The 55,965-nt window shown below is 68.7% G+C and carries 52 protein-coding genes (2 of these 52 only partly in view); 20 read left to right on the top strand and 32 right to left on the bottom strand.

Features of this window, described 5'->3' with window-relative positions:
- The 5 genes from QM732_RS20210 to QM732_RS20190 form a co-directional block, all read left to right on the top strand.
- Nucleotides 1-337 carry the 3' end of an ABC transporter ATP-binding protein/permease gene (locus QM732_RS20210; RefSeq protein ID WP_415657888.1) on the top strand. It extends 1,358 nt beyond the left edge of the window, so only the last 337 of its 1,695 coding nucleotides appear in the window; the start codon falls outside the window, past its left edge; the stop codon is at nt 335-337.
- Between the two features lie 127 nt (nt 338-464).
- On the top strand, nt 465-1,502 hold the full coding sequence (locus tag QM732_RS20205) for a branched-chain amino acid ABC transporter permease (RefSeq protein ID WP_415657887.1): 1,038 nt from the start codon (nt 465-467) through the stop codon (nt 1,500-1,502).
- A gap of 1 nt (nt 1,503) precedes the next feature.
- Complete coding sequence (locus tag QM732_RS20200) at nt 1,504-3,279, top strand: ABC transporter permease subunit (protein ID WP_415657886.1); 1,776 nt, start codon at nt 1,504-1,506, stop codon at nt 3,277-3,279.
- Nucleotides 3,276-4,007 carry an ABC transporter ATP-binding protein gene (locus QM732_RS20195; RefSeq protein ID WP_415657885.1) on the top strand — a complete coding sequence of 244 codons (732 nt, stop codon included), beginning with the start codon at nt 3,276-3,278 and terminating at the stop codon, nt 4,005-4,007. Before QM732_RS20200 ends, QM732_RS20195 begins: the two co-directional genes overlap by 4 nt.
- A 2-nt stretch (nt 4,008-4,009) precedes the next feature.
- Entirely contained in the window at nt 4,010-4,519 is a 510-nt protein-coding gene (locus QM732_RS20190; RefSeq protein WP_415657884.1) for an O-acetyl-ADP-ribose deacetylase, read from the top strand.
- Nucleotides 4,520-4,544: 25 nt separating this feature from the next.
- Here the strand turns inward: QM732_RS20190 and QM732_RS20185 are convergent, their stop codons facing one another.
- The 4 genes from QM732_RS20185 to QM732_RS20170 form a co-directional block, all read right to left on the bottom strand.
- Nucleotides 4,545-5,921: a hypothetical protein gene (locus QM732_RS20185; protein WP_415657883.1), complete on the bottom strand. Its 1,377-nt coding sequence runs from the start codon at nt 5,919-5,921 to the stop codon at nt 4,545-4,547.
- Nucleotides 5,922-6,052: 131 nt separating this feature from the next.
- Entirely contained in the window at nt 6,053-6,667 is a 615-nt protein-coding gene (locus QM732_RS20180; RefSeq protein WP_415657882.1) for a DUF938 domain-containing protein, read from the bottom strand.
- A 5-nt stretch (nt 6,668-6,672) separates the two neighbouring features.
- A complete protein-coding gene (locus tag QM732_RS20175; RefSeq protein WP_415657881.1) occupies nt 6,673-7,542 on the bottom strand; it encodes a pirin family protein in 870 nt (289 codons plus the stop codon).
- 146 nt (nt 7,543-7,688) lie between these two features.
- The gene (locus QM732_RS20170) at nt 7,689-8,303 is read right to left on the bottom strand and encodes an FMN-dependent NADH-azoreductase (RefSeq protein WP_415657880.1); all 615 of its coding nucleotides are present in this window, start codon (nt 8,301-8,303) and stop codon (nt 7,689-7,691) included.
- A gap of 114 nt (nt 8,304-8,417) precedes the next feature.
- Between QM732_RS20170 and QM732_RS20165 the strand changes: the two genes are divergently transcribed.
- A complete protein-coding gene (locus QM732_RS20165) occupies nt 8,418-9,332 on the top strand; it encodes a LysR family transcriptional regulator (RefSeq protein ID WP_415657879.1) in 915 nt (304 codons plus the stop codon).
- A 1-nt stretch (nt 9,333) separates the two neighbouring features.
- On the opposite strand, the gene QM732_RS20160 is transcribed toward QM732_RS20165, so the two are convergent.
- Nucleotides 9,334-10,098, bottom strand: a complete 765-nt coding sequence (locus QM732_RS20160) for an energy transducer TonB (protein ID WP_415657878.1) — start codon at nt 10,096-10,098, stop codon at nt 9,334-9,336.
- 139 nt (nt 10,099-10,237) lie between these two features.
- Entirely contained in the window at nt 10,238-10,648 is a 411-nt protein-coding gene (locus QM732_RS20155; protein WP_415657877.1) for a MerR family transcriptional regulator, read from the bottom strand.
- 40 nt (nt 10,649-10,688) lie between these two features.
- Here QM732_RS20155 and QM732_RS20150 point away from each other — a divergent pair, with 40 nt between their 5' ends.
- Nucleotides 10,689-11,756: an MBL fold metallo-hydrolase gene (locus QM732_RS20150; RefSeq protein WP_415657876.1), complete on the top strand. Its 1,068-nt coding sequence runs from the start codon at nt 10,689-10,691 to the stop codon at nt 11,754-11,756.
- 220 nt (nt 11,757-11,976) lie between these two features.
- Here QM732_RS20150 and QM732_RS20145 read toward each other — a convergent pair whose 3' ends face one another.
- From QM732_RS20145 to QM732_RS20115, 7 genes are read right to left on the bottom strand one after another with little or no spacing between them, the layout of a single operon-like run.
- Nucleotides 11,977-12,786, bottom strand: a complete 810-nt coding sequence (locus QM732_RS20145; RefSeq protein WP_415657875.1) for a M48 family metallopeptidase — start codon at nt 12,784-12,786, stop codon at nt 11,977-11,979.
- A gap of 5 nt (nt 12,787-12,791) precedes the next feature.
- Nucleotides 12,792-13,586 (bottom strand): lysophospholipid acyltransferase family protein, encoded by a 795-nt coding sequence (locus tag QM732_RS20140; RefSeq protein ID WP_415657874.1) that lies wholly within the window; start codon nt 13,584-13,586, stop codon nt 12,792-12,794.
- Complete coding sequence (gene gmhB, locus QM732_RS20135; protein ID WP_415657873.1) at nt 13,586-14,230, bottom strand: D-glycero-beta-D-manno-heptose 1,7-bisphosphate 7-phosphatase; 645 nt, start codon at nt 14,228-14,230, stop codon at nt 13,586-13,588. The genes QM732_RS20140 and gmhB overlap by 1 nt, the downstream gene beginning before the upstream one ends.
- Nucleotides 14,231-14,237: 7 nt before the next feature.
- The gene (glyS, locus tag QM732_RS20130) at nt 14,238-16,370 is read right to left on the bottom strand and encodes a glycine--tRNA ligase subunit beta (RefSeq protein WP_415657872.1); all 2,133 of its coding nucleotides are present in this window, start codon (nt 16,368-16,370) and stop codon (nt 14,238-14,240) included.
- Nucleotides 16,370-17,299, bottom strand: coding sequence for a glycine--tRNA ligase subunit alpha (gene glyQ, locus QM732_RS20125; RefSeq protein ID WP_415657871.1), 930 nt, complete (start codon nt 17,297-17,299; stop codon nt 16,370-16,372). The genes glyS and glyQ overlap by 1 nt, the downstream gene beginning before the upstream one ends.
- A gap of 40 nt (nt 17,300-17,339) precedes the next feature.
- A complete protein-coding gene (gene lnt / locus QM732_RS20120; RefSeq protein ID WP_415657870.1) occupies nt 17,340-18,791 on the bottom strand; it encodes an apolipoprotein N-acyltransferase in 1,452 nt (483 codons plus the stop codon).
- The gene (locus QM732_RS20115; protein ID WP_415657869.1) at nt 18,788-19,669 is read right to left on the bottom strand and encodes an HlyC/CorC family transporter; all 882 of its coding nucleotides are present in this window, start codon (nt 19,667-19,669) and stop codon (nt 18,788-18,790) included. The genes lnt and QM732_RS20115 overlap by 4 nt, the downstream gene beginning before the upstream one ends.
- A gap of 114 nt (nt 19,670-19,783) precedes the next feature.
- Between QM732_RS20115 and QM732_RS20110 the strand changes: the two genes are divergently transcribed.
- The 5 genes from QM732_RS20110 to hslU all read left to right on the top strand — a co-directional run bounded on the left by QM732_RS20110 (nt 19,784) and on the right by hslU (nt 25,418).
- Nucleotides 19,784-20,833 carry a CobW family GTP-binding protein gene (locus tag QM732_RS20110; protein WP_415657868.1) on the top strand — a complete coding sequence of 350 codons (1,050 nt, stop codon included), beginning with the start codon at nt 19,784-19,786 and terminating at the stop codon, nt 20,831-20,833.
- Between the two features lie 155 nt (nt 20,834-20,988).
- Nucleotides 20,989-21,633 carry an RNA polymerase-binding protein DksA gene (dksA, locus tag QM732_RS20105; RefSeq protein ID WP_415657867.1) on the top strand — a complete coding sequence of 215 codons (645 nt, stop codon included), beginning with the start codon at nt 20,989-20,991 and terminating at the stop codon, nt 21,631-21,633.
- A gap of 14 nt (nt 21,634-21,647) precedes the next feature.
- Entirely contained in the window at nt 21,648-23,411 is a 1,764-nt protein-coding gene (locus QM732_RS20100; protein WP_415657866.1) for a hypothetical protein, read from the top strand.
- Between the two features lie 44 nt (nt 23,412-23,455).
- Nucleotides 23,456-24,022: an ATP-dependent protease subunit HslV gene (hslV, locus tag QM732_RS20095; protein WP_415657865.1), complete on the top strand. Its 567-nt coding sequence runs from the start codon at nt 23,456-23,458 to the stop codon at nt 24,020-24,022.
- An 82-nt stretch (nt 24,023-24,104) separates the two neighbouring features.
- The gene (hslU, locus tag QM732_RS20090; protein WP_415657864.1) at nt 24,105-25,418 is read left to right on the top strand and encodes an ATP-dependent protease ATPase subunit HslU; all 1,314 of its coding nucleotides are present in this window, start codon (nt 24,105-24,107) and stop codon (nt 25,416-25,418) included.
- An 8-nt stretch (nt 25,419-25,426) separates the two neighbouring features.
- On the opposite strand, the gene QM732_RS20085 is transcribed toward hslU, so the two are convergent.
- Complete coding sequence (locus QM732_RS20085) at nt 25,427-26,062, bottom strand: helix-turn-helix transcriptional regulator (protein WP_415657863.1); 636 nt, start codon at nt 26,060-26,062, stop codon at nt 25,427-25,429.
- A 245-nt stretch (nt 26,063-26,307) separates the two neighbouring features.
- On the opposite strand from QM732_RS20085, the gene QM732_RS20080 reads away from it, so the two are divergent.
- Complete coding sequence (locus QM732_RS20080) at nt 26,308-27,081, top strand: response regulator (protein WP_415657862.1); 774 nt, start codon at nt 26,308-26,310, stop codon at nt 27,079-27,081.
- On the opposite strand, the gene QM732_RS20075 is transcribed toward QM732_RS20080, so the two are convergent.
- Entirely contained in the window at nt 27,036-29,384 is a 2,349-nt protein-coding gene (locus QM732_RS20075) for an ATP-binding protein (RefSeq protein ID WP_415657861.1), read from the bottom strand. The two genes, QM732_RS20080 and QM732_RS20075, sit on opposite strands and share 46 nt — an antisense overlap.
- 70 nt (nt 29,385-29,454) lie before the next feature.
- Nucleotides 29,455-30,447, bottom strand: coding sequence for an ABC transporter substrate binding protein (locus QM732_RS20070; protein WP_415657860.1), 993 nt, complete (start codon nt 30,445-30,447; stop codon nt 29,455-29,457).
- A gap of 62 nt (nt 30,448-30,509) precedes the next feature.
- Between QM732_RS20070 and QM732_RS20065 the strand changes: the two genes are divergently transcribed.
- Nucleotides 30,510-31,022 (top strand): hypothetical protein, encoded by a 513-nt coding sequence (locus QM732_RS20065; protein WP_415657859.1) that lies wholly within the window; start codon nt 30,510-30,512, stop codon nt 31,020-31,022.
- Between the two features lie 53 nt (nt 31,023-31,075).
- Here QM732_RS20065 and QM732_RS20060 read toward each other — a convergent pair whose 3' ends face one another.
- Nucleotides 31,076-31,840: a type III pantothenate kinase gene (locus QM732_RS20060; protein WP_415657858.1), complete on the bottom strand. Its 765-nt coding sequence runs from the start codon at nt 31,838-31,840 to the stop codon at nt 31,076-31,078.
- 116 nt (nt 31,841-31,956) lie between these two features.
- On the opposite strand from QM732_RS20060, the gene QM732_RS20055 reads away from it, so the two are divergent.
- Nucleotides 31,957-33,507: a methyl-accepting chemotaxis protein gene (locus QM732_RS20055; protein WP_415657857.1), complete on the top strand. Its 1,551-nt coding sequence runs from the start codon at nt 31,957-31,959 to the stop codon at nt 33,505-33,507.
- A gap of 6 nt (nt 33,508-33,513) precedes the next feature.
- Here the strand turns inward: QM732_RS20055 and QM732_RS20050 are convergent, their stop codons facing one another.
- The 6 genes from QM732_RS20050 to nirB form a co-directional block, all read right to left on the bottom strand.
- Nucleotides 33,514-33,705, bottom strand: a complete 192-nt coding sequence (locus QM732_RS20050) for a hypothetical protein (protein ID WP_415657856.1) — start codon at nt 33,703-33,705, stop codon at nt 33,514-33,516.
- Between the two features lie 154 nt (nt 33,706-33,859).
- Nucleotides 33,860-34,612, bottom strand: a complete 753-nt coding sequence (gene cobA / locus QM732_RS20045) for a uroporphyrinogen-III C-methyltransferase (protein ID WP_415657855.1) — start codon at nt 34,610-34,612, stop codon at nt 33,860-33,862.
- Complete coding sequence (locus QM732_RS20040; RefSeq protein ID WP_415657854.1) at nt 34,609-37,350, bottom strand: molybdopterin-dependent oxidoreductase; 2,742 nt, start codon at nt 37,348-37,350, stop codon at nt 34,609-34,611. Before QM732_RS20040 ends, cobA begins: the two co-directional genes overlap by 4 nt.
- 172 nt (nt 37,351-37,522) lie before the next feature.
- Nucleotides 37,523-37,903: a nitrite reductase small subunit NirD gene (nirD, locus tag QM732_RS20035; RefSeq protein ID WP_415657853.1), complete on the bottom strand. Its 381-nt coding sequence runs from the start codon at nt 37,901-37,903 to the stop codon at nt 37,523-37,525.
- A 9-nt stretch (nt 37,904-37,912) separates the two neighbouring features.
- On the bottom strand, nt 37,913-38,626 hold the full coding sequence (locus tag QM732_RS20030; protein WP_415657852.1) for a hypothetical protein: 714 nt from the start codon (nt 38,624-38,626) through the stop codon (nt 37,913-37,915).
- A 22-nt stretch (nt 38,627-38,648) separates the two neighbouring features.
- Nucleotides 38,649-41,099: a nitrite reductase large subunit NirB gene (nirB, locus tag QM732_RS20025; RefSeq protein ID WP_415657851.1), complete on the bottom strand. Its 2,451-nt coding sequence runs from the start codon at nt 41,097-41,099 to the stop codon at nt 38,649-38,651.
- A gap of 250 nt (nt 41,100-41,349) precedes the next feature.
- Here nirB and QM732_RS20020 point away from each other — a divergent pair, with 250 nt between their 5' ends.
- Nucleotides 41,350-43,095: a bifunctional protein-serine/threonine kinase/phosphatase gene (locus QM732_RS20020; RefSeq protein WP_415657850.1), complete on the top strand. Its 1,746-nt coding sequence runs from the start codon at nt 41,350-41,352 to the stop codon at nt 43,093-43,095.
- Here QM732_RS20020 and QM732_RS20015 read toward each other — a convergent pair whose 3' ends face one another.
- Nucleotides 43,096-44,349, bottom strand: a complete 1,254-nt coding sequence (locus QM732_RS20015) for an MFS transporter (protein ID WP_415657849.1) — start codon at nt 44,347-44,349, stop codon at nt 43,096-43,098. It abuts the gene before it with no gap.
- 188 nt (nt 44,350-44,537) lie between these two features.
- Between QM732_RS20015 and QM732_RS20010 the strand changes: the two genes are divergently transcribed.
- The 4 genes from QM732_RS20010 (at nt 44,538) to QM732_RS19995 (ending at nt 48,642) form a co-directional block, all read left to right on the top strand.
- Entirely contained in the window at nt 44,538-45,785 is a 1,248-nt protein-coding gene (locus tag QM732_RS20010; RefSeq protein WP_415657848.1) for an ANTAR domain-containing protein, read from the top strand.
- Nucleotides 45,786-45,869: 84 nt separating this feature from the next.
- Complete coding sequence (locus tag QM732_RS20005) at nt 45,870-46,733, top strand: intradiol ring-cleavage dioxygenase (RefSeq protein WP_415657847.1); 864 nt, start codon at nt 45,870-45,872, stop codon at nt 46,731-46,733.
- A complete protein-coding gene (locus tag QM732_RS20000) occupies nt 46,730-47,443 on the top strand; it encodes a response regulator (RefSeq protein WP_415657846.1) in 714 nt (237 codons plus the stop codon). Before QM732_RS20005 ends, QM732_RS20000 begins: the two co-directional genes overlap by 4 nt.
- A complete protein-coding gene (locus tag QM732_RS19995) occupies nt 47,437-48,642 on the top strand; it encodes an ATP-binding protein (RefSeq protein WP_415657845.1) in 1,206 nt (401 codons plus the stop codon). Before QM732_RS20000 ends, QM732_RS19995 begins: the two co-directional genes overlap by 7 nt.
- On the opposite strand, the gene QM732_RS19990 is transcribed toward QM732_RS19995, so the two are convergent.
- The 8 genes from QM732_RS19990 to QM732_RS19955 form a co-directional block, all read right to left on the bottom strand.
- Nucleotides 48,639-49,436 (bottom strand): ABC transporter ATP-binding protein, encoded by a 798-nt coding sequence (locus QM732_RS19990; protein ID WP_415657844.1) that lies wholly within the window; start codon nt 49,434-49,436, stop codon nt 48,639-48,641. The genes QM732_RS19995 and QM732_RS19990 overlap by 4 nt on opposite strands.
- Nucleotides 49,437-49,440: 4 nt before the next feature.
- Nucleotides 49,441-50,340 carry a nitrate ABC transporter permease gene (gene ntrB / locus QM732_RS19985; protein WP_415657843.1) on the bottom strand — a complete coding sequence of 300 codons (900 nt, stop codon included), beginning with the start codon at nt 50,338-50,340 and terminating at the stop codon, nt 49,441-49,443.
- Nucleotides 50,341-50,345: 5 nt separating this feature from the next.
- Nucleotides 50,346-51,593, bottom strand: a complete 1,248-nt coding sequence (locus tag QM732_RS19980; RefSeq protein WP_415657842.1) for a CmpA/NrtA family ABC transporter substrate-binding protein — start codon at nt 51,591-51,593, stop codon at nt 50,346-50,348.
- A 313-nt stretch (nt 51,594-51,906) separates the two neighbouring features.
- The gene (locus QM732_RS19975; RefSeq protein WP_415657841.1) at nt 51,907-52,524 is read right to left on the bottom strand and encodes an ANTAR domain-containing response regulator; all 618 of its coding nucleotides are present in this window, start codon (nt 52,522-52,524) and stop codon (nt 51,907-51,909) included.
- A gap of 28 nt (nt 52,525-52,552) precedes the next feature.
- Nucleotides 52,553-53,533, bottom strand: a complete 981-nt coding sequence (locus tag QM732_RS19970; RefSeq protein ID WP_415657840.1) for an SRPBCC family protein — start codon at nt 53,531-53,533, stop codon at nt 52,553-52,555.
- 31 nt (nt 53,534-53,564) lie between these two features.
- Nucleotides 53,565-54,848: a TRAP transporter large permease gene (locus QM732_RS19965; protein ID WP_415657839.1), complete on the bottom strand. Its 1,284-nt coding sequence runs from the start codon at nt 54,846-54,848 to the stop codon at nt 53,565-53,567.
- Nucleotides 54,845-55,462 carry a TRAP transporter small permease gene (locus QM732_RS19960; RefSeq protein WP_415657838.1) on the bottom strand — a complete coding sequence of 206 codons (618 nt, stop codon included), beginning with the start codon at nt 55,460-55,462 and terminating at the stop codon, nt 54,845-54,847. The genes QM732_RS19965 and QM732_RS19960 overlap by 4 nt, the downstream gene beginning before the upstream one ends.
- Nucleotides 55,463-55,543: 81 nt before the next feature.
- Nucleotides 55,544-55,965, bottom strand: the final stretch of a protein-coding gene (locus QM732_RS19955; protein ID WP_415657837.1) for a TRAP transporter substrate-binding protein. 592 nt of this gene lie beyond the right edge of the window; 422 of the gene's 1,014 nt are visible here — the last part of the coding sequence; its start codon lies off the right edge, out of view; the stop codon is at nt 55,544-55,546.

Genomic DNA, 55,965 nt, shown 5'->3' with positions numbered 1-55,965 from the left:
CCAGCTGCGCCACCTGGCCGAAGGCGAGGGCGGGCTGGACCGCACGCAGGACTGGGAGAAGCTGCTCAGCGGCGGCGAGCAGCAGCGCCTGGCGTTCGCACGGCTGCTGGTGCATGCGCCGCGCCTGGCCATCCTCGACGAGGCCACCAGTGCACTGGACGATGCCAACCAGAAGCGGCTGTACGAACGGCTGCGCCAGCGCGGCACGACGCTGATCAGCATCGCCCACCGTGCCGCCGTGGCAGGCTTTCATCGCCGAGTGCTGAAGCTCAAAGGCGGCGGTCGCTGGACGCTCGTCAGGACGCCGCGGCAGGACACCGAGAAGACCGGCGACTGAATGGCGGCTGAACGGCGACGGGCTCACGCGGTGCGCGAGCCTTCGTCAATGGTGATCCTGGGTAAATTCCCGACCGATCGGTCGGCAATTCGCCGATACCATCGGCGGGCCTTCACGACACGCCGCCATGGACCTCACGATTGCCGCCATCCTGGGCCTAGACGGCCTCACCAACGGGGCCATCTACGCCCTCGTCGCCCTGGCCCTGGTGCTGGTGTTCTCGGTCACGCGGGTCATCTTCATCCCGCAGGGCGAGTTTGTCGCCTTCGGGGCCCTGACGCTGGCCGCGCTGCAAATGGGCAAGATGCCGGGCACGGTCTGGCTGCTGCTGCTGATGGCCATCGCGGCGGCGGTGCTGGACCTGATCCAGGGGCTGCGCGAGCGCCGGCCGTTGCCGCGCATCGCCTTGGGGCTCCTGAGGGCGCTGGGCTTTCCCGTCGCGCTGGCCGTCGCCGTGCCGCTGCTGGTGCCGCATCAGCCAGCGCTGTGGCTGCAGGTGCTGCTGACGCTGGCTATCGTCACTGCCATGGGGCCGCTGCTGTACCGCCTGGCCTACCGCGCTCTGTCGGGCGCCAGCGTGCTGACGCTGCTCATCGTGTCGGTCGGCGTGCATTTCGCGCTGACCGGCATCGGCCTGGTGTTCTTCGGCGCCGAGGGCTACCGCACGCCGGCCTTCTGGGAGGCGCGCTTTGACGTCGGCCCGCTGAGCCTCACGGGCCAGACGCTGATCATCTTCGGTGCCTCCATCGCGCTGCTGGTCGCGATGTTCTTCTTCTTCGAGCGCACGCTGACTGGCAAGGCGCTGCGCGCCACGTCGGTCAATCGCACCGGCGCACGGCTGATGGGCATCTCCGGCGATGCGGCCGGATCCCTGAGCTTCACGATGGCGGCCTTCATTGGTGCGCTGTCGGGCCTGCTGATCTCGCCGTCCACGACGATCTACTACGACACCGGCTTCCTGATCGGCCTGAAGGGCTTCGTCGCCGCGGTGTTCGGCGGCCTGGCTAGCTTCCCGATGGCGCTGGGCGGTGCCATAGGCGTGGGCCTGATCGAGAGCTTCGGCTCGTTCTACGCCAGCGCGTTCAAGGAGGTCATCGTGTTCACGGTGATCCTGCCGGTGCTGCTGTGGCGGTCCTTCGTGGACCCGCACCACGAGGAGCACTGACATGACGCGCACCCATCTGTCGATCGCCGCAGCGATCGTGCTGCTGGTCCTGCCCTTCGCGCCGGTGCCGGACTTCTGGATCACGCAGCTCAACTACATCGGTCTTTTCTCCCTCGTCGTGCTGGGGCTGGTGTTGCTGACCGGCGTGGGCGGCCTCACGTCCTTCGGCCAGGCTGCGTTCGCCGGTGTCGGCGCGTACGCCACGGGCTACATCTCCACGGTGATGCACCTGTCGCCCTGGCTGGGCCTGCTCGCAGGACTGGCCATCACGCTGGTGCTGGCCCTGGTCATCGGCGTGCTGACGCTGCGCATGTCGGGCCACTACCTGCCGCTGGCCACCATCTGCTGGTGTCTGGCGCTGTACTACCTGGTCGGCAACCTGGACTCCCTGGGCAAGTACGACGGCCTGCTGGGCCTGCCGGCCATCACGCTGGGGGACTTCAGCTTCCAGAGCGAACGCCGCATCTACCTGCTGATCTGGCTGGCGGCGCTGCTGGCGGCCCTGGGCATCACGCGGCTGCTGGACTCGCGGCCGGGGCGCATCATGCGCGCGCTCAACACCAACCGCGGCGGCGGCGCGACGATGCCCGAAGCCATGGGCGCGTCCACCTTCCGCTACAAGCTGGTGATGTTCGTGGTCGCGGCGTTGCTGGCCTCGGTGTCGGGCTGGCTGTATGCCCACATGCAGCGCAGCGTGAACCCGTCGCCGTTCGGCATCAAGTTCGGCATCGAGTACCTGTTCATGGCGGTGCTGGGGGGGATCGGCACGGTGGGCGGCGCGTTCACCGGCGCGGCGCTGGTGAAGCTGGCCGAGGACCAGCTCAAGGTCTGGCTGCCGATGATCTTCGGCGGCTCGGGCAACTACGAGATCATCGTGTTCGGTGTCGTGCTGGTGCTGGTGCTGCGGTTCGCGCCGGACGGCCTGTGGCCGCTGATCGCGCGCTGGCTGCCGGCACGCCGCGCGCGCCCGGTCGACGAGGGCGCGCCGGCGCTGGGCACTCGCAGCCATCCCGGGCCTGGCACGCCGCTGCTGGACGTGCGCAAGATCCGCAAGCAGTTCGGCGGGTTGGTGGCGGTCAACGACATCAGCTTCGCGATCCGTGCCGGCGATATCGTCGGCCTGATCGGTCCCAACGGTGCCGGCAAGAGCACCACCTTCAACCTGGTCTCCGGCGTGTTGCCGTTGACCAGCGGCGAGGTGGAGTTGCTGGGCCAGCGCGTGGACGGCCGCGGCAGCCGCGACATCGCTCGCTCGGGCCTGTCCAGGACCTTCCAGCATGTGAAGCTGGTGCCCGACATGACGGTGCTGGAAAACGTTGCGCTGGGCACCTATCTGCGCACACGCAGCGGTACCGTTCGCGCGATGCTGGGCCTGAACGCGGCCGAGGAGGCACAGGCCCGCGCCGAGGCCCTGCGCCAGCTGCGCCGCATCGGGCTGGCCGAGCAGGCCCACGAGCTGGCCGGCAACCTGGCGCTGGGTCCGCAGCGCCTGGTCGAGATCGCCCGCGCGCTGGCCAGCGACCCTTCGCTGCTGCTGTTGGACGAACCCGCCGCCGGCCTGCGCCACAAGGAGAAGGAAGCGCTTGCCGAGGTGCTGAAGCAGCTCAAGGCCGAGGGCCTGTCGCTGCTGCTCGTCGAGCACGACATGGATTTCGTCATGAAGCTGACCGACCGCATCGTCGTCATGGAATTCGGCCGCCACCTGATGGAAGGCACGCCGGCCGAGGTACAGGCCAGCCCGGCCGTGCGCGCGGCCTACCTGGGAGCGGACGAATGAGCGCCCTCCTGGAAGTCAAGGACCTGCATGCCGGTTATGGCCGCGCGGAGGTGTTGCACGGCCTGAGCTTCTCGGCGGCCGAGAAGAGCGTTGTCACCGTCATCGGCCCCAATGGCGCCGGCAAGTCCACACTGCTGGGCGCGTTGATGGGGCTGCTGCCGTCGCGCAGCGGCGCGCTGCGCTTCGCGGGCGAGGACATTGCCCGGTTGACGCTGGAAGAGCGCGTGCTGGCGGGCCTGGCCCTGGTGCCAGAGAAGCGTGAGCTGTTCGGCACGATGACGGTGGAGGACAACCTGCTGCTGGGCGGCTGGCGGCCCAAGAAGCTGGGCGACGGGCGTTGGCGCGATGGGCTGGACAGCGTCTACGCGCGCTTCCCGCGGCTGAAGGAGAGGCGCGCGCAGGCGGCCGGCACGCTGTCTGGCGGCGAGCGCCAGATGCTGGCCCTGGGGCGCGCGCTGATGGGACAGCCCAAGCTGCTGATGCTGGACGAGCCCAGCCTGGGCCTGGCTCCGCTGATCGTGCGCGAGATCTTCACCATCGTCGAGGACCTGCGTGCCACGGGCGTCAGCATCCTGCTCGTCGAGCAGAACGCCCGCGCTGCGCTGCGGGTGGCCGACCACGGGCATGTGCTTGAGACGGGGGAGTTCGGCCTGAGCGGACCGGCAGACCAACTGGCCGCCGACCCGCGCGTCATCGACACCTATCTCGGCGCGGGGCGCAAGGACTGACAGTGGCGCAAGCCTTGCAGGCACGGCGCGCGGACATCACCACGCTGGCGGTCGACGTCATCGTCAACGCCGCGAATTCGTCGCTGCTGGGCGGCGGCGGGGTCGATGGCGCGATCCACCGCGCGGCCGGGCCTGAGCTGGTGCACGAATGCCGCCTGCTCGGCGGCTGCAAGACCGGCGATGCCAAGCTCACGCGCGGCTACCGCCTGCCGGCAGCCCACATCGTGCACACGGTCGGCCCGGTCTGGCGTGGCGGCACGCAGGCAGAGGCCGAATTGCTGGCGTCCTGCTACCGCCGCAGCCTGGCACTGGCCGGCGGGCTGGGCGCGGCGTCGATCGCGTTTCCCAGCATCAGCACCGGCATCTATGGCTACCCCGTCGAGCCGGCCGCGCGCATCGCGGTGGCAACGGTGCGCGAGACGGGCGCGAGTTGGCCCAGCCTGCGCGAGGTGATCTTCTGCTGCTTTTCGGCGGAAGACCTGCAGGTCTACGAGGCCGTGCTGGCCGCCTGACGCCCGGACCCTTCCACGCCACCGCTCAGAAACGCAGTTCGCGCAAGTAGCCGTCGGCGACCAGCAGCGCCGCATCGGTGTCTGCCGAATGCGTGCCCGGACCGTTTTCCATGCCGCCGCTCAGCCAGCCGGTGTCGCGCAAAGGGGCCAGGGCGCGCAGCTGGTTGTGGCGCAGCCCCGGCGTCAGCGTGACGCGCTGCTGCAGCTGGCCGTCGGGCGACAGCAGCGCCAGCAGTGGCTTGGACTCCTCGGAGATGCTGGCGCCGGTGGGGTTCTGCGTGTAGCCCGTGCTGCCGGCCAGCAGCAGCCGGCCGTCAGCGCGCTGGGCCACGTCGAACACCACGTCGCCTGCTTCGAAGTCCAGGACGCGATAGGCGGTGGTGGTGCCGATGCCGGCCGGCACCAGTGCCAGGAAGGCATCCCAGCCGTCCGCCACCTGCCGGCTGCGCACGCGGCCGGCCGCCGCGACCTGCGCACCCACCCAGCGCAGCGCATGCAGCTCGGAGCGCTGTTGGGTATCGATCAAGACCGTGCCCTGGCGGATGCCGGCGGTGCTGAACTTGCTCAGCAGCACGCCGTTGGCGACGCGCGGGTCCAGCGGCTCGCCGAACTGCTGGCTGTGGCCCTCGATCAGGTCGGTGAAGTCCAGCGTCACCGCCACCGCGATGCCGCCCAGGGGATCGGCATCCAGCACCAGCCGCCACTGCTGGTCCAGGCTCTTGAAGGGGTCGAAGCTGCCACCGGTCAGGAAGCGGGCGCCGATGTAGACGCCCGGCTCGACCAGGCGGCGCCATTGCTTGGACAAGCCGGCGCCCGAGTAGCCGAGCCGGTGCAGTACCACCGCGTTGCGCCCCGAGCGGAACGCCAGCGCAACGTCCTCGCCGAGCGGCGCCAGACGCGCGGCATCGCGGGTGTAGTAGGGCAGCAGCGACTGGTGATCGCGTGCGCTCGCCGGATCACCGAAGAAGGGGTCGCTGGCCGCCTGCGGGTCCGTGAAGTCCAGTTCATGCAGCAACTGGCCGGCGGCCGACAGCCGCAGCAGGCGCAGCTCGCGGTCGCTGCCCAGCAGCAGCGTGATCTGGCCCGACGGATGCAGCGCGAAGTCCAGCAGCGACCAGCCGGGCGGCGGCAGGAAGTCCATGGCCTGGCGGCTGCCGTCGGCCTGCGAGATCAGCAGACGCCGCTCCGGCCGGGTTGGAATCTCCAGCGTGCGAGCCTTCTCGGTCAGTGCCACCCAGGCCGCGCCGAGGCTGCGCACCTTGATCACTGCCTGGCCGGGCGTGACCAGCTGCAGCGGTGCGGGGTTGCCGCCGCCACCGCCGTCTCCCCCATCCGCGCCGCCGCCACCGCAGGCCACCAGCAGTGCCAGCAGGATGGCCGCCACGCCGTGCCGCCCCGTCATCCTCGCCATCATTGTTCGTTCTCCCTGCTGCCCGAAAAAGGGGCGGGCCGGCAGGCTAGGTCGAGGCGGGATGGATGGCGAAAGTCAGCGGCCCAAGACTTAGGGGGCGCCCCGTGCCTTGGCGGCCGGGCTCAGCCCGGCGGATGGTTGGGGGCGAAGACCAGCAGCTTGTTGTTGGCGGGCATGTCGATGCACTCGCGCAGTTGCAGACCCGCCGAGGCCGCCAGCCCGGCCACGGCCGTCAGCCGGCGGATGCCCCAGGCCGGGTTGCGTGCGCGCAGGTCGGCGTCGAAGGCGAGGTTGCTGGGCGCCGTGGGTTCGTCGTCCAGCAGGTAGGGCCCGTAGGTGATCAACAGGCCGCTGGGCGCCAGGTACCGCGCGGCGCCTTGCATGAGACCGGCTGTGCATGCCCATGGGGCGATGTGGATCATGTTCGCGCAGTAGATCGCGTCGAGCTGTGCGGCTACGCCCGGCCAGGACTCGTCGAGCACGTCCAGCAGCAGGGGCGGGCGTACTCGCTCCAGGCCTTCGCACCAGGCCATGATGGACGGCAGCGCGGCGGCCTGCACGTCGCTGGGCTGCCATTGCCAGCCCGGCAGGGCTTCGCTGAGGAAGGCCGCGTGCTGGCCGGTGCCGCTTGCGATCTCCAGCAGCAGTCCACGGTCCGGCAGCAGGCGCTGCAGGGCCGCCCCTATGGGCGGCCCGTTGCGCTCTGCGGCGGGGCTGTGGTGACGCTCGCCGTGCATCGTGATCAGGCCAACCGCCCGGCCTGGAAGTCGCGCACTGCCTGCACCAGCTCGGCCTCGGTGTTCATCACGAAGGGGCCGTACTGCGCGATGGGTTCGTTCAGCGGCTGGCCGGCGATCAGCAGCGCGCGGGTGGCGGTGTCGCCCGCCGTCAGGCGCACGCCGTCGCTGCCAGGCGTGTTGGCGAGGATGGCCATGCGGCCCGGCGGCACCAGGCAGCCCGACTCGAACTTGAGCCCGCCCTCGAAGACGTAGACGAACGCGTTGAAGCCGGCTGGCAGCGGCTGTTCGAAGCGCGCACCGGGCGCCAGGCTGAGGTCGAGGTACAGCGGCGCGGTGTGCTCGCGCTGCACCGCACCGGCCACGCCGTGGCTGTCGCCGGCGATGACGCGCACCTTGACGCCATCGCGCTCGAACTCCGGTACCTCGGCACTCGTGATGTCTCGGTACCAGGGCTCGCGCATCTTGTCCTTGGCGGGCAGGTTGAGCCAGAGCTGGAAGCCGGCCATGCGGCCTTCGTTCTGCTCCGGCGTCTCGCTGTGGATGACGCCGCGGCCGGCAGTCATCCACTGCACACCGCCGTCGCTGATCAGGCCTTCATGCCCGGCCGAGTCGCGGTGGCGCATGCGGCCATTGAGCATGTAGGTGATGGTCTCGAAGCCGCGATGCGGATGGTCGGGAAAGCCGGCGATGTAGTCGTCCGGGTTGTCCGTGCCGAAGTGGTCCAGCATCAGGAAGGGATCCAGCCTGCGCTGCAGGTTGTTGGTCAGCACGCGGTTGAGCTTGACGCCGGCACCGTCGCTGGTCGGCTGACCAGCGACGAGGCGCTCGACCTCGCGCGGTTGGTTCAGAAGGGAAGTGGCGACGGTGCTCACGGAGTAGTCCTTTCAATGTTCCCGGTCCTGGTGCCGGGCCGTTCCCGGGCCGGCCCGCCTTGGCGATGTGCTCGCCGGTCAATCCGGCAAGCATCGTCGCCCCGTCGGGGACCGGCCAACGTAATCCCTCGACGAGGGGCTTGAGATTACGCGGCGAGCAGTTCGGTGATCTGAGCGCGGGCGGCGCTCAGGCCGCGGTCGGCGATCTCGGGGCCCATGTTCAGGCCTTCAGCGTAGATGAACTCCACGTCGGTCATGCCAAGGAAGGCCAGCACGGTGCGCAGATAGGGCACGACCTGGTCGGTCGGCTGGTCGCGGTGGATGCCGCCGCGGGCGCTGACGACATAGACCTTCTTGCCGGTGACGAGGCCGATGGGGCCCTTCTCGCCGTACTTGAACGTGGCGCCGGCGCGGGCGACGGCGTCGATCCAGTTCTTCAGCTGCGCGCTGACGTTGAAGTTGATCATGGGCACGCCGATGACGACCACGTCGGCGGCGAAAAGTTCGGCGATGAGCTGGTCGTTCAATGCGACGCGGGCCGCCTGCTCGGCGTTGCGCGCCTCTGCTGGCGTGAACAGGGCGCCGAGGGCGGCTTCGTCGAGCACCGGCAGCGGGCTGACGGCGAAGTCGCGCACGGTGACGGTGGCGTCGGGGTTGGCGACGCGCAGGCCGGCGGTCAGCTCATTGGCCAGACGGGTGGACACCGAGCCCTGGTCGTCGTGAAGGCGGCGGGCGCTGGAGTTGATTTGCAGGATGTTCATACGGCTCCTGGAAGGACAGAGGTTGCGATGGACTGAACTCTAGGGTCGCATCAATGCCTGCAGAAGTCGTCGAATTGCATAAGATTGTTCCGTTGATGGATCAATGAGGCCGATATGGAGTCCGACGCTGACGATTTGCTGCTGTTTGCCCGCGTCATGGAGGCCGGGAGCTTCAGCCGTGCCGCGGAGCGTGTGCACTGGCCCAAGAGCACCGTGTCGCGGCGTATCGCGGCGCTGGAGGCGCGGCTGGGCGAGAAGCTGCTGCAGCGCAGCACGCGCAAGCTGTCGCTGACGGACTTCGGCGCCGGCGTGCTGGAGCACGCGCGAGTCGTTGCCGCCGAGGTGGATGGCGCGCTTGCGCTGGCCCTGCACCGGCAGCGCAAGCCCAGCGGGCGGCTGCGTGTCAGCATGCCCGCGGATTTCGCGCAGCAGGTGGCCGCGGGCATGCTGGCCGAGTTTGCGCTGAGCTACCCGGAAGTTCAGCTGGAGCTGGACCTGACGCCGCGGCGGGTGGACTTGATTGGCGAGAGCTTCGACCTCGTCATCCGCATGGGCCAGCTCGACGAGGACAGCCAGCTTGCCGCGCGGCTGCTGACGACGACGCATTGGGGCCTGTACGCGTCGCCGGCCTATCTCGAGCGTGTCGGCGAGCCGTTGCTGCCGCAGGCGCTGGACAGCATGCACGCGCTGTTGCTGCTGACCCGTACCGGCGAGCCGGTACCCTGGCGGCTGCAGCGGGAGGGGGGCGAGCCCTATCTGGTGCAGCCGGCGCAGCGCACGCTGGCCAACGCGCCCAGCCTGCTGGCGCAACTCGCGGAAAGTGGCGTCGGCATCGCCGGTATCGATCGCCTCATCGTCAAGGACGCGCTGGCGCTCGGCCGCCTGCAGCGCCTGCTGCCGGATTGGCACCTGCCCGGCTCGAGTTGCTGGGCCGTGTTTCCGGAGCGGCGGCTGATGCCGCTGCGTACCCGAGTGTTCCTGGAGGCGATGTCGGCACTGCTGGAGACTTGTCCGGTGCCGCCGGCCTAGCTCAGTCGCCTTCGTTCTTGAAGGCGATCTCGACGGCGGCCTCGCGCGCCTTGCTCAGGGGGGCGAAGCGCCACTGGCGCACGGCTTCCACGGCGGCGCTGCCCAGGCGCGAATGGCTGGCCTTGATGACCGCGGCCTGCTGGACCGAGCCGTCGGCCGCCACGGTGAACTGCACCTGGGCGAAGCCGTTGCGGAAGCTGGTCTGCTGCAACTGGCGCGGCATGGTGGGGTCGACCTTGGACAGCAGCCGCAGCGGCTCCTCGGGGTCCTGCTGCTCTGGGGCGGGAGGCGGCTCTGCAGCCTGGGCCGCAACGGTCATCGGTGCCGCGGGTGCGGGCGTCGGCTCCGCGGCGGCGAGCACGACGGGCTCTGGCGCGGGCTCGGGTCGGGCCGCGACGGGGACGGGGACGGGGACGGGGACGGATGCCGCAGCAGCGGCAACGGCTGTCGGCGTGGATGCAGGGGTGGGCGCGGACGAAGCAGCGAGGGCAGGGGCTGGAGCGGGGGCCGGCTTGGGTGCCGCGGCCACCGGCGCCGGCTTCTTCGGCGCGGGCGCCGGCGCGGGGGCCGGCTGCGGCCGGGGCGCGGGCTTGTCGGCGTGCAGCTTGATCCAGTGGAAGACCGCGTCGGCGGCCTTCTGCGCACGCTCCATGCCGTCGGACTTGGGGGCTTCTTGTTGGGCGCCGGCGGGTTCGGCCAGCATCAGCAGGGCGCCCGCGATGGCGGGCAGGGCGAGCACGAAGACGGGCCGCGGTCCAGGCGTCATGACAGCTCCACAAAGACGGTCCGAGCCGGGGCGGGGGCACCCGGTCGAGCGGCGGACTCTAGTCAGGCCCGGGGTCGGCGTCAGCGGGGTTTGCCCCGCTCGAAACAGAAATTAGGGCACTCCCGGCAAAGCATCACGTTCAGGCGGCCAGCAGGGCCCGGCAGCGCTTCTCATGCTGCTGGATCTCGGCCAGCGTGACCTCGATGTCGTGGCGCTGCTGTTCGAGCTGGTCACGGTGCTGGGCCAGGATGGCCAGGAAGGCGCGCAGCTGCGGCGCGGCACTGGCCTGGCTGTCGTACATGTCGACAAGCTGCTTGATCTCCTGCAGCGCCAGCCCCAGGCGCTTGCCGCGCAGCGTCAGCTTGAGCCGCGTGCGGTCGCGCGGCGTGTAGACGCGGTTGCGGCCCTTGCGGCCGGGCTCCAGCAGGCCCATGTCCTCGTAGAAGCGGATGGCGCGGGGCGTGATGTCGAACTCGGCAGCGAGTTCGGTGATCGTGTACGTAGGCTGCGGGGTTTCGGTCGCGGCGGAGACAGGGCGGCGGGGAGGCATGGCTACACTCGATTGACGTAAACGTCAGTCTAAGTCGCTCATGGCCAACGCACGCGAATCCGAACTCCACTATCCCCTGGGCGAAACCCTGCCCCAGCCCGGCGAGGCCCTGGACCTCGCTCCCGGCGTGCGCTGGGTGCGCATGGGCCTGCCCTTTGCTCTGGACCACATCAACCTGTGGCTGCTGCGAGACCGCGTCGATGGCCGGGATGGCTGGACCATCGTCGACTGCGGCATCGCCAGCGACGACACGCGGGCGAACTGGGAGAAGGTCTTCGCGGAGCGCCTGGACGGCTTGCCGGTGCTGCGAGTCATCGCAACGCATTTCCACCCCGACCACCTGGGCCTGGCGCACTGGCTGACCGAGCGCTGGGGCTGCAGGCTCTGGATGAGTGCGACGGACTTCAACCTCGCGCGCCTGGCCAGCAGCTCCACCGTCGGCATGGGCGGCGCGTCGGCTGCGGCATTCTTCGGCAGCCATGGGCTGACCGACCCCGAATCGCTGGACAAGATCCGCGCCCGCGCCGACTACTACCCCAAGATGGTGCCCGTGGTGCCGTCCAGCTTCCGCCGGCTGATGGACGGCACGGAGGTCGAGATCGGCGGGCGTGTCTGGCAGTGCATCGCCGGCTACGGCCATGCACCGGAGCACATCAGCCTGTTCTGCGGCGACGCGCAGGGCGCCCCGCTGCTGATCAGTGGCGACATGGTGCTGCCGCGCATCTCGACCAACGTGTCAGTCGTCGACGTCGAGCCGGAGGCCGACCCGCTGACGCTGTACCTGAACTCGCTGGCCCGCTATCTGGCGCTGCCGGCAGACACGCTGGTGCTGCCGTCGCACGGCAAGCCCTTCACCGGGCTGCACCAGCGCATCGATCAGCTGCGCGAGCACCACGACGAGCGCCTGGCGGAGGTCGTGACCGCCTGTGCCGCTGCACCTACGCATGCGGCGGGCCTGCTGTCGGTGCTGTTCAAGCGCAAGCTCGACCTGCACCAGACCACCTTTGCGATGGGCGAGGCCATTGCGCACCTGAATGCGCTGTGGCTGCAGGGCGACCTCAGGCGCGAGCTGGGTGCCGACGGCGTCTACCGCTTCTCGCCGGCCTGAACGGGTCGCACAAAGTGAAACGCCGCCCCGGCAAGCCCGGCGGCGGCGTTTCTGCCCGGTACCTTCTTCTCCCTCTGGCTTGTTCCGGCTGGGCCGGCCCTCGGTACCTGTGGTGACAGCGTGGGCCGCAGTGTTGCTGAATGTGAAGGCGCTGGGGTGACAGTGGCGCGGGAATATTCACAAACAGCCCGTCACGTGACAGGCCCGCCTGGGGCCCTGTTCACTGCACGACGATGGATTCCTCGCGCAGTGCCTCGCGGGAGCGCTCGAAGTCAGGCAGCACGGAGCGCACCGTGTCCCAGAAGGCCGGGCTGTGGTTCATCTCGCGCAGATGTGCCAACTCGTGGGCGACGACGTAGTCGATGATGGCCGGCGCGAAATGGATGAGGCGCCAGTTCAGGCGGATGGAGCCATCGGCGCTGGCACTGCCCCAGCGGGTCTGGGCCGACGACAGGCGCAGCGTCTTCATCGTCACGCCGAGCGCTTCGGCGAAGCGCTGGCAGCGGGGCAGGAAATCTTCCTTCGCGCGGGCCTGGAGCCAGGACTGCGCCAGGTCCCGGATCTGCTCGGCCGACGCGCCCGGTGGCAGAGGCAGGCGCAGCTGGCGCGTGGCCTCGTCCCACACCAGCTCGCGTTCGGTGGAGGCCAGCACCAGCGTCAGTGGTGCGCCGAGATAGGGCAGGGTGCCGCCGTCCAGCCACTCGATGCGTGAGGCCTGGATGCGTTGCTGGCGCTCGCGCTGCTCGACGAGCTTGCGCAGGATCCATTCGCCCTTGTGGTGCAGGGCACGCTCAATCTCGTTGATGGGCACCCAGCGCGGCGCACTGACGCGCAGGCCCTGCGGGCCTACGACGAAACCAATGGAGCGCCGACGTGCCCGCTTGAGCTCGTAGCCGATGCGATGCTGGCCCAGCCACAGCTCGCGCCGCGAGCGTGGCGTCCCGGGCTCGGCCGGCGTGATCTCCGGCGCCACGTCGAACAGCGACAGCTGGCTGTCCTGCAGGAGTGGGGCCGGGCGCTTGGGCTTCATGGGGCTCAGCGAGGGCGGGCGGCGCCGGCCACGCCGGCGGGCTGGGGGTCTTGGTAGGCCTCGGGGTCGAGGCGGCGCATTTCGCTCTCGATCCAGTTCTTCACCTCCAGCATCAGCTCGGCCGGCTCGCGGCCTTCGGGGCGGATCTGGCGGCCGATGGAGATGTCGACGACACCCGGCCTGAGCAGAAAGCTCTTGCGCGGCCAGCAGCGAGCGGCCGTCGCAGCGATGGGGACGACGGGCAGACCGGCTTCGATGGCCAGGCGCGTGCCGCCGGTCTTGTAGTCGCCGACCTCGCCGCGCGGGATGCGGGTGCCCTCGGGGAACATGATGACCCAGTTGCCCTGGCCGCCCAGGCGCTTGCCCTGGGCCAGCACCTTGTTCCAGGCTTCGGTGCGGCGGCTTCGGTCAATATGGATCATGTCCATGCGCGCCATGGCCCAGCCGAAGAAGGGCACGTAGAGCAGTTCGCGCTTGAAGACGTAGGCCAGCGGGTGGCTGAGCAGCGCGGGATAGGCAAAGGTCTCCCAGGTGCTCTGGTGCTTGGACAGCAGCACCACGCCGGCGCGGCGGTCCGCGGCCGGCGGCAGGTTCTCCATGCCGTGGATGTGCCAGCGCACGCCGCAGATGAAGCGGGCGCTCCAGATGGCGACCTTGAGCCAACCGGCGCAGGCCCAGTAGACCGGGTCGCCACGGCGGAAGACGGACAGCAGCAGTACGCCCAGCGCCCAGGGGATGACCGTCACGATGAGGACGATGAGGAAGATCAGCGAGCGGATGGCGCTCAGCATGGTGGACATCAGTTCAGGTCTCCGGCCTGGGTATCGGGGGTCAGGGCCTGGCCGCGCTGCTCGGCGAGACGGCGGCGCTCCTCCTGGATGATGGCCTCGGCAAAGCTCATCAGGTCGTCGTGCACGCGGGCCCGGGGTACTTGCACGAGCAGCTTGGCGAGCTCCTCCGTGCTGAGGTTGCCGAAGGGCCCTGTCAGCACGAGGTGGGGGATGCAGCCCGCGTTCTGGGCCGTCAGCAAGTCGGTCAGCGAGGCCCCGACCATATGGACCGCACCCAGCTCGACATCGAAGCGCTCGCCGATCTGCTTGACGAGGCCCGGCAGCGGCTTGCGGCAGTCGCAGCCCTCCTCGGGCGTGTGCGGGCAGAAGAAGGCTGCGTCCAGCCGCCCGCCTTTTTCGGCCAACAGCTGGTTCAGCCGCAGGTGCACGGCGTTCAGCGACGCCATGTCCAGCAGGCCGCGGCCGATGCCGGCCTGGTTGGTGGCCAGCACGGTGTGCCAGCCACTGTGGTTCAGCCGGGCCACCGCCTCCAGCGCGCCGGGCAGGGGGTCGAGCTCCTCGGGCGCCTTGACGTGATCGTCGCGGTAGCGGTTGATCGTGCCGTCGCGGCCAAGGATGACGAGCTTCATGCCGTGGGCGTGGTCGGCGCGCATTGCAGGCTTAGGCAAGGCGCGACAGGTCGGCGACCCGGTTCATCGCGCCATGCAGCCGGCCCAGCAGCGCGAGGCGGTTGGCGCGCAGGGAGGGATCCTCGGCATTGACCATCACGTCGTCGAAGAAGGCGTCGACCGGGCCCTTCAGCGCGGCGAGGGCCTTCAGCGAGCCGGTGTAGTCATGCTGCTCGAAGAGGGCGTCGGCCTGGGGCTGCACGTCGGCGATGGCTTTCGACAGCGCCTGCTCGGCGGCTTCCTGCAGCAGCTCGGCCTTGATCTCGGTGGGCAGTTCGCCCTCCACCTTCTTCAGGATGTTGCCGACGCGCTTGTTGGCCGCGGCCAGCGGAGCCGCTTCCGCCAAGGCGGCAAAGGCACGCACGGCCTCCAGGCGCTTGGGCACGTCGCCCAGGCGCGTGGGCTGCAGCGCCAGCACGGCGTCGACTTCCTGCGCGCTGTAGCCCTGGTCGCGCAGGCTCACGGCCAGGCGGTCGGCGAAGAAGGAAAGCAGCGCCTCGCGCGGGTTCTCGATGAGCTCGCCGAACGGCGGAACGGCCGCGTCGATCAGTGCCGGCAGCTCCAGCGGCAGGTTCTTCTCGACCAGGATGCGGATGACGCCCAGCGCATGGCGGCGCAGCGCGAACGGGTCCTTGTCGCCGGTGGGCAACTGTCCAATGCCGAACAGGCCAACCAGCGTCTCCAGCTTGTCGGCCAGGGCCACGACCGTGCCGGTGTGGTTGCGCGGCAGCGCGTCGCCGGCGAAGCGGGGTTTGTAGTGGTCCTCGATGGCAATGGCGACGCCATCGCGCAGGCCCTCGTGGCGGGCGTAGTAGCCGCCCATGATGCCCTGCAGCTCGGGGAACTCGCCCACCATGTCGGTCAGCAGGTCGCACTTGGCGAGCTGCGCGGCTTGCTTGACCTTGCTGTCCAGTACCTTGAATTCGTCGTCGGCTTCCACTGTGTACGGCAGCGTCGCCATGCTGAGCTGCTGCACGATGGCGTGGGCGATGGCGCGCACGCGCTCGGTACGCTCGCCCTGCGAGCCCAGCTTGCCGTGATAGACGACCTTGGCGAGGCCAGGCAGGCGGTCTTCCAGCTTCTTCTTGCGGTCCTGGTCGAAGAAGAACTTGGCGTCGGCCAGGCGCGGGCGCACAACGCGTTCGTTGCCGCCAGTGACGGCGCTGGCGTCGGCCGGCGCGATGTTGCTGACGACGAGGAAATGGCGCGTCAGCTTGCCGGCGTTGTCCAGCAGCGGGAAGTACTTCTGGTTGGCCTTCATCGTCAGGATGAGGCACTCCTGCGGTACCGACAGGAACTCGGGCTCGAAGGCGCAGGTCAGCACGTTGGGGCGCTCGACCAGCGCCGTCACCTCGTCCAGCAGGGCTTCGTCGTCAATGGGCGTGAGGCTCAGTGCGTCGGCGGCGCCCTTGAGCTGGCGCGAGATCTCGGCGCGGCGCTCGGCGAAGCCGGCGATGACGGCACCTTGCTCGAACAGCTGCGCGGCATAGCTGTCGGCAGACTCGACGTTGACCGTGGCCTGAGCGGCCTCGAAGCGGTGGCCCCGCGTGCTGCGGCCGGAGGTCAGGCCCAGCGCCTGGACGGGCACCACATCTCTGCCGTGCAGCGCGATGAGGCCGTGCGCGGGGCGCACGAACTTCACGTCAGTCCAGCCGTCGGCCAGCTGGTAGGTCATGACCTTGGGGATGGGCAGTTTGGCGAGCGTGTCGTCCAGCGCCTTCTGCAGGCCTTGCGACAGCGTTGCGCCGGGCTGCACGCTGTCCCAGAACAGCGCCTCGGCCTTGCCGTCAGGCAGACGCTTGAGCTGCGGCACGACCTCGGGGCCGGCGCCGACGGCTGCGAGCTTCTTCAGCAGCGCTGGCGTGGCCTGGCCGTCGGCCGTCAGCGCGACAGCCACGGGCATCAGCTTTTGTTGCACCGCCTTGTCGGCGGCCTTGGGCAGCACGCCCGCGACATGCACGCCCAGGCGGCGCGGCGAGGCGAAGGATGTGACTGCCGCATCGGCAGCCGCGAGGCCTTGCGCCTTCAGGCTGTCGGCCAGCACGGCGGCGAAGGACTCGCCCAGTTTCTTCAGCGCCTTGGGCGGCAGCTCTTCGACAAACAGTTCAACGAGCAGGTTGGACATCACGCGGCCGCCTTCTTGTTCTTCAGTTCGATCTGGGCGACGACCTCATCGGCCCAGGCCTTGGGCGCCATCGGGAAGCCCAGGCGCGCGCGGCTGTCCACGTAGCTCTGCGCAACGGCGCGGGCCAGGTTCCGGATGCGGCCGATGTAGGCGGCGCGCTCCGTCACGGAGATCGCGCCGCGGGCGTCCAGCAGGTTGAAGCTGTGGCCGGCCTTCAGCAATTGCTCGTAGGCGGGCAGGGCCAACTGGTGCTCCATCAGCGACTTGGATTGGCGCTCGTGGGCGGCAAAGGCGCTGAGCAGGAACTCCACATCGCTGTGCTCGAAGTTGTAGGCGCTCTGCTCGACCTCGTTCTGGTGGAACACGTCGCCATAGCTGACGCCGTCGGTCCACTTCAGGTCGAACATGCTGTCCACACCCTGCAGGTACATCGCCAGACGCTCCAGGCCGTAGGTGATCTCGCCCGTGATGGGCTTGCAGTCGATGCCGCCGACCTGCTGGAAGTAGGTGAACTGCGTCACTTCCATGCCGTTGAGCCAGACTTCCCAGCCCAGGCCCCAGCAGCCCAGCGTCGGGTTCTCCCAGTCGTCCTCGACGAAGCGCACGTCGTTCTTCTTCAGGTCGAAGCCCAGCGCTTGCAGCGAACCCAGGTACAGCTCCAGGATGTTGGCCGGCGCGGGCTTGAGCACCACCTGGTACTGGTAGTAATGCTGGCCCCGGTTGGGGTTCTCGCCGTAACGGCCGTCCTTGGGGCGGCGGCTCGGCTGTACGTAGGCGGCCTTCCAGGGTTCGGGGCCGAGGGCTCGCAGGAAGGTGGCGGTGTGGCTGGTGCCGGCGCCGACTTCCATGTCGTAGGGCTGGAGCAGGGCGCAGCCCTGGCGGGACCAGTAGTCCTGAAGCGTCAGGATGATTTGCTGGAAGGTCAGCATGAGATGGGCAGAGGAGGGGGTGGCCGATTCTATTTGTGGACTACCGTGCCGCCTTCCTCAGTCCGATCAGGGCCAGCAGCGCCAGGCCCCAGAGCGGCCACAGGCCGGCAGCGGCCAGCCAGCGGGCGTAGGGCGTGCTGCCGCTGCGGCCTTCGACGTCGGCCTCCAGTACTCCGCGCGCCAGCGCAGGCAGGCGGGCCGTGACATGGCCATGATGGTCGACGACGGCAGTGGCGCCAGTGTTCGTCGAGCGCACGACCGGGCGCTGGAATTCGAGGGCCCGCATCTGCGAGAACTGCAGGTGCTGGTCCTGGATCATCACGGTGCCGAACCAGGCCAGGTTGCTGACGTTGACGAGGATCGTCGCGGCATCAGGACCGATTGCGCTTTGCACGAAATCCTCGCCGAACAAGTCCTCGTAGCAGATCAGCGGACGCAGCCGCTGCCCGGCCAGGGGCCAGGCGCGCTGGTGGTCGCCGCGGGCCTGGTCGTCCAGCGGGATGTTCATCGCGCGCACGAACCAGCCGAAGCCCGGCGGAATGAACTCGCCGAAGGGCAGCAGATGGTGCTTGCCGTAGTGGTAGTCGGCACCCAGCGCGACGACAGAGTTCACAAAGCCCTCGTCCACGTTGCCCAGGAATGTTCCCAGCAGCACGGGGCGGTCGGGGCGTGCCAGGCGCTCCAGCGTCGGGCGGTCCAGCTCCGCCAGCGGCAGCGGCACGACGGACTCGGGCGTGATGACGACCCGGCCCCTGGATGATTCGATGAGGCGGGCCAGCGTCTCCAGATTGGCGGCGAAGCGGGCGGCGTCGAACTTCTGGTCCTGCGGGATGCTGGGCTGCACCAGCGACACCGCCAGATGACCGGTCGACGTCGTGAAGCCCTGCGGCAGCAGCCCGCCGGCCAGCGGCAGCAGCAGGGCCGGTGCGGCCAACTGCCAGGCCTTCTCGCGCAGCAGTGCCAGGCCGGCGGCCATCAGCGCACCCAGCGCCGTGATGCCGTAGACGCCTATCCATGGCGCCCAGCCGGCCAGCGGGCCAACCGTGTGCGCGTAGCCGGAGGCAATCCATGGGAAGCCGCTGAACCAGGTCGCCCGCGCCAGTTCGGCAAGCAGCCACGCCGGCACGAAGGCCAGGAGCCGCCAGCGGCCGGGCCCGATCCAGCGTGCCGTGAAGCCCAGGGCCAGTGCGTAGTAGCCGCACAGGAAGGCGGCGAGCAGCCCCACGGCCAGTGCGGCCGCCACCGAGGGGAGGCCGCCGAACTGGTGCATGCTGATGTAGAGCCACCACAGTCCGGAGGCCAGCCAGCTCCAGCCGAAGAGGGCGCCGCAGGCGGCGGCCATCCTGGGCGTGGCATGGGCCACGGCAGCGAACAGCAGCGCCAGCGCGGCGACCTGCGCCCACCATGCCCCGGTCGGCGCGAAGGAGGCGGTCTGCAGCAGGCCGGCGGCCAGCGCGGCCGTGGCGGCCGTCCTGGCTTGGACAGCCCTCACGCGTCGGACTCTTCTTCGGGCGCGCGCGTGACCTTGAACCAGCGCACCGCGCCGCCGCGGGTCAGCATCACCGTGAAGCGCAGGCCGGCTACGTCCACGGCCTCGCCGCGGCGCGGCACGCGGCCATGCTCATGGGCAACCAGGCCGCCTATGGTGTCGAAGTCGTTGTCCGGCAGCGCCAGGTTGAAGGCGCCATTGACGGCGGCGATGCTGGCGTCGCCGGCCACGCGCTGGCTGCCATCGGCCAGCGTGTAGATGCCGGTGTCGGAGCTCTGCTCGTCGAACTCGTCCTCGATCTCGCCGACGATCTCCTCCAGCACATCCTCGATGGTGATGAGGCCGGCCGTGTTGCCGAATTCGTCAATGACGATGGCAAGGTGGTTGCGGTTGGAACGGAAGTCGCGCAGCAGCTCGTTCAGGCCCTTGCTCTCGGGCACGAAGACGGTGGGCCGCAGCAGCGCGCGGACGTTGAGCTCGGGCGCGCGCTGCATCTTCAGCAGGTCCTTGGCGAGCAGGATGCCGATGATGTTGTCGCGTCGGCCCTCGAAGGCCGGAAAGCGCGAGTGGCCGCTGTCGATGACGATGCCAAGCAGCTCGTCATAGGGCGCATCGATGTCCAGCAGGTCCATGCGTGGGGCGGCCACCATGGCGTCGCCGGCCGACAGCTCGGCCATGCGCAGCACGCCCTCCAGCATCTGGCGTGATTCGGGCTCGATCAGCTCGCGCTGTTCGGCCTCGGCCAGGGTTTCGATGAGTTCGGTCTTGGAGTCGGGGCCGGGGTGCAGGAACTCCAGCATGCGCTCCAGCAGGCTGCGCGCCTCGGGCGGTTGTTTGGCGGCCCCGCGAACTGGGGGCCGGCCTGAATGAGGTTCGCTCAAGGGGAGCTGTCAGGGTATTGCGGAAGGGACAGAATAGCCGATTGGTTTGACAAGACCTTGTGCCGGGGCGTTCTGCCCCCATATCCGCTGCCTTCGAGAAAACGGTCCCCCATCATGTCCAAGCCCCAAGGCCTCATCCCCGCCACCATCCTCACGGGCTTCCTCGGCTCCGGCAAGACCACGCTGCTCAAGCGCGTGCTGACCGAGGCGCACGGCCAGAAGATCGCCGTCATCGAGAACGAGTTCGGCGAAGAGAACATCGACACCGACATCCTCGTGTCGGACACCAACGAGCAGATCATCCAGATGAGCAACGGCTGCGTCTGCTGCACCATCCGCGAGGATCTGCGCACGACGCTGAGTGACCTGGCCGCCAAGCGCCGCAAGGGCGAGCTGGATTTCGAGCGAGTCGTCATCGAGACCACCGGCCTGGCTGACCCCGGCCCCGTGGCCCAGACCTTCTTCATGGACGACGAGATCGCCGAGAGCTATCTGCTGGATTCCGTCCTGACGCTGGTGGACGCCAAGCATGCCGACGCCCAGCTCGACACCCGTCAGGAGGCGCGCATGCAGGTCGGTTTTGCCGACCAGATCTTCATCAGCAAGAGCGATCTCGTCGAGCCGGCGGCGGTCGATGCCCTGGTGCACCGCATCAAGCACATGAACCCGCGTGCGCCCATCCAGACGGCGCATTTCGGCGAGGTGGCGCTCAGCAAGGTGTTCGACCTGCGTGGCTTCAACCTGAACGCGAAGCTGGAGATCGACCCCGACTTCCTGAAGGCTGACGACCACGACCATCACCATCACCATGATCACGACCATGAGCATGGCGAGCATTGCGACCACCCGCACCACCACCATCACGACGATGATGTGAAAAGCTTCGTCTTCCGTTCCGACAAGGCCTTCAATCCGGCCAAGCTGGAAGACTTCCTGGGCGCCATCGTGCAGGTTTACGGCCCCAAGATGCTCAGATACAAGGGTGTCCTACACATGAAAGGCACGGACAAGAAGGTCATCTTCCAGGGCGTGCATCAGATGATGGGCTCCGATCTCGGCCCGAAATGGATGCCGGGAGAGAAAAAGCAGAGCAAGATGGTGTTCATCGGCATCGATCTGCCCAAGGACATACTGATGCAAGGCTTGGAAGGCTGCCTGGCGTGATGTTTTTTGGCCTCGTGGCCAACTTTTCGGGATGCACGGACGCATGAATCCACATGGCTACAATCCGCCGCGCTCAAAATCGGGCCGCCGGCTGGAAAGCAGTGAGATCAAGGTCTGACACCGCGCCGATGCATGCCCTGAGCGAGGAGAAGACAGTGAGCAAGACCCCGGCCTCTAAAACCGCCGCCGCATCCACCAAGGGTGTGAAGAAAACCGATGCCGGCGCCGACGTCGCCACGTTGGAGGCGCCCGCGCCGGCGAATCGCTTCGCGGACCGCTTTGCCCCGCCGAAACCGCCCGTGCGTGGCGCGAACCAGGCCGACGAGACGCCGCGCGTGGCCGCCAAGGGCGACCCCAAGCTCGCCAACGCCTGGAAGACCAAGTCGGGCGCCGAGCTGAGCGATGCCGAAGTCCTGGCCATGCCGGACGCGGAGTACATGAACACCAAGCAGATCGAGTTCTTCCGCACCAAGCTGGAAGGCCTGAAGAACGAGGTGCTGTCCAACGCTGGCGAGACCACCGAGCATCTTCGCGAGGACACCACCATCGTCCCCGATCCGGCCGACCGCGCGACCATCGAGGAAGAGCACGCCCTGGAGCTGCGTACCCGCGACCGTGAACGCAAGCTGCTGAAGAAGATCGTGCAGTCCATCGCCCGCCTGGACAGTGGCGACTACGGCTACTGCGACGAGACCGGCGAGCCCATCGGCCTCGGCCGCCTCATCGCCCGCCCGACTGCGACGCTGTCGCTCGAGGCGCAGCAGCGCCGCGAGCTCAAGCAGAAGATGTTCGGGGACTGATCCCCAGCCGGCCCATGTCCGACTCCAAGCCCGCAGACCCCAAGGAAGGCGACAGCTTCTTCCGCAAGGTCGCGCGCTTCGTGGCCAACCCCACGACGGACTGGGCCGAGATCAACTCGCGTCAGGACGACCCCGAGGGCGACCTTGCCAAGGCCGAACTGCGTGCCATGGTGGAGCGCAAGCGCCGCAACGACTTCGTGCGCAAGCGCGAGCTCGACATGCTGCGCCGCATCCGCCGCGAGGGCCTGACGCCCGAGCAGCTCGCGGCCCTGGCCTCGTCGCCGTCCAGGATGGGGGACGACGAGCGCATCAGCGAAGCCAGCTCCAAGCTCGACCTTGGCGTGAAGGCCAAGATCGACGAGATCGAGCAGCAGATGGTGGGCGAGAGCTTTGCGACGACGCAGGCCGTACCCAAGCAGCAGCCGGGCTTCTTCGATACCAGCACGCGGCCCGTGGCCTTCTCTTCCACGGTCGCGACGCCACCGGCCAGCGATTCGGCGAGTGGCCGCGTAAGCGAGTTCGCCACGCCGCGCGAGGTCCAGCGCCTGCAGGCCCCCACGCCGCCCGCCGCCGTGACCATGGGTGCGGCCATCCCCCCGCTGTCCGAGTCGCCACCCAGCCGCCTGCCGGAGCTGCCGCCGCTGGACATGCCGCTGTCCTTCACGCTGGCCGAATCCACGCCTGACGTCGAGGTGCAGGAGGTCGTTCACGACCCCGAGCTCGACGAAGCCGTCATCGCCTTCGCCAACGCCGACTACGAGACCAGCGAGCGAGCGCTGACCGACCTGGTCCGGCCCGGCGGTAGCCGCAATCTCCACGGCGAGACCTGGCTGGTGCTGTTCGACCACTACCGCGCCACCGGTGCCCAGGGCAAGTTCGAGGCGCTCGCCGTCGAGTACGCGCAGCAGTTCGGCCTGTCGGCGCCGCAATGGTTCTCCATGCCCAAGCTGGTGGCCGAGTCGACGCGCCAGTCCGGCCGCTCGCCCATGGCCAAGGGCAGCCAGGTGAGCTGGACGGCGCCCGCCCTGCTGACGGCCGAGGACGTGGCTGTGCTGCAAAAGCGCTGTGAGACCCTGCCCATGCCCTGGGTCTTCGACTGGGGTGCGCTGGACGCCGTCGAGATCGACGCGGCCATCCAGATGCGCCAGCTGTTCCGCACCTGGGCCCAGCAGCAGGTCGATCAGCGCTGGATGGCCGGAGACCGTTTCCTGACCCAGCTCAAGGAGCTGGCTCCGGTCGGCGAGCGCGACACCGACCCCGCGCTCTGGATGCTGCGCCTGGAGGCGCTGCGTCTGGCCAACCGGCCTGATCAGTTCGACGAGGCCGCCATCGACTACTGCGTGACCTACGAGGTCTCGCCGCCGTCTTGGGAGCGTGCCAAGTGCCGCGTGCGCATCGGTAGCGAAGGTGTGTCGACGAACAGCCCGGCCACCAGCACCATGCAGAGCGAGGCCCAGTCCACCTTCCTGGACACGGGCCTGCCCGATCCGGCCAGCGTCGCGGCCCAGCTCGAGCTGATGGGCCAGCTCAACGGCGACATCTCGGACAACCTGCGCGGCCTTTCGGCGGAAGTCGGCGAGGCCAGCCTCATCAACATCTCCTGCACCAAGCTGATCCGCCTGGACTTCATGGCTGCTGGCGATCTGCTGAACTGGGTGCTGCAACGCCGCAGCGAGAACCGCGCGGTGGTCTTCACCGATGCCCACCGCCTCGTCGCGCTGTTCTTCGGCGCGATGGGGATCAACGAGCATGCCAAGGTGAAGGTCCGAATCAACTGACCCCGGCCTTGCGAAACTCGGGCCGGACCTCAACTGGAACGGCTATGTCTTCTGATTCCTCTTCCGCCGTCTATCACGGCACAACCATCGTCTCGGTGCGCCGCCAGACGCCTGCCGGCTGGCAGGTCGCCATAGGCGGCGATGGCCAGGTGACGCTGGGCAACACCGTCGTCAAGGCCAGCGCGCGCAAGGTGCGCAAGCTCTACCGCGACCAGGTGCTGGCCGGCTTCGCGGGTGCGACGGCTGACGCGTTCACGCTGTTCGAGCGTTTCGAGGCCAAGCTGGAAAAGCACCAGGGTCACCTGGTGCGTGCCGCCGTCGAGTTGACGCGTGACTGGCGTACCGACCGCGTGCTGCGTCGTCTCGAAGCGATGCTGGCCGTGGCTGACAAGAGCGCGTCGCTCATCATCACCGGCAACGGCGACGTGCTGGAGCCCGAGCAGGGCATCGTGGCGATCGGCTCCGGCGGCGCCTATGCCCAGGCCGCGGCCAAGGCGCTGCTGAACCACACCGAACTCTCTGCCGCCGACATCGTCAAGCGCTCGCTGGAGATTGCCGGCGAGATCTGCATCTACACGAACCAGAATCACACCCTGGAGGTGCTGGAATGAGTCGCGCAGTGCAGGGCCGCCCCAAGCAAGCGACCATCCCCGCGGGGGATCGGTCGACGTATCCATCGAACGAGGGGCTCCAATGAGCAGCATGACCCCCCAGGAAATCGTCTCCGAGCTGGACCGCCACATCGTCGGCCAGAACGCCGCCAAGCGCGCCGTCGCAATCGCCATGCGCAACCGCTGGCGCCGTCAGCAGGTCGACGAGAAGCTGCGTACCGAGATCACGCCCAAGAACATCCTGATGATCGGCCCGACCGGCGTCGGCAAGACCGAGATTGCGCGCCGCCTCGCCAAGCTGGCGGGCGCTCCCTTCATCAAGGTCGAGGCGACCAAGTTCACCGAGGTGGGCTACGTCGGCAAGGACGTGGACTCCATCGTGCGCGACCTTGTCGAGGTGGCCGTCAAGCAAGAGCGTGAGGCCGCCATGCGGCGCTGCCAGACGCGTGCCGAGGATGCCGCGGAGGAGCGTGTGCTCGACGCGCTGCTGCCCGGCTCGGAGGCTGACAACGCGACGCGCCAGAGTTTTCGCAAGCGCCTGCGCGAGGGCCAACTTGACGACAAGGACATCGAGCTCGACCTGCTCGCACCCAAGCCCAGCCTGGAGGTGCTGACGCCCTTCGGCAACCAGCCGGGCATGGAGGACATGGCCGAGCAACTCAAGGGCATGTTCAGCCAGTTCGGTGGCAACCAGAAGAAGACCCGCAAGCTCAAGATCGCCGAAGCGATGAAGCTGCTGGTCGACGAGGAGGCAGCCAAGCTCGTCAACGAGGAGGAGATCCGCGCGACGGCGCTGGCCAATGCCCAGGAGATGGGCATCGTCTTCATCGATGAAATCGACAAGGTCGCGTCACGGCAGGAAAGCGGTGGTGCCGAGGTGTCGCGCCAGGGCGTGCAGCGTGACCTGCTGCCGCTGGTCGAAGGCACGACGGTCTCGACCAAGTACGGCCTCGTGAAGACCGATCACATCCTCTTCATCGCCAGCGGCGCCTTCCACCTCGCCAAGCCCAGTGACCTCATCCCCGAGCTGCAGGGCCGGCTGCCTATCCGCGTCGAGCTGGACTCGCTGTCCGTGGCCGACTTCGAGGCCATCCTGACGAGCACGCATGCGAGCCTCGTCAAGCAGTACCAGGCCCTGCTCGCGACCGAGGGCGTCACCCTGGACCTGCGGCCCGAAGCCATACGCCGCATCGCGCAGATCGCCTTCGAGGTCAACGAGCGCACCGAGAACATCGGCGCGCGGCGGCTGGCGACGGTCATGGAGCGGCTGCTCGACGAGATCAGCTTCGACGCGCCGCGCAACTCGGGCCAGACGGTGTCGCTGGATGCTGCAGCTGTGGACGCCAAGCTCGGCGCACTGGCGGCCAACGAGGACCTGAGCCGCTTCATCCTGTGAAGCGCTGATCAGTGCGGCAGCGCCTGCGCGCTGCCGGTCCAGCGCAGCAGCTGCATCAGCGACGGCGCCTGTGTCTTGCCAAGCAGGTTGCGCACGTGGCTGCGCAGCGTGCTGATGCACAGGCCGAGGTGGGTGGCGGCGGATTCGACGGTCATGCCGTCGCCCAGCAGCATCAGCACATGGCGCTCGGTGGCGCTGAGCCGGCTGTGGCGGGCCAGTGCGTCGATGCGGGCGGCCTGGGTGAGAGCCGGCTGGTCCAGATGGATGACGAGCAGCACCGCGTCGTCGGGCCAGCCCGCGCTGGCGGCGAGGTCCGCCGGCAGGGGCATGGTGTGCAGCCAGCCGGTGCTGATCTGCGGCGTGAACCACAGGCCGACATGGGAGGTCGATCCCGCCTGCGCCAGCCGCAGCGGTGGCTCCAATCGAGCGGTATCGAGCTGGCCGATCTGAGTCAGATGCTCGGCGCTCATCTCCACGCGCCTGTCGCGCAGCAGCCCGTCGGCGCTGCGGTTGCGGAACAGCAGGCGGCGGTCCGGCCGCGTGACGAGCATGGGCTGGGGCAGGGCGGCCAGCACTTGACAGGTCGCGGCGCCGGCCGGCGGCGGACGTGTACTCGCGGCAGGGGCTGGGTAGGCGGTCAGCATGATGGGGCTCTCCCTGAGCGATGGTGATGACAGCGTTTGTTTGCTCAGAAGTTTGGTAGGCCCGCGCAGTTCTCGCATCGCCCCTAAGTTCAGTACGGATGGGTGATTCGATGCCGCCCGGCCGGCTCAGTCATCTGCGCGCGGGCGGCCGGGGCTTGCCACTGCGGCCTATCCAAAAGCCCAATGCCGGCATCGGCGCTACGCACCCGTTGCTCGCTAACATCAGCCTGCACCCCTTGCATCTCATGAGAGTCCTCCTCGTCGACGACCACACCTTGTTCCGGGAGGGCATCGCCCTGCTCCTGCGACCCCTCGTGCAGCCGCTGGAAACCTGGGAGGCCGGCAGTTGCGAGGAGGCCGTCGCGCTGATCCAGGAACGCGGCGCCGCCGACCTGGTGCTCATCGATCTCGGACTGCCGGGGGCCTCGGGACTGGAGGGTGTGCGGCGGCTGCGCGAAACCCACCCCGAGATGCCGGTGGTCGTGATGTCGTCGGCTGACGACAAGGACACCGTGCTCGAAGCGCTGGACGCGGGTGCGATGGGCTTCATCCCCAAGAGTTCCACCTCGGCAGTCATGATCGGCGCGCTCAAGCTCATCCTGGCCAAGGGCATCTACCTGCCACCCAGCGTGTTCCTCGCGGCGCGCAATCCCGCGTCCGCCGCGGCTGCGGCGGCAATGCCCGTCGCATCGACACCGGCCGCCACGGTGCAGCCCGGGCCGGGATCGGCGGGCGGCTCGCCGCAGCGCCATCCCGCGGACCTCGGCCTGACGCCACGCCAGGCCGAGGTGCTGCACCTGCTGCTGCAAGGCAAGCCGGCCAAGCTGATCGGGCGCCAGCTCGATCTTTCGCTCAGCACGGTCAAGGCGCACACCTCTGCCGTGCTGCGGGCCCTCAACGTCACCACCCGCACCCAGGCCATCATTGCGGCTGGCAGACTCGGCCTGCGCTTCGACGAAGCGCCGCCCCCCGCTCAGGCCGCATCCAACGAATCCTTGAGCGCCAGCAGCAGGCGCTGAAGCCCGACGGGCTTGTGCAGCAGGCCGGCGCCGAGCGCCGCGGCCTGGCCCGGCAGGCGTGCGTCCGTGTTGGCGGTGACGACCAGCGCCGGGATCGCCTCGTCATAGTGGTCGCGCAGCCGCCGGATCACGTCCAGCCCGTTGCCGGACGTGCCCAGCTGGAAGTCGGTCAAGATCAGGTCGGGCGTGCGCAGATGCGCCTCAAGCTGCGCGAGTGCTTCCTCGCCATTCGCGGCCACCACCACGTGGCAACCGGCGGCCAGCAGCGCGTCGCGCACCGCTTCGCGGTTGGTGGCCTCGTCGTCCACGACGACGATGAAACTGCCATCGAGCACCTGCAGCGGTGTGCCCAGAGTGGCGCTGGCGGCATGCGGCGCCGCGGTCCCGGCCGCCAGCGGCAGCCTGACCTGGAACACGGAGCCTCGGCCTTCGCGGCTTTGCACGGCGATGCTGTAGCCGAGGATGTGCACACAGCGTCGCACGATCGACAGCCCCAGGCCCAGCCCTTTTTCCTGTCCCGTTCCCGGCGCCTCGATGCGAAAGAACTCTTCGAAGATGGCCTCGCGGTGCCGCTCGGCGATGCCGGGGCCGGTGTCCCAGACCTGCAGCTCGCAGTGCTCGCCGCGATGCCGGCAGCCCACCAGCACGCCACCGCTGCGGGTGTAGCGGATCGCATTTGCGAGCAGGTTGCCGACGATGCGTTCCAGCAGCGTCGCGTCACCCCGCACGATCCAGCGGCATGGCCGCACGCGCAGGCTGAGGCCTTTCTCCTGGGCCTGCGGCAGCCAGGTGTGGGCTGCGCGCTCCAGCAGCCAGCCCAGGTCCACGTCCTCCACGTGAGGGTGGACGGTCCCTGCATCGAGCTTGGAAATGTCGAGCAGGTTGCCGAACAGGTTCTCCATCGTCGTGACGGCCGACTGCACCTTGTCGGCGAGGTCGATATGGGCGGGATCGCCCAGGCGTGTGCGCAGTACGCCGATCAGCAGGCTGATCGAGTGCATGGGTTGGCGCAGGTCGTGGCTGGCGGCAGCGAGGAAGCGGGTCTTTGCGGCGTTGGCGCGTTCGGCTTCATCCTTTCGCAGCGAGAGCTCGTCGAGCTGGCTCATCAGCTGCTGGTTCAGCGAGGCGATCTCGTCGGCGCGGGCGGCCAGCACATCACGCGCCTCGGACAGCTGGGCGGTGCGTTCGGCCACCTTGGCTTCCAGGCTGGCGTACAGCTCGCGCAGGCGCAGGGTCATCTGGCCGAAGTCGCTAGCCAGGTCCTCGACCTCGTCGTGCCTGTGCTTCTTGTGCCGTGCCGGCAGAGCCGAGTCGAGCTGCCCCGCCACGATGCGCGCCGTGGCGTCCCGCAGCGAGACGATAGGCGCCGCCATGCGGCGAGCGAACGCGATGCCCAGAATCAACGCGGCAAGGCCGCCGATGCCCATAAGCGCCAGTGTGCGGGCCAGCGTGGCCAGGGCCGGCGAGAGTGCCTCGCTGCGCGGCTGCTCCACGAACACGAGCCAGCCCGTTTCGCCGACTGGCGAGGCGGTCACGATCACCGCCTGCCCGCGCGGGTTGCGGGTGGACAGCCCTGCCAGCCGGGCACCCGTCTCCCCGGCCCGGCGCGCGCGCGCGATGGACTCGAGGTGCGACAAGTCCACGCCCCCCAGCACCTCGGTCCCGCGAGAGTGCGCGATCAGCGTGTCCGCGTCGTCGACGATGTAGGCATGGCCTTCGTCGCCGGGGCGCAGCCTCGTGACGATCTCGCCGAGCAGGCGCAGGTCGACCGTTGCCACCACAGCAGCCTGCCCGTCGTAGGCGGCGACTCGCATCGTCGGCATGTGGCCATCGCGGAAGTAGGTCCTGCCGCGCAGCAAGGGGTGCTGGGACGTGGCTTTCAGGGCATCGGCGTCAGCGAGCGTGTGTCCCGAACCGTGCCGCGCGGCCGCGTTGCGCGACACCATCAACTGCTCCCTACCTGCGCCGTCCATCGCGCGCAGCTCGATGATGGCGGGCACCGCCTGCATCAGCCGGTAGAACTCCTGCAGGCGTTCGGCAGGACCGAAGTCGCGCTCGCCCCACGGCAGCTTGGCCACGTCGCGAAGGCTGCCCTCGATGCCCGTGAGATAGGCGCTGATCTCGTGTGCCGCGGCGTCCGCCTGCACGGTCTGGAGACGCTCGATGTGCTCCATGGACTCGCGGTAGCTGAAGCCCATTTCCACGACGCCCGACACCAGCAGCAACAGCAGTGTCAGCCCGCACAGGCGTGTCGCGTAGCGTCGCGTCAGCGGCGAGAGCCTGTCCCTGCCGTCTGCGCTCACCGGAGAGCCCTTCGCGAGATGTGCCTTCCTGCCGCGCGGGTGCGCGCGCCTTCGGACGACCGAACTGGGCTCATCGGATCACCACGTCCGCACGTCGCACGACGTCGGGGTTCATGGCCGGCATGCGTGAGTCGGGCACGATCCGCACTGCCAGCTGAAAGCGCTGCGGTACCTGGATGGGAATGGAGCCCGCCGGCTCGCCCAGCACGATGCGGGCTGCGAGGTCGGCCATGGCCGGGCCGATGAAGCCCCGGTCGTGGGCATAGGACAGATGGGCGATCTCGTAGACGTCCGGTGTGTAGGCGGCCATGAGGGGTTTTCCCTGGGCTGCGATGCGCCGGCCGACGCGGCCGTCCAGGCTCAGCGTCGTACGGGGAAGGCACCAGGCCTGGATGTCCCGCGCGCCCGGCGCATCGACCAGCGAGAGCGCGGCATCGACGGACTCGGCCTGCAGCAGGATCAGGCGAGCTCCGTGCTCTGCGGCGACGGCCTGCATTTCGGCCAGGTGCTCCTTCAGCCCATCCACCCACTCGGCATTGCCGAGCACCGCGACGTTGCGAAGCGTGGGGTAGGCATCCAGCAGCAGTTCCAGGCGCTTGCCGTCCAACTCGTCGTTGACCCAGAGGCCCGTGGTGGGCTCGGGGCGCCTGAGCATGCCCGACGCCACACCCAGCCGCAGCGGGCTTGCCTGGCTGGAGAAGATCATTGGCACTGCCGGCGCGGCCCTGCGCGCGACCTGGGCCTGGATACCGTTCTGCACGACGAAGAGGGCAGGATGGGTGCGAGCCTCGGCCTTCAAGGCGCCTTCCATCTGCTCGGGATCGTCGGGCACGCTCAGCGCCACCAGCTGCACCTGTTTCAGCAGCCGCGCATGCCGGCTCCGGAAGGCGTCCGCGAAGCGCTGGAAGTAGCTGTCGCGGGAGGCATCGCCTCTGGCGAGGAAGACGATGCGTGCGGGAGCGGGGTCACGCCGCGCGCCGCTTCCAGGCAGCGTCGCGACCGCCACGGCCATCAGGCTCACCATCAAGACCTGGCCCAAACGGCCAATGCTCAGGGCCAGCACGACTGACTATCCTCCAGCGACGTTACCGACGGTGACGCAATTTACCTGTCAAGGAGGACAGCATGGCGCTTCAGATCGAGTACGCGTGGCTCAAAGTCGTCAAGGTCGAAGAACTTGAGCATGGCCAGACGGCCAGCGGCCCGGCGCCCGAGTTGGCGGATTTCGCGGTCTGGTCCTGCGACGCGTCGACGACGACGGGCCGGACCCTGATTCCCAACCCTCCGCTGCCGGGCGGTGCAGCGCTGCGTGACGCGGGAGGCGACGGCGCCGTGGTCGTGCCCACCTGTGCAGGCTGCCCGACGCAGCCCACGGCCGCCCCGGTCCCCGTTGCGGACCGCTTCGTGACGCCACCGCCGCTGCCCTCGGCCGCCGGTGCCGGCGCGCCGACGGAGGGGTGGCAGATGGAGAGCGGCACGCTCTTGACGAAATTCGATGAAAGGCCCGAGGTCGTCTTCAGCATGCGGCCGGTGCCCGGCGACCGGCTGGCCGCGCTGAATTGGCTGAAGTCCCCTGACGGCAAGCAATGGGTGGAGGGCGCCTTGGCCTGCACCCTGCTCAGCTACTTCCATAGCTGAGGGCACCCGCGCGGGCTGGCCCTGGCCGGCCCTGGCCGGCCTAAGCGCCAAGGTCAGGCCCGCGCTGCATCGATGGCCAGCAGGCCGTCGAAGAGCAGCCCCTCGATCAGCTCGTGGGGCGCATCCAGCGCCGGTGCCACCTTCCAGCCGGCACCACCCGTCATCAGCACCAGGGGCTCGCGGCCCTCGCGCTTGGCCAGCAGCCGGTGCATGCGCTCAATGGCCCCGGTGATGGCGAATGTGCCGCCGGTGGTGAGCGCGTCACTGGTGTTGGTGGGGAAGTCGCGCACCTCGCCGGTCGGTACGCGCAGTCCTGCGGTGCCGCCTTCCAATGCGCGCAGCATGATGCCGTGGCCTGGCAGGATCAGGCCACCAAGGAACTGGCCATCGCTGGACAGTGCGTCCACGGTCACCGCAGTGCCGACCATGACGGTCAGCATCGGTCCGTCGAAGCCGCGCATGAGGGCATGCGCATGGGCGCCGATGACAGCTACCCAGCGGTCGGCGCCCAGGCGGGTCGGATGGTCGTAGCCGTTCCTCACACCGGCGCATTCGGCGGCGGGCACGACCCAACGGGCGCTGAGATCCCAGTGCTCCATCTGCTCCTCGACGCGGCGGCGTACCGCGTCGCCGGCGACATTGCTGCCCAGGATGCGTGCAGGCGCGGGCAAGCCGTGCCAGTCCTCGTCGGATAGGCGGTCGATGTTCTCCAGGAAGACGGCGCCATGCTGCAGCGGCTGGGTGCCGGGTCGGGCGCCGTCCGGGTAGACGGCCCACTTGAGCCGGGTGTTGCCGATGTCGATGGCCAGAAAGCTCATGTGGGGCTGTGGCGTGAACGATGCCGCGAGCCTACCAGCGCATTTGTATCCTCCTGTGCGGGTTTCTGCTTCAATCGGCCGGCGACTGCTGGCCCCTTTCCATCAGGAGAACCTCCATGCTCAGACGCCTGCGCATCCAAGCCCGCCTCTGGCTGGCTTTCGGCCTCATCCTGCTGATGACGGCGCTGCTGGTGGCCCTGGGCAGTTTCGGCCTGAGCGTGTCGCAAAAGGCCATCCAGGGCATCACGCAAAAGCTCATCCCGACGTCCAACATCACTGTGGCGGCGCGCACCCATTTGCTGCAGAGCAAGGTGGCTACGGCGACGCTGGTGGCGTCCCTCCTCGACAAGGAAGGCGCTGCCCGTGCCAGGACGGGCTGGGACGCTGCCCAGGCGGGCCTGGACAAGGCCATGGACGACTTCGGTGCGGTGACCACGGAGGAAAAGGGCAGGGAAGCTCTCGTCCGGTTCCGCGGGCTGATGGCCGACTACCGCAAGGCCGTACGCCCCGTGGCCGACAAGCTTGCGGCCGGCGGCTACGCCGACGCACAGGCCGCCTCCGAGGACATGAAGGCTGCCGATGCGGCCTACGACCCGGCGCTGGCCATGCTCAACAACATCGAAGGCGATCTGAAGCGGCGCGGTGACGAGGTCTTCACCAAGGTCGACAGCTGGATCGGCAACGTCTTTGTCGGCTTCATCGTCGCTTTCGTCGTCTGCATCATCATCGGCGGCGCGCTGGCAGTACAGATCTCGCGCTCCATCATCGGCCCGCTGATGGCGGCCAAGCGCTTTGCCGAGCGCATGGCCGATGGCGACCTGTCGCGCGCCCCCCAGGTGCGCGGCACGGACGAGTCCGCCGAGATGATGCAGGCGCTGGCTGCGATGCAGAAGTCGCTGTCCGAGATCGTCGGTCAGGTCCGCGAGTCGGCCGAGAGCATCCAGGTCGCATCCACCGAGGTGGCCACGGGCAACATGGATCTGTCGCAACGCACCGAGCAGACGGCCTCCAACCTGCAGCAGGCCTCCAGCTCGATGACGCAGCTGACGGGCACCGTCAGCCAGAGCGCCGATTCGGCCATGACGGCCAAGCAGCTCGCGGGCGCTGCTGCAGAGACGGCCGGCCGCGGTGGCGAAGTCGTGTCGCGCGTCGTCAGCACCATGGGCGAGATCAACGACGCGAGCCGCAAGATCGCCGACATCATCGGCACCATCGACGGCATCGCCTTCCAGACCAACATCCTTGCGCTGAACGCAGCGGTGGAAGCAGCCCGTGCCGGAGAGCAGGGCCGCGGCTTTGCCGTCGTGGCCGGCGAGGTGCGGCTGCTGGCCCAGCGCAGCGCCGAAGCAGCCCGCGAGATCAAGGCGCTGATCGGCGCGAGCGTCGAGCGCGTGGAGGCCGGCACCCACCTCGTCAGCGACGCCGGAGCGACGATGACTGACATCGTCGGCTCCGTGCAGCGCGTGACCGACATGATCGGCGAGATCAGCGCCGCTGCCATCGAGCAGAGCCAAGGCATTGCCCAGGTCAACGGCACCGTGACCGAGCTGGACCAGATGACCCAGCAGAACGCGGCGCTGGTGGAGGAGTCCGCCGCGGCGGCTCAGTCGCTGAAGGAGCAGGCCGTGCGGTTGGCGGAGCTGGTGAGCAGCTTCAAGCTCAGTTGAGGCTCATCACAGGCACCCCTCGTGCAGGCTCCATCCCGGAGCCGGCAACTGCAGAGCTGGGGTGATAGGCGTGATGGTCCGGTCGACCAGGGACGCCGGGTCGTTCGAGAAAGCGCAGCCGTAGCAGATCGGCTCGATGTTGATCGGGGCCTGTGCAGCACCCGTGAGGGCGGCTGCGGCAGGCAATGGGAACTTCATGTAGGCCTCCGAGTGATTGGGGCCGGCAGTGTGCGACGCGCCGTGCGGCGGCGCCATCCTCGGCTGGGGGATGTGTGCGTGTCCGGTTCGGCGCTGGTGTCACCGGTCGGGGACAGTGCCGTGCAACCGGTCATCGCCCGGCCATCACTTTGCTTCAGCCAGCCATAACTCCAGGCCAGGCATGAGCCACGCCCGCGTGTGCGGCCACCTCGCCGACGACCAGCAGGGCCGGGCTCTTGAGCCCCTCGCGGGCGATGCAGTCGGGCAGGCCGGCCAGCGTTGTCGTGGCATGTCGTTGCCGTGCCGTGTGGGCCGCGCTGACGACGGCCGCGGGCAGGTCGGCGCGCAGGCCCGCGGCGAGCAGGCTGGCGGAAATGTCGGCCGCGCGGGCGACGCCCATGTAGATGACCAGGGTCAGGCCGGTGCGTGCCAGCGCTGCCCAGTCGGGCTCGGCGCGGCCTTCGCCCGGGTGGCCGGTGACGAGGATGACGCCGGGCGAAGCGCGGCGGTCGGTGACCGGAATGCCGACCGCCGCCGGGCCGGCGATGCCGCTCGTCAGGCCGCTCACGACCTCCACGTCGAGGCCCTCCTTGCGCAGTGCATCGACTTCCTCGCCGCCGCGGCCGAACACGAAGGGGTCGCCGCCCTTGAGCCGCACGACGCGGTGGCCGGCCCTGGCTTCGCGGATCATCAACGCGTGGATGAAGTGCTGGTCGGTGCTGATGCAGCCGCCGCGTTTGCCGACGCGCAGCAGGCGGCCCTTCACAAGGGACAGCACGCGCGGGTCGATGAGGTCGTCGGCCAGTACGACGTCTGCGGCTTCGATGCGCCGGAGCGCGCGGACGGTCAGCAGCTCCGGGTCGCCAGGGCCTGCGCCGACCAGGGAAACGACGTGGAGCGAGCTCATGCGGGGATCTCCTCGGGCGTGGTGACGACCAGGCGGCGCAGCGTTGGCAGGCAGGACCCGCATTGCGTGCCGCAGCGCTCGTGCGCCTGCAGCTGTGACAGGCGCTCGGCGGGGCTACCGCTGCAGCGGGCCAGCGTCAGGCGGATGACGTCCTCGCGCACGTCGAAGCAGTTGCAGACCTGCGGGCTGACCGCCGTCGCGTTGGTGGGCGGCGCGCCGGGCGACAGCAGCCATCGGCCCACGGTGGCCACCGCCGTGCGCTCGCGCCACAGGTCGACCAGCCATGCGCCTTCCTCGTGCTGGCCGACGCGCAGCAGGGCCTGCAGCGGTGTGACCTGCAGATCGTCGCTATCGAGATGGAGCAGCCGCAGCCGGCCGCGCTGGGCGTCGGCATAGCGCAGCACGGCTGGGCCGCTCAGGCCCAGCGCAGCGGCGATCGCGTCGACCAGCGCGGGCGCGGGCGCCTCTGCGCTTGCGGCCTCGAAGGACCAGCCGACCTGCTCACCCCTGGCTGGCTCGGGCAGGCAATGCGCGTAGCCGAAGTGCGGCATCAGCGCGCGCAGCTGCTCGCGCAACCGGGGGCCGTCCTCGGGTGTCACCCAGGCGCAGGCGCTGAGGCGCCAGGGCAGGTCGGCCGGCTCGATGGCGACGGCGCTGAACTTCAGCTCGGGCTGCTTGGAGTCGGGGCAGAAGGCGCCCTGGGTCACCGCGTTGATGCCGAGCTGCGCTCCGACGAACTCGTCGCCCCAATGCATGGCGATGTCGGCGCCAGCCAGCGGCACGTTCTCGTCCAGCTTGAGCGGCAGCACGACCTCGCCGCGCTTGGAGCGCACGTGGACGAGCTCGCCCTCGGCCAGCTTGCGACGCGCGGCGTCGCTCGGGTTCACGCGCACCAGTGGCCGGCCTTCGTGGGCGAACAGGCGCGGCACGCTGCCGCTGCGGCTCATGCCATGCCACTGGTCTCGCAGGCGGCCGGTGGTCAGCGCAAAGGGGCGCTTGGGAGAGGCCACTTCGGCCGTGGCCTGGTAGGGCCGCGTTACGAAGCGGGCGAGGCCATCGTCGGTGGCGAAACGGCCATCGGTGTACAGACGCGGCGTGCCGGCCGTGACGTAGGGCCACTGCTGTGGGCCGTCGGTATCCAGAGTGGTCCAGGACAGGCCGCTGATGTCGAGGTCGCGGCCGCGCGTGGCTTCGCGGTGCTCAAGCCAGAGATCCTCCGCCTTGTCGGCGTTGAGGCGCGGTGCGCGGCCCAGCCCGGCATCGACCAGCGCGGCGATGTCGCGGGCGATACGCCAGTCGGCGCGAGCTTCGCCCGCCGCCGGCACGGCCGGGCGCACGCGGCTGATGCGGCGTTCGCTGTTGGTGACAGTGCCTTCCTTCTCTCCCCACGTCGCCGCGGGCAGCAGGTAGTCTGCATAGCGGGCCGTCGCGGTGTGGGCAAAGGCTTCCTGCAGGATGACCAGCTCGCAGCGCTGCAGCGCTTTGCGCACGGTGGCCTGGTCAGGCATGGACTGGGCCGGGTTGGTGCAGGCGATCCACAGCGCCTTGATCTCGCCGCGGGCGGCGGCCTCGAACATCTCCACGGCAGTGTGGCCGCGCTTGTTTGGCAGCTCAGGCACGCCCCATAGCGCGGCGATCTCGGCCCAGTCCTCGGCCTTGGCCGGATCGCGGTGGCCGGGCAGCAGCGTGGCCATGCCACCGCTCTCTCGGCCGCCCATGGCATTGGGCTGGCCCGTCAGCGAGAAGGGGCCTGCTCCGGGCCTGGCGATCTGCCCGGTGGCCAGATGCAGGTTGATGAGGGCCGTGTTCTTGGCCGTACCGCTGCTGCTCTGGTTCAGGCCCTGGCAATAGAGGCTGAGCGAACTCGGTGAGGTGGCGAACCATTCGGCGGCCTGCCAGATGTCGGCCTCCTTCACGCCGCACACCTGGGCCGCGCGAGCTGGTGTCCAGTCCCGCACCATTGCCTTCAGTGCATCGAAGCCTGCGGTGGACTTGGCAATGAAATCGTCGGCCGTCCAGCCCTGCCAGACGACGGCATGCAGCAGGCCATGGCACAGCGCGACGTCGGTGCCGGGGCGGATCTGCAGGTGCAGGTCTGCCAGTTCCGCGGTCTCCGTGCGGCGTGGGTCGATGACGATGAGCCTGTGGCCTGCCTTGCCGGCGCGCGCGGCTTCAAGGCGACGGAACAGGATGGGGTGGGCCCAGGCCGGGTTGGCGCCGCTGATCAGCACGCAATCGGCCAGTTCGATGTCCTCATAGCTGCAGGGGGGCGCGTCGGCGCCCAGGGCCTGCTTGTAGCCCACGACGGCCGAGCTCATGCATAGCCGCGAGTTGGAATCGATGTGCGGTGTGCCGATGACGGCGCGGGCCAGCTTGTTGAAGGCGTGATAGTCCTCGGTCAGCAGCTGGCCGGAGATGTAGACGGCTATGGACTCGGGGCCGTGTTCGGCTCGGATGGCGAGCAGCCGCTCGGCGATCTCGCGGTTGGCCTGCTCCCAGGCGATGGCCTCGGGCTGCCCGCCGCGGGTCGCGCGTTTGCGCGGCTCGCGCAGGCGCTGATGCTGCAGGACGACCGGGGTGGCTGTCAGGTGCAGGTTGGTGCCCTTGGTGCACAGGCGTCCGAAGTTGGCCGGGTGGTCGGGGTCGCCGCGCACTCCTGTGATCTGTGTGCCGTCATGCTCGATGACGACGCCGCAACCCACGCCGCAGTAGGGGCAGGTGGACTTTGTTTCGCTCACGGCCGCCCCCTCCGGTTGCGCAGCCCCGCGCTCGGCGAGGGGACGGGAGGGGCGTGCTTCGTGCCGCCGCTAAGCGAATCGCGCGTCAGCGCGTATCCGCAGCAGGGATGGGTGGAGTTTGTCTCGCTCATGTTCTTGTGCCGGGGCGGTCATGCTGACGGTCATGTGCCGCTTACACCGCTGCAATTGAAATCTTGGGGCCGGCCAGGGGCGCGGGCAGGTCCACGGCCAGGCTCTCAAGCTCGGTCTTCAACAGAAAGACCTCGCCGCCGTCCAGCTTCACCTGGAAGGCCGGCGTGCAGCCTTCGTCGGGCTCCCGGGCACAGCCGTCATTCAAGGCGACGGTCCAGTTGTGCAGCGGGCAGGCCACGCTCGTGCCGAAGACGATGCCCTGGCTCAGCGGGCCGCCCTTGTGCGGGCAGCGGTCCAGCAGCGCGAAAACCTCATCCTCGGCAGTGCGAAACAGCGCCACGTCCATGCCCTTGGCGCGCTGCACGCGGCGCGAGCCGAGCACCGGGATGTCTTGCAGGGCACAGATGCGGGTCCAGCTCATGGCGGGCGCTCAGGCGTTCGTACGGGCGCAATGCTCGGTGAGCGCGTCCATGACGGCCAGCAGGCGCTCGCTGGCGTCGAAGACCGTGGCGGGCCGCCCGCGGGCGATGCCGTCCATCAGCGGCGCCCAGGCCGCGTCGGCCATTGCCAGGCGCTGCTGCAGCGCGGGGGCACCGGCGCTGCGCAGGGTCTGCAATCCCGCTTCGAATTCATAGATGGCGGTCTGGCGTTCGCGTCGTACCGATTCGACGCCGGGGCTGGCCAGGCCCAGCAGGGCCACACGCTGCGACAGCAGGCGCTGGCGCGCGGCCAGCCGCACCTGCCACGGCTGGGTGGCGCGGGCCGTGTTGGCCAGCTGGGACAGCGTCAGCATCTCGTTGGCGGTGGACAGCAATGCGCGCTGGCCTTCACCCGGCGTGCCGGCCAGCAGACCCTGGTAGTCCTCGTAGCGGCGGGCCAGTGCGCGCAGGCTGCCGGCGTGCTCCGGGCCGGCGGGGCTGCGGCTCAACTGGACCAGCTGCTGCTCGAAGGTGACCTGGCTGGCCGCCAGCACATCGCGGGCGGCAGAGGCCAGTTCGGGGTTGGCCATGCATAGCCAGGCCTTGCCCATGCGCTGGCTCAATGCACCAAGGCTGGGCGTTGCGCAGGCCGAAATGGGCTGACCGATGCTGGCAAATGGGGCGGCGCCCAGGGCGGTGACGAAGAAACGGCGCGAGTACTGCATGCGGACTTTCAGGTCGACGGGTTCAGGCCGGGACTTTCTGGAACTGGCGCAGGTCGACTTGGGCCTTGTCGAAGTCGAACCAGGGGTCGGGTTCGCCGTCGAGGCTGAACTGGAGCTGGGCCCACAGCGCCTTGCGGCTGTCGGCTTCTTCCAGGACTTTGCGTTTGACGTGATCGAGACCGACCCGTCCGACGTAATGCACGGTTCGTTCCAGGTACCAGCCTTCCAGTCTGTAAAGCTGCAAAAAGGCACCGCTGACCTCCAGCACTTCCTCCGGCGTCCTGACCTTGCAAAGGAACTCGGCCACCTCGGTCTTGATGCCGCCATTGCCGGCAACGTAGATCTCCCAGCCGGATTCGACGCCGATGACACCCACGTCCTTGATGCCGGCCTCGGCGCAGTTGCGCGGGCAGCCCGACACGGCGATCTTGACCTTGTGCGGCGCGTACATTCGCCACAGCGCCCGCTCAAGGTCCTTGCCCATCTGGGTGCTGTCCTGGGTGCCGAAGCGGCACCATTCAGACCCTACGCAGGTCTTCACGGTGCGCAGCGCCTTTGCGTAGGCATGACCGGACGGCATGCCGATGTCCTTCCAGACGCTGACGAGGTCTTCCTTCTTGACGCCCAGCAGGTCGATGCGCTGGCCGCCGGTGACCTTGACGGTCGGGATCTGGTACTTGTCCACCGCGTCGGCGATGCGGCGCAGTTCTTCGGCCGTGGTCTCGCCACCCCACATGCGCGGGACGACCGAGTAGCGGCCGTCCTTCTGGATGTTGGCGTGCGAGCGCTCGTTGATGAAACGGCTCTGCGGGTCGTCGACAGCCTCCTTGGGCCAGGTGCTGATGAGGTAATAGTTGATGGCCGGGCGGCAACTGGCGCAGCCGTCAGGCGTTCTCCAGTCCAGTGCGCGGAAGACCTCTTCCTTGGTCAGCAGGCGGGCCTTGGCGATCACGTCACGCGCGTCCTGGTGGCTGGCGTCGGTGCAGGCGCAGATGGCCTTCTTCTTCGGGGTGGCGGAGTAGTCGCCGCCGGCCGTGAACATGATGAGTTGCTCGACGAGGCCGGTGCAACTTCCGCACGACGCACTCGCCTTGGTGTGCTTGCGCACTTCGTCCAGCGTGAACAGGCCCTTGTCGCGGATGGCCTTGCAGATGCTGCCCTTGGCGACGCCGTTGCAGCCGCAGACCTCGTCGGTGTCGGCCATCGCCGCCGCGCGGTTCTGTCCCTGGTGGCCCACGTCGCCGATGTTGGCGCCGGCCTCGCCGAACATCAGCTTGTCGCGGATGTCGGCGATCTTGCGGCCTTCGCGCAGCAGCTTGAAGTACCAGCCTCCGTCCACCGTGTCCCCGTACAGGCAGGCACCGACGAGCTGGTCGTCCTGGATCACCAGCTTCTTGTAGATGCCGGCGAAGGGGTCGCTCATGACGATCTCCTCCGTGCCTGCACCACCGGTGAAGTTGCCGGCGCTGAAGAGGTCGATGCCCGTCACCTTGAGCTTGGTGCTGACCGAGGATCCCAGGTAGCGGCCGATGCCGAACTGGGCAAGGTGCGTTGCGCAGACCTTGCCCTGCTCGAACAGCGGTGCGACCAGGCCATAGGCGATGCCGCGGTGGGCCGCGCACTCGCCCACCGAGTAGACGCGCGGATCGGTCACGGTCTGCATGGTGTCGGTGACGACGATGCCGCGGCTGCACAGCAGCCCTGCCTTCTCGGCCAGGGCCGTGTTGGGGCGGATGCCGGCGGCCATGACGACGAGGTCGGCGGGCGTCTCGATGACCTGCCCCTCCTTGTCCTTGAGCTGGATCGCGCGGACCCGGCCGGCCTCGTTGCCCAGCAGGGCCTGGGTCTGCGCACCCAGCATGAAGTTGAGACCGCGCTCGACCAGGGACTTGCGCAACAGGTCGCCGGCCACGGTATCGAGCTGACGCTCCATCAGCGTGTCGGTCAGGTGCACCACGGTCACCTGCATGCCGCGCAGCATCAGCCCATTGGCCGCTTCCAGGCCGAGCAGCCCGCCGCCGATGACGACCGCGTGCCTGTACTTGGCCGCCGCATCGATCATGGCGTTGGTGTCCGCGATGTCGCGATAGGCGATGACGCCTTCGAGGTCCTTGCCCGGCACCGGCAGCACGAAGGGGTTGGAGCCGGTGGCGATCAGCAGGCGGTCATAGTCGGCAGCGGTGCCGTCGGCCGCCACCACGCGGCGGCGGACGCGGTCGATCTCGGTGACCGCAAGCCCCAGGTGCAGCGTGATGCCATTCTCCTCATACCAGGAGAGCGGGTTCAGGATGATCTCGTCGACGGTCTGTTCGCCGGCCAGCACCGGTGACAGCAGGATGCGGTTGTAGTTGGGATGGGGTTCGGCGCCGAAGACGGTGACGTCGTAGAGATCCGGCGCGATCTTCAGCAGCTCCTCCAGCGTGCGCACGCCGGCCATGCCGTTGCCCACCATCACGAGCTTCATCTTCTTCATGCCAAACCTCACAACAAAGCTGGTCTGCCCTTTGCTTCGCAAGCCATGTGCCAGCGATGAGGCTGGCCTTTTCACCCTGCCGCAGCCAGCGGCGCCCCACGCCGAAGCGATTGCGAGCCCGGTGCGGGTGCACTCGCCCCTCAAATTGCACCAACATGAGGCCATCGCCCGGTGGAGGCGCTGGCCGGGCTGGGCGTGGTCGGGCATTCGGCCAGCCACGCGGAACCGACACTGACAACGACTCACGCGCATGCGTTTCGAACTCGACACCGGCCTGTCCAGCCTGCAAGGCAGGCGCCCGCGCAACGAAGATTTCGCAGGTGTGCAGGCACCGGCTTCGCATGAGATCGAGCGTGGCTGGGTCGCTGCGCTGGCCGATGGTGTCAGTGGCGGCGGGGAGGGCCTGATGGCCGCGCAGACCTCGGTGATGAGCCTGCTGCGAGACTTTCATGCCGCGCCGCTGGCTTGGGACAGCAGCGTGGTGCTGGACCGCCTGCTGGGGCACCAGAATGCCTGGCTCGCCGCATACAACCGCCGCCCCGGAGCGGAAGGCGAGCCGCGGGAGGCGCTGACGACGCTGACCGCCATCGCGTTGCGCGGCCGGCGCTATGCGCTGGCCCATGTCGGCGACAGCCGTGCCTGGCTGCTGCGCGACGGCGAATGCCTGCTGCTGACGCAGGACCACCGCCTGGAGCGGCGCGACTTTGCCGGCCTGACGCGCGCGCTGGGCCTGGACGACGCGCTTCGGCTGGATCACGGCGAGGGCGAGTTGCGCGTCGGCGACCGCCTGCTGCTGACCAGCGACGGCGTGCACGGCAGCCTGCGCAGCCGCGTGATCGCCGATCTGCTGCGGACGACCTCTGGTGCCCAGGCCGCGGCCGATGCGCTGACCGCCGCAGCCCTGGCCGCCGGCAGCCACGACAACGCGACCGCGCTGGTGCTGGACATCAAGGATCTCGCCGACCCCGGCCTGAACGACCTTGCCGCGCTGGGGCGCCAATTGCCCAGCCCCGGGCCGCTCGGTGTCGGAGCCCTGCTGGATGGCTACCAGGTCACGGCCCTCGTCGCTGACAACGGCGTGCACCGACTGCTGCAGGCGCGCGAGCTGGCGAGCGGCCGGCTGGTGGCGCTGAAGATGCTGCGTCCGGGCCGTGCCGACGATCCCGAGGAGCGGGCCATGCTGGCCCACGAGATCTGGCTGGGCCTGCGCCTGGCCGAGGCCCCGCGCCACCGTCGCGGCGGCGCGACGACGGATAGCGGCTTCGTGCGCGTGCATGCGCCGGTCGAGGGCGCCACCCACTTCTATGCGGTGTTCGACTGGCATAGCGGCCGCACGCTTGAGCAGTTGCTGGCCCAGGCGCCGCTGGATGCGGCCGAGGCGCTGGCCCTGGGGCGGACGGTGGCGCGTAGCTTGAGCCTGCTGCACGCGGCCGGCGTGGTGCACCGCGACCTCAAGCCCGCCAATCTCCACCTTGGCGACGATGGTCAGTGGCGGGTGCTGGACCTCGGCGTCGCGCTGAGCCGCCGCTCGTCGGCCGCGGCGCGCGAACTGCATGCCGGCACCCCCAGCTACATCAACCCCGAGCAGTGGCTTGACCCGCCGGCGGTGCCCGATGCGGGTTCGGACCTGTTCGCGCTGGGCGTGACGCTGTACCAGGCGTTGACCGGCCGCCTGCCCTATGGCGAGATCGAGCCCTTCCAGTTGGCCCGCTACCGCCGCGAGCCGCAGAGCGTCAGCCGGCTGCAGCCCGGCGTGCCGATGCCGCTGGATCGCGTCGTCATGCGCGCCGTGGCCAGGGAAGCCAAGGCGCGTTTCGAGACGGCCGAGGAGTTGGTGCTGGCACTGGAGCGCTGTGCGGCGCGGGACCAGCCGGTGGCGGTGCGCGCCCACCGCAATGTTGGCGGGGATCCGGCGCTCGTGTGGCAGATCGCCTTGGGCCTGTCGCTGCTGCTCAACCTGCTCCTGGCGGCATGGCTCTTGTTCCTGCCACGTTGATCAGGCGCGCTGGTAGTGCACCGGATCGGCCTGCGGGCCTGAGCTGCGTCGGGCCCGCCCACCCTTCTCGGCCCAGGTGCGTGTCCAGCGGATCTGCATGATGCGCATGACGAAGAGCATCAACACGGCCAGCACGGCGAATGTGACGAAGCCCCACAGATACGTGCCGGCGTGCTGCTTGGACACGCCCATCAGGTTGGGTACGAGCCCGCCGCCCAGGGCGCCGATCTCGCCGATCATGGAGCCAGCCACGGCCGTCGCTGCCGGCCAGCGCAGCGGCACCAGCTGGAAGAGGGCGCCGTTGCCCGCGCCCAGGGCCGCGAAGCAGACGATGAGCAGTAGCGTCGTCAGCACCAGCGAGCCGCTGCTCATGCCGACGAGGCCCAGGCTGATTGCGACGACGACGAGCACGCCAGTCAGCATGTTGACGCCACCCCAGCGGTCCGACAGCCAGCCGCCGACGACGCGCACCGCAGCGCCCATGAAGGCCGCCAGCATGGTCAGCTGGCCGGCCTGCACCTTTGAGACGCCGAATTGGTCGTGGTAATAGGTGGGCAAAAAGGTGGTGAGGCCGATGAAGCCACCGAAAGTCACGCCGTAGATCAGGCTGAAGGCCCAGCCGTCCTTCTCGAACAGGCAGGCCACATGCTCGCGCAGCGAAGCGTGGGCGTCGACATCGGGCGGCTCCTTGGCGAAAGCGATCATGACGACCATGGGGACGACGATGGCCGCGGCGGCGATGGCGTAGACCGTCTGCCAGCCGAAGGCCTGGGCCAGCGGCGGTGCGACGAGCACTGATACCGCCGTGCCGACGTTTCCGGCGCCCACCAGGCCCATGGCCAGACCCTTGTATTGCGGCGGAAACCAGCCAGAGCCCAGGCTCAGCGCCACGCCAAAGCTGGCGCCTGCGATGCCCAGCAGCACGCCCATGGCCAGCAGGTCGTCGTAGCTCCTCACCATGAAGTAGCCGTACAGCATGGCGACCGCGATCAGGCCCATCTCGACGAGCGTCGCGTTCTTGCGGCCGATGTATTGCGACAGCAGGCCCAGCGGAAAGCGCATCAGCGCACCCGCCATGATGGGGATCGACAGCATCAAGCCCTTCTGCGCTGGCGTCAGGTTGTAGGCCTCGCTGATGAACGGCGCCAGGGCACCGTTGAGCACCCAGATGCAGCAGGAGAACGCGAAGTACAGGAAGGCGGCGAACAGCGTGGGGCTGTGGCCGGCGCGCTTGAAGTTTTGCAGGGTGGACATCTGGGGCTCGATCTTTCGCACGCCCTGGCCCGCCCGGCGGTCGCGTGCCTGGGGGCGCGGACGTCGCAACGGGAGGGCGCCTGCACCATTGCGGGAGCCACGCGCCGATACTCGCAAGCCTCATGCCTGCTGGGCGCAGGCCGGTTGGCCTGCTTCTTGCGCCGTTTTGGGGCGTGAAGACCGAAACCATGTCCGATACCGCGATGGCCCCCCTTCTGCCCCTGCTGATCTGCTGCCCCGAACCGCCGCCCCAGGCCGCGGCGCTGCGGGCGCTGGGCTGGGAGCTGCGCACCGTTTCAGAGCTGACGGCGCCCGCCGACGCTGCGGCGCTGGGCCTGCTGTGGTGCCAGGACTGCACCGCAATGGCGCAGCTGCTGCACGGCGAGCGGGCGTTCGGTCTGCCCGTGGTAGTGCTGTCGCCGCCGCCCAGGGGCCCGGAGCGGCAGGCCGTGCTGGCCCGCGGTGCCGTGCAATGGCTGCCGACGGACGTCGATGCCGGCGTGTTGGGCGAGGCCTTGCTGTGGGCCCGGGACCTGGCTGCCCAGCAGCAGTCTCGAGAACTCGCCGCCCAGGCCAGGCTGGACGAGCGCAAGTGGACCGAACGTGCGAAGGGGCTGCTGATGCAGGCCCGTGGCATCGACGAGGCCGCCGCCTTCGCGTTGCTGCGCAACACGGCCATGCAGACCCAGTCCAAGCTGCCCGAGGTGGCGCGCGGCGTCGTGCACACCAGTGAGCTGGCCGAGGCCCTGGAGCGAGCCGGCGCGCAGCGCATGCTGAGCCAGCGCCTGGTCAAGCTGCAGGCGCTGCGCCAATGGCCGCGGCTGGCGCCGCCGGAGCGCCGCGAGGCCCAGGCGCTGCTGGATGCGTCAGCAGAGCGCGTCGCCGCCAACCTGGCCCGTCTGGGCGAGTTGCTTCGCCATGAGCTGGCCGAGGAACTGGCCGCCGTGTCCTTCGCCTGGGCGCAGCTGGACGCGGCCCTTGCCAGCCGCCAGCCGGATCTTGCACGCAGCGACCGCGCTGCCCAGCAGCTGCTGGAGAGCAGCGAGGTGCTGGTGGCACGGCTGTCCGAGCGTGCCGGCCAACGACCCGTTGGCCTGCTGGCCCAGGTGACGCGGCTGCGCCTGCTGAGCCAGCGCCTGGCCAAGGAGGGCCTGCTTGCCCAGGTCCTGCCCGGCCATGACGGCAGCGGCCTGGTCGCGGGCCTGGACGAGTTCGTCAGGGCCTATGACGAGGTACGCGCCGCGCCGCTGGCCGGCCCCGCACTGCAGCCGGCCTTCGCCGCGGTGGACGAGGCCTGGCTGCTGCTGCTGCGCGGCCTGCGCGTGGAACAGGGCGATGCGGTACAGCGCATGCACCAGGGAAGCGAGCGGCTGCTGCAGGCGCTGGAGGCGCTGATCCAGGCGCTGCAGGGGTCGCTGCAGCTGATCCTCGGTTGAACGTTTCAGCGGCGACACAATCTGCCGATCCGCCCGATACATCGCGGCGATGCAATGCATCCGTCCACAGCTGAAGGAGCCGCGATGCACCACGACCATGACCTGGGCCTGACCCACGACCTGAACCGCCTGCAGCAGCAGGCCCTGGAGCGCCGCATGGCACTGCGCTGGCTGCTGGGCGCGGGCGGCGCCGGTGCGCTGGCCCTTGCAGGCTGCGGTGGTGGCGGCACCGACACGGTGACCAGCTCGTCCACCACGTCGACGTCTTCCGGTTCCTCGGGCAGCAGTTCGACCAGCAGCGGCTGCTCCGTCATTCCCAGCGAGACCGAGGGCCCCTATCCCGGCGACGGTTCCAACAGCGCCAACGGCAGCGTCGCCAATGCGCTGGCGCTATCGGGCATCGTGCGCAGCGACATCCGTGCCAGCATTGCAGGCGCCACCGGTGTCGCCACGGGTGTGCCACTTCAGGTCATCATCGAGCTCGTGAACACCAACGCCTCTTGCGCCGACCTTGCCGGCTATGCCATTTACCTCTGGCACTGCGATGCCCTGGGCCGCTACTCCATGTATTCCAGCGGCGTGACGGCCGAGAACTATCTGCGCGGCGTGCAGGCCACGGCCAGCGACGGCACGGCGGTGTTCCAGACCATCTACCCTGGCTGCTACTCAGGCCGCGTACCGCACATCCATTTCGAGGTCTACCGCAGCACGACGACGGCGACGAACTGGAACAACAAGCTGCGCACCTCGCAGCTGTGCTTCCCGTCGGACGCCAACAGCGCCGTCTACGCCACCAGCGGCTATGGCAACAGCGCGACCAACAACAATGCCATCAGCCTGGCGACCGACGGCATCTTCAGCGACGGCTACAGCACGCAGATGGCGACCGTGACGGGATCGGTCAGCGCTGGTTACGTGGCCCGATTGAAAGTAGGCATCGCGGTATGAATGGACATTGCCTCGTCGTCGACGACGATGCCGAGATCCGTGCCAGCCTGACGGCCTACCTTGCAAGCTTCGGCTGGCAGGTCAGCGCGGCGGCGGACGGCGGGGCGATGCGGCAGCGGCTGGCGCTCCAGCCCAAGGTCGACGCCATCGTGCTGGACCTGATGCTGCCCGGCGAGGACGGCCTGGCGCTGTTGCGCTGGCTGGGCACGCAGGCCGATGCTCCCCCGGTGCTGATGCTGACCGCGCGCGGCGACACCATGAGCCGTGTCGTCGGCCTGGAGCTGGGTGCGGACGACTACCTGGCCAAGCCCTTCGAGCCGCGCGAGCTTGTAGCGCGGCTGCAGGCGCTGGTGCGGCGCGCGAACAAGGGCCTGGCCCTGCAGGACGACACGCGCCTTCTGCGCTTCGGCCGCTGGCGCTTCGACCGCATGACCCGCCAGCTCGTCAGCGCCGACGACGTGGGCATCGCGTTGTCCAGTGCCGAGTTCCGGTTGCTGGCGGCCTTCGTGCAGCGCCCAGGGCGGGTGCTCAGCCGCGACCAGCTCATCGAGCTGACCCGAGCGCCGGGCGTGGAGGTCAACGACCGCAGCATCGACCTGGCCGTGTCCCGGCTGCGGGCCAAGCTCGGCGACACGGCCCGTGAGCCCAGCCTGATCCGTACCGTGCGCGGCGAAGGCTATCTTTTCGACGCCGAGGTAAGCCCGTGTTGAAGCGTCTCAAGTCCTGGGACGGGCTCGGCCTGCGCCTGTTCCTGCTGATGTGGCTGGCGCTCGTGCTCAGCCACGGCGTGGCCTGGTTGACGGTCACTCGCGTCAGCGGCGCGCTGCCGACGATGACGAATTGGCCGGCGATGCCCATGCCGATGCCTGGCGAAGGTACGCGGCGGATGCCGCAGGAGCCGGATGATCTCGAGGGCGCGCACCCGGAGCGGCGCGAGGGCTTCGGCCCCGGGCCTGGTCCCGGCGGCAGGGCCGGGCCGGACTTTGGCCGCTCGCCGCGCCCGGAGGCTGGAAGCGTGAGGCTGCCCACTTTCCCGTCGCTGCCGCCCACGTTGACTCTGCGTGGCAGCCTCGTCGACTACGGTGTGCGCATGCTCGTCATTGCGCTCGCCGCCTGGTGGGGCTCGCGCTGGCTGGCCAGGCCTATGCGCCGGTTGGTGAGCGCGGCGCAGGCGCTGACACCGGCCCTCGCGCAGGGGCGTCCCGCACCCGAGCTGCCCGAATACGAAGGCACTGTCGAGGTGCGCGAGGCTGCAGCGGTGTTCAACCGCATGGCCGCTGAGCTGAGCAGGCAATTCGAGGAGCGAGGACTGATGATCGCGGCCATCTCGCATGACCTTCGCACGCCGCTGACTCGCATGCGGCTGCGGCTGGAGACGGGCGAGGTCGAGGCCAAGGTGCGCGAGCGCTGCATCGACGACCTGCGCGAGATGAACCAGCTCGTGGAGAGCGTCATCCAGGTGTTCCGTCCTGGGGAGTCGGCACAGGTCCAGCGGGTAGACCTGTCGGCGCTGGCTCAATCCGCCGTCGACGACCTGGCCGAGACGGGAGCGGATATCCGCTTCCAGGGACCGCCGGCCGTTGTCAACGCGGACCCGGTCGCGCTTCGTCGCGTCGTCGACAACCTGGCCGGGAACGCGTTGCGCTATGCCGGCCAGGCCCGGGTGAGCGTCGAGCTGTCGGCGGGCGTCACGCGGCTGGTCGTCGAGGACGACGGACCCGGCATCCCGGAGGCGGAGCTGGAGCGTGTGCGCCAGCCATTCCGGCGCGTCGAGGGCTCGCGCAGCCGCGAGACCGGCGGCACGGGCCTGGGCCTGTACATCGCGCAGCAGTTGGTGCGACGCCAGGGCGCCCTGCTGAGCCTGAGCAACCGGCCCGAGGGCGGCCTGCGCGCCGAGGTGGTGTTCTAGGCCGCCTGCTCGACGTGTGCGTGGCGCGTGTAAAGGAAGTCGATGACTTCCTTGCGCGCCGCGACGTAGCGTGGATCCTCGGCCAGCTCTACGCGCACGCGCGGCCGCGGGATGCCTACCTCCAGGATCTCGCCTATGGTGGCGGCCGGCCCATTGGTCATCATGACGATGCGGTCGCTCAGCAGCACGGCCTCGTCCACGTCGTGGGTGACCATGATGACCGTGCTTTGCGTGCGCGCGACGATCTTCAGAAGCTCGTCCTGCAGCCTGGCGCGGGTCAGCGCATCAAGCGCGCCGAAGGGCTCGTCCATCAGCAGCACCTTGGGCTCCATGGCCAGCGCGCGCGCGATGCCGACGCGCTGCTTCATGCCGCCGGAGATCTCGTGCGGCCGCTTGTGCAGCGCATGGCTCATGCCCACCAGCTCCAGCGCAGCGCGGGCGCGTACCTTGAGCTTGGCGCTGGCCTCCTTGCCGCCGAAGACGGACTCGACGGCCAGCAGCACGTTGTCCAGGCAGGACAACCAGGGCAGCAGCGAGTGGTTCTGGAACACGACGGCGCGCTCCGGGCCGGGCGCGGCGATCTCGCGTCCGTCGCAGATCAATGCGCCTGAAGTGGGCGCCAGCAGGCCGGCGATCAGGTTGAGCAGGGTGGACTTGCCGCAGCCCGAATGGCCGATCAGCGTGATGAACTCGCCGCGCTGAACGTCGAGGCTGACGTTCTGCAGTGCGTGGAAACGGCCCTTGCGGGTGGTGAAAACCATCTCCGCGTCTTGCACTTGAATGAACGGCTTCATGACATCAGTCCTCTTCAAAGGTGAAGTGCTTGGCAAGGGAGATCAGCACCCATTCGAGCAGCAGCCCGACGGTGCCGATGACGAAGATGGCGATGAGGATGTGGGCGACGTTGAGGTTGTTCCACTCGTCCCAGACCCAGAAGCCGATGCCCACGCCGCCGGTCAGCATCTCAGCCGCGACGATGACCAGCCAGGCCGTGCCGACCGACAGTCGCACGCCCGTCAGCACGTAGGGCAGAACGGCGGGCAGCAGGATGCGGGTGATGACCTTCCACTCGCTGAGCTTGAGCACGCGTGCGACGTTCAGGTAGTCCTGCGGCACACGCTGAACGCCGACGGCGGTGTTCACCACCATCGGCCAGATCGAGCAGATGAAGATGGTCCAGATGGCGGCCGGGTTGGCGCTCTTGAAGGCCAGCAGGCCGATGGGCAGCCAAGCCAGGGGCGACACCGGCTTGAGCAGCGCGATCAGCGGTGACACCATGCGATTGGCGAACTCGAAGCGGCCGATCATGAAGCCCAGCGGGATGCCCACCAGCGCCGCCAGGCCGAAACCCACGCCGACACGGCCCAGTGAATTCAGGATGTTCCAGCCGATCCCTTGGTCGTTCGGGCCGTTGCGATAGAACGGGTCGGCGAAGAGCTTGACGGCGGCATCAAAGGTGGCCGCCGGGGTTGGAAAGCTGCCGCCCTTCTGGGTCGCCAGGCCCCACAGGCCGATGAGCAGGGCGATGCTGAGCACGGGGGGCAGCACGCGCAGCGCCAGCGCGCGCCAGTCGACAGGATCGCGCCGGGGGCGTGTCTTGAGTTCGGGCGTGGGTGAGGCCGGGCGGCTGACGGCCGCCGGTGCGGGAGCGGTGGCGACGGCGCTGTCGCCGGGGGAGTGGAAGACGGCGGAGACCATGGTGTTCAAACCTTTACCTTGAAGCTGTCGGCGTACTTGGCGGGGCCCTTGCCGTCCCAGACAACGCCGTCTAGCAGCTTGGAGCTGCGCATCGGGTCCTTGGGCACGCTGATCTTCAGCGCGCTGGCGGCCTGTGCGTAAAGGGCGGTCTGGTTGATGGCCTTGGCGGTTCCCAGGTAGTCGGGGTGTTCCTTGAGCAGGCCCCAGCGCTTGTGCTGGGTGAGGAACCACATGCCGTCGGACAGGTAGGGGAAGTTGACCGCACCGTCGTCGAAGAACTTCATGTGCCGTGGGTCGTCCCAGGTCTTGCCCAGGCCGTTCTGGTAGCGGCCCAGGATGCGCTGGTTGATGGCGTCGACGCCGGTGTTGACGTAGGCCTTGTCGGCGATGGTCTCGGCCATCTTGTTCTTGTTGGACAGGCTGGCGTCTATCCAGCGGCTGGCCTCCAGCACGGCCATGATGACGGCGCGCGCGGTGTTGGGGTACTTCTTCGCGAACTCGGCCGTGGTGCCCAGAACCTTCTCGGGATGCTCGGGCCAGATGTCCTGCGTCGTCGTCGCCGTGATGCCAATGCCGTCGATGATGGCGCGGTGGCCCCAGGGTTCGCCGACACAGAAGCCGTCCATGTTGCCCACGCGCATGTTGGCCACCATCTGCGGCGGCGGCACCGTGATGACCTTGGCATCCTTGAACGGGTTCACACCGTGGGCCGCCAGCCAGTAGTAAAGCCACATGGCGTGCGTGCCGGTCGGGAAGGTCTGCGCGAAGCTGTAGTCGCGCTTGTCCTTGGCCATGACCTTGGCGAGCGATGCTCCGTCCACAGCGCCGGCGTCGGCCAGCTTCCTGGACAGGGTGATGGCCTGGCCGTTGCGGTTCAGCGTCATCAGCACGGCCATGTCCTTCTTGGGGCCGGCCACGCCGAGGTGCACGCCGTAGACGAGGCCGTAGAGCACGTGGGCCATGTCCAGCTCGCCGTTGACGAGCTTGTCGCGGACACCGGCCCAGGAGGCTTCCTTGGTGGGGATGATCTTGATGCCGTACTTCTTGTCGAAGCCCAGCACGGCGGCCATGACGATGCTGGCGCAGTCGGTCAGCGGGATGAAGCCGATGCGCACTTCCTCCTTCTCGGGCTTGTCAGAGCCCTGGGCCCAGGCGCCACCGGCCAGCGGCGCGAAGGGTAGGGCGGCAGCGGCGGCAAGCAGGCTGCGGCGTTGCGGATGGGGCTTGGCGGTCGAGTTGTCGCTGGCGGTCATCACGGGCTCCTGGGTCATGCAGGGCGCAACGGCGTCGCAGCCACGCTCCGCCCGCGCCGCACTTCAGCAGCGAAGACGCAAAAGGAGAGGTCGGACGCCGTTGTCCCGAAGTGCCGGCCGATTCAGCAGGCGGCCGGCCCGAGAGGCCTGCGCCATTGCAGGCCTCGCCTGCCTCATTGCAGCTTGCGTGCCAGCCCGGATGACGGCTTGCCCGGGGGTGTTTGCACGCGCTTGGCGCATGTCTGGCGCCGCAGCGGGCGGTTTGCTCCGGTCCGGTGCGTGCTGGGCCATCGCGACTTGGTGCGCCGTGCCCTCAACGTGGGCGCAGCAGCTGGTCTGCGTCAATCAGGCGCATGGCCACGGCGGCCATGGTCTGGCCGCCGTCCATGGCGAGCTGGCGCAGGCGCTGGAAGGCTGCCTCCTCGTCCAGGCCCTGCTCGCGCATCAGGATTCCGCGCGCGCGCTCGACGAGCTTGCGCTCGGCCAACTGGGTCTGGGTCTGGCGCAGGTCGCGCTGCAGCGTCTGGTCGTGCTCGAAGCGGGCCAGCGCCAACTGCAGAAGGGCGCCCAGGCGCTGCGGAGGCAGGCCAGCGAGCTGCAGGGTGCTGATGCCGGCATCGAGCGCAGCGCGCATCTGCTCGGCCGTCATCTGCTCGGCGAAGAGCAGCACGGGACGGGGCTGGCGCTGCAGGGATTCACCCAGTTGTGCCAGCAGTTCGGGGGTGGGCTGCTCGCAGTCGATCAGCAGCAGCTCCGGCGCCAGGCGCTCCAGCGCCACAGGCAGTGCGTCAGGCTGGGCGACGAGGTCGATGACGTCCACGAGCTGGCAGCGCAGCCGGATCAGCTCCAGGCGGATGACGGGGCTGCGACGCTGGCCGGCGTCCGCCAGCAGCACGCGCAGGCCGGGGAGAGCAAACAGGGGCGTGTTCATGCCCCAGGGCAGTGCAATTCCCGTGCCGTCAGGCTTTCAGGGGCAGATGCAGTTCGACGACGCCGCGTCGGCCCGGCGCCGATTCACCGAGGTAGACGGCGCTTGGCGGCAACTGCGGGTGCGGCTGCTGCTGCTCGACGCGCAGGCGCTGCATGGCCTGGTACCAGGCCAGCTCCAGGGCTTCGGGCGGCCCGTCGAAGCGCAGCATGTAGGCGCTGTGGAAGGGCTGCTCTTGCAGCGTGAAGCCATCCGGCGCGTTGGCGCCGGCCGGCACTTCGAATCCGATGCGGCAGTCGACGGTGCGCAGCTTCAGGTGGGTCTTCAGATAGTGGACGATGGCCGGCCCCGAGGCTGGCAGGCCAGCTGTGGTCAACTGGCGGCGCAGGTCGGAGATGCGTGGCGGCAATGCAGCGGCCAGCTTGTCCAGCGAGTCCTTGTGGGCCACCTGCACGAGGCGCAGCGTGGGCTGCTCCCGCACGCCGGCGTAGTCCAGTGTGTAGGCCGGCGGCCCGCCCTCCAGCAGCGCGGCGAGGCGGTCCAGGCCGAAGCGCAGGTCCAGCGCCGTTGCGCCCTGCACGGTGCTGGCAAAAGCGCGCAACGTGAAGGCGACGCGGCCCTTGAAGCGCCAGGTCACGCGCGTGCCGCCACCCGCTGCCGGCTCGAAACGCCAGTCGGAGCGGCCGCGGTACGAGAAGGGCAGGTCGAACTGCAAGCGCTGGCGCAATGCCCGCGGCGGCGTCTGCCCCACCTGGCGCATGCGACCGCGGCCTACCCGGGGCACATCCCAGGCCAGCGAGAGGCCGTCCACCTCGGCAGGCACGTCGCGCGCATGCTCCAGCCACGGATTCCAGGCCTGCCAGCCGGCCAGGTCGGCCACGCGCTCGTAGACGGCCTCTGGCGCCGCGGCGATGAGCCGGCTCTCCTCGGCCCGCACCCTGCCGCTGTAGCGGCCCATGTAGACCAGCAACGCGACGAGGGCGAAGGCCAGGCCGAAGAAGAGAGGGCTCATCTCTGCAGTGGGGCAAGGCTGGGTGCGGCGTTCAAAGCATGCCCATTGCGTGGGGCACCACCAGCGTCAGCCACGGCCAGTAGGTCACGATGACGAGGAACACGATCATGGTCAGCAGCCAGGGCATGACGGCCTTGGTCAGCTCCGTGATGCCCAGCTTGCTGATGCCTGAGGCCACGTAGAGGTTCAGGCCCACCGGTGGGTGGCACAGGCCTACTTCCATGTTCACGTCGATCAGGATGCCGAAGTGCACTGGATTCACACCCAGCTGCATGGCGGCCGGGAAGAAGATGGGCGCCATGATCAGGATGATGGACGAGGGGTCCATGAAGTTGCCGGCGCCCAGCAGCACCAGATTGACGACGAACAGGAAGCCGTTCTGGCCCAGGTTCATCGACAGCAGCCAGTCGGCCAGTTGGTGAGGCAGGTTCTCATTGGTCAGCACGAAGGAGAACAGCACCGCGTTCGTGATGATGTAAAGCAGCATCGCGGACATGTTGGCTGAGTCCTTCAGCACCTTGGGCACGTCGCGCAGCTTCAGGTCCTTGTAGACGAAGATGGCCACGAAGAAGGAGTACACCGCTGCCATTGCCGCGGCCTCCGTCGCCGTGAAGGCTCCGGACCAGATGCCACCGACGATGATGACCACCAGCAACAGGCCCCAGAAGCTCTTGCGGAAGGCCTGGAAGCGAGCCATCCAGCCGGCCCTGGACAGGCGTGGGTAGTTGTTCTTCCGGGCAATCCACCACGTCACGGCAGCCAGCATCAGCGCTAGAACAATGCCGGGCAGCAGACCGGCGACGAACAGCGCGCCGATCGAGGTGTTGGTCGAGATCGCGTAGATGACCTTGGGGATGGACGGCAGCATCAGGATGCCCAGCGAGCCGGCCGTGATGATGACGCCCGCGCCGAAGCGCATCGGGTAGCCGTGAGCCACCATTGCGGGCAACACGATGGAGCCGATGGCAACCACTGTCGCGACAGAGGAGCCGCAGACCAGGGCGAACATCGAGCAGGCCAGGATGGACGCCAGCGCCAGGCCGCCGTGAAAGTGGCCCACCATGCTGGTGGCGAAGTTGATCATCCGCCGCGCGACACCGCCGTGCGTCAGGAAGTTGCCGGCCAGGATGAAGAAAGGCACGGCCATGATTTCCCACTTTTCGATGCCCGTGAACAGTTTCAGGGCGACCGATTCGATGGGCACCTGGGTCATCGTGACGATGAAAGCCATCACGGTGAGGCCCAGCGAGATACTGATCGGCATGCCGGTCAGCATCAGCGCCAGCAGCAGGCTGAAGATGATGAGGGCGTTCATTTGCGGGCCTCCAGGTTCAGCGGGGTCTGTCCGTCCACGCCCTCGACGTGGGACTCGTCATGCTTGGGCAGTTCGCCGGTCTTCCAGAAGTTCCAGCAGACCTGCAGGAATCGGTAGCACATCAGCGCCGAACCCAGCGGGATGGCGGAGTAGACGATCCACGTGGGCCACTCCAGGTCAGGCGTCGTGGGGCCTTCGAACACGTCGGGGTTGGGGTGGCCTATGAGGTTCAGGAAGGCGTAGTGCGCGCCGTTGTCCCAGACGAAGGTGCCACCCATGATGGCGATGGCGCCTGTAAAGAAGGCACCAGCCAGCAGGCCGAAGATGACGAAGCGGCCACGGTTTCTCGGGCTCATGCGGTTGATGACGACGTCCACGCCGACGTGAATGCCGGTGCGCACGCCATAGGCCGCGCCGAACTTGCACATCCAGACGAACAGGATGATGCAGAGCTCCTGGGCCCAGCTCATGTGGATCTTCAGAGCGATGTCCTGGATGTAGGGCACGCCAGCGAGGTAGCGGTGGACGACGGCGACGAAGATCACCAGCGTTGCCGCGGCCATCAGGAAGGAGATCAGCCACTCCTCCAGATGGTTCAGCGCTTTGTTGAACATGGTTTTGCTCCGGGGGCGGAAACGGCTGCGCCTGCCGAAGGCCGGGGCGGCCTTGGCATGGCGAAGCGGCGGTGGAGGGGATTACTTCGGGGCGACGAAGCCGGTGGCTTTGTAGGCGGCCTCGATGGTGGCCTTGCCTACGCGGGACTCCATCTCCTTGTGGACTGGCATCAGCGCCTTCTTCCACTCATTGATCTCTGCCGGTGTAGGCGTGTAGACGGTCACGCGGCCGCTGGCCTTGATCTTCTCGAGAGCCGTGGCGTTCTCGGTCGCGGCGATGGCGTTGGCATAGGTCGTGGCGTCCTTGATGGCGCCCTCGAGCTGGGTGCGGATGTCGGCCGGCAGTCCATCCCAGAACTTCTTGTTGACGATGACCGCGTAGGCCAGGTGGCCGTGGTTGGACAGCGTCATGTGCTTCTGCACTTCGTAGATCTTCTGCGTGTAGAAGTTGCTGGGCACGCCCTCGGTACCATCCACGACGCCGGTCTGCAGCGCCTGGTAGA

It is taken from the genome of Roseateles sp., from assembly GCF_047654805.1.
In the GTDB taxonomy this organism is placed as follows: Bacteria; Pseudomonadota; Gammaproteobacteria; order Burkholderiales; family Burkholderiaceae_C; genus Pelomonas.
The sequence above is the reverse complement of the archived record's forward strand: the minus strand, read 5'-3'. Positions and strand labels throughout refer to the sequence as shown.

Excerpts from the sequence above, each read along its gene's own strand:
- QM732_RS20205 (WP_415657887.1), top strand. The coding sequence starts at position 465 with ATGGACCTCACGATTGCCGCCATCCTGGGCCTAGACGGCCTCACCAAC.
- QM732_RS20200 (WP_415657886.1), top strand. The coding sequence starts at position 1,504 with ATGACGCGCACCCATCTGTCGATCGCCGCAGCGATCGTGCTGCTGGTC.
- QM732_RS20195 (WP_415657885.1), top strand. The coding sequence starts at position 3,276 with ATGAGCGCCCTCCTGGAAGTCAAGGACCTGCATGCCGGTTATGGCCGC.
- QM732_RS20185 (WP_415657883.1), bottom strand. The coding sequence starts at position 5,921 with ATGACGGGGCGGCACGGCGTGGCGGCCATCCTGCTGGCACTGCTGGTG.
- QM732_RS20180 (WP_415657882.1), bottom strand. The coding sequence starts at position 6,667 with ATGCACGGCGAGCGTCACCACAGCCCCGCCGCAGAGCGCAACGGGCCG.
- QM732_RS20170 (WP_415657880.1), bottom strand. The coding sequence starts at position 8,303 with ATGAACATCCTGCAAATCAACTCCAGCGCCCGCCGCCTTCACGACGAC.
- QM732_RS20165 (WP_415657879.1), top strand. The coding sequence starts at position 8,418 with ATGGAGTCCGACGCTGACGATTTGCTGCTGTTTGCCCGCGTCATGGAG.
- QM732_RS20160 (WP_415657878.1), bottom strand. The coding sequence starts at position 10,098 with ATGACGCCTGGACCGCGGCCCGTCTTCGTGCTCGCCCTGCCCGCCATC.
- QM732_RS20155 (WP_415657877.1), bottom strand. The coding sequence starts at position 10,648 with ATGCCTCCCCGCCGCCCTGTCTCCGCCGCGACCGAAACCCCGCAGCCT.
- QM732_RS20150 (WP_415657876.1), top strand. The coding sequence starts at position 10,689 with ATGGCCAACGCACGCGAATCCGAACTCCACTATCCCCTGGGCGAAACC.
- QM732_RS20145 (WP_415657875.1), bottom strand. The coding sequence starts at position 12,786 with ATGAAGCCCAAGCGCCCGGCCCCACTCCTGCAGGACAGCCAGCTGTCG.
- QM732_RS20140 (WP_415657874.1), bottom strand. The coding sequence starts at position 13,586 with ATGTCCACCATGCTGAGCGCCATCCGCTCGCTGATCTTCCTCATCGTC.
- gmhB (WP_415657873.1), bottom strand. The coding sequence starts at position 14,230 with ATGCGCGCCGACCACGCCCACGGCATGAAGCTCGTCATCCTTGGCCGC.
- glyS (WP_415657872.1), bottom strand. The coding sequence starts at position 16,370 with ATGTCCAACCTGCTCGTTGAACTGTTTGTCGAAGAGCTGCCGCCCAAG.
- glyQ (WP_415657871.1), bottom strand. The coding sequence starts at position 17,299 with ATGCTGACCTTCCAGCAAATCATCCTGACGCTTCAGGACTACTGGTCC.
- QM732_RS20110 (WP_415657868.1), top strand. The coding sequence starts at position 19,784 with ATGTCCAAGCCCCAAGGCCTCATCCCCGCCACCATCCTCACGGGCTTC.
- QM732_RS20100 (WP_415657866.1), top strand. The coding sequence starts at position 21,648 with ATGTCCGACTCCAAGCCCGCAGACCCCAAGGAAGGCGACAGCTTCTTC.
- hslV (WP_415657865.1), top strand. The coding sequence starts at position 23,456 with ATGTCTTCTGATTCCTCTTCCGCCGTCTATCACGGCACAACCATCGTC.
- hslU (WP_415657864.1), top strand. The coding sequence starts at position 24,105 with ATGAGCAGCATGACCCCCCAGGAAATCGTCTCCGAGCTGGACCGCCAC.
- QM732_RS20085 (WP_415657863.1), bottom strand. The coding sequence starts at position 26,062 with ATGCTGACCGCCTACCCAGCCCCTGCCGCGAGTACACGTCCGCCGCCG.
- QM732_RS20080 (WP_415657862.1), top strand. The coding sequence starts at position 26,308 with ATGAGAGTCCTCCTCGTCGACGACCACACCTTGTTCCGGGAGGGCATC.
- QM732_RS20065 (WP_415657859.1), top strand. The coding sequence starts at position 30,510 with ATGGCGCTTCAGATCGAGTACGCGTGGCTCAAAGTCGTCAAGGTCGAA.
- QM732_RS20060 (WP_415657858.1), bottom strand. The coding sequence starts at position 31,840 with ATGAGCTTTCTGGCCATCGACATCGGCAACACCCGGCTCAAGTGGGCC.
- QM732_RS20055 (WP_415657857.1), top strand. The coding sequence starts at position 31,957 with ATGCTCAGACGCCTGCGCATCCAAGCCCGCCTCTGGCTGGCTTTCGGC.
- QM732_RS20050 (WP_415657856.1), bottom strand. The coding sequence starts at position 33,705 with ATGAAGTTCCCATTGCCTGCCGCAGCCGCCCTCACGGGTGCTGCACAG.
- cobA (WP_415657855.1), bottom strand. The coding sequence starts at position 34,612 with ATGAGCTCGCTCCACGTCGTTTCCCTGGTCGGCGCAGGCCCTGGCGAC.
- nirD (WP_415657853.1), bottom strand. The coding sequence starts at position 37,903 with ATGAGCTGGACCCGCATCTGTGCCCTGCAAGACATCCCGGTGCTCGGC.
- QM732_RS20030 (WP_415657852.1), bottom strand. The coding sequence starts at position 38,626 with ATGCAGTACTCGCGCCGTTTCTTCGTCACCGCCCTGGGCGCCGCCCCA.
- nirB (WP_415657851.1), bottom strand. The coding sequence starts at position 41,099 with ATGAAGAAGATGAAGCTCGTGATGGTGGGCAACGGCATGGCCGGCGTG.
- QM732_RS20020 (WP_415657850.1), top strand. The coding sequence starts at position 41,350 with ATGCGTTTCGAACTCGACACCGGCCTGTCCAGCCTGCAAGGCAGGCGC.
- QM732_RS20015 (WP_415657849.1), bottom strand. The coding sequence starts at position 44,349 with ATGTCCACCCTGCAAAACTTCAAGCGCGCCGGCCACAGCCCCACGCTG.
- QM732_RS20010 (WP_415657848.1), top strand. The coding sequence starts at position 44,538 with ATGTCCGATACCGCGATGGCCCCCCTTCTGCCCCTGCTGATCTGCTGC.
- QM732_RS20005 (WP_415657847.1), top strand. The coding sequence starts at position 45,870 with ATGCACCACGACCATGACCTGGGCCTGACCCACGACCTGAACCGCCTG.
- QM732_RS20000 (WP_415657846.1), top strand. The coding sequence starts at position 46,730 with ATGAATGGACATTGCCTCGTCGTCGACGACGATGCCGAGATCCGTGCC.
- QM732_RS19990 (WP_415657844.1), bottom strand. The coding sequence starts at position 49,436 with ATGAAGCCGTTCATTCAAGTGCAAGACGCGGAGATGGTTTTCACCACC.
- ntrB (WP_415657843.1), bottom strand. The coding sequence starts at position 50,340 with ATGGTCTCCGCCGTCTTCCACTCCCCCGGCGACAGCGCCGTCGCCACC.
- QM732_RS19980 (WP_415657842.1), bottom strand. The coding sequence starts at position 51,593 with ATGACCGCCAGCGACAACTCGACCGCCAAGCCCCATCCGCAACGCCGC.
- QM732_RS19975 (WP_415657841.1), bottom strand. The coding sequence starts at position 52,524 with ATGAACACGCCCCTGTTTGCTCTCCCCGGCCTGCGCGTGCTGCTGGCG.
- QM732_RS19970 (WP_415657840.1), bottom strand. The coding sequence starts at position 53,533 with ATGAGCCCTCTCTTCTTCGGCCTGGCCTTCGCCCTCGTCGCGTTGCTG.
- QM732_RS19965 (WP_415657839.1), bottom strand. The coding sequence starts at position 54,848 with ATGAACGCCCTCATCATCTTCAGCCTGCTGCTGGCGCTGATGCTGACC.
- QM732_RS19960 (WP_415657838.1), bottom strand. The coding sequence starts at position 55,462 with ATGTTCAACAAAGCGCTGAACCATCTGGAGGAGTGGCTGATCTCCTTC.